Annotated in this window: 49 protein-coding genes and 2 pseudogenes (1 of these 51 running past the window's edge); 16 read left to right on the top strand and 35 right to left on the bottom strand. The window is 57.2% G+C overall.

All coding sequences use genetic code 11. The annotated features are described in order from the left end of the window. The 5 genes from sctV to BT119_RS27300 all read right to left on the bottom strand — a co-directional run. Nucleotides 1-1,537 carry the 5' portion of a type III secretion system export apparatus subunit SctV gene (gene sctV, locus BT119_RS17700; RefSeq protein WP_072366505.1) on the bottom strand. The gene continues 611 nt to the left of window position 1, outside the view, so 1,537 of the gene's 2,148 nt are visible here — the first part of the coding sequence; the start codon lies at nucleotides 1,535-1,537; its stop codon lies off the left edge, out of view. Further along, complete coding sequence (locus BT119_RS17695) at nucleotides 1,534-1,872, bottom strand: type III secretion apparatus assembly chaperone SctY (protein WP_003434227.1); 339 nt, start codon at nucleotides 1,870-1,872, stop codon at nucleotides 1,534-1,536. The genes sctV and BT119_RS17695 overlap by 4 nt, the downstream gene beginning before the upstream one ends. Next, a complete protein-coding gene (locus tag BT119_RS17690; RefSeq protein ID WP_003434228.1) occupies nucleotides 1,869-2,228 on the bottom strand; it encodes a hypothetical protein in 360 nt (119 codons plus the stop codon). The genes BT119_RS17695 and BT119_RS17690 overlap by 4 nt, the downstream gene beginning before the upstream one ends. Next, nucleotides 2,225-3,160, bottom strand: coding sequence for a SctD/MshK family protein (locus BT119_RS17685; protein ID WP_072366503.1), 936 nt, complete (start codon nucleotides 3,158-3,160; stop codon nucleotides 2,225-2,227). Before BT119_RS17685 ends, BT119_RS17690 begins: the two co-directional genes overlap by 4 nt. A gap of 131 nt (nucleotides 3,161-3,291) precedes the next feature. Further along, the gene (locus BT119_RS27300) at nucleotides 3,292-3,453 is read right to left on the bottom strand and encodes a hypothetical protein (protein WP_003369172.1); all 162 of its coding nucleotides are present in this window, start codon (nucleotides 3,451-3,453) and stop codon (nucleotides 3,292-3,294) included. Nucleotides 3,454-4,087: 634 nt separating this feature from the next. Between BT119_RS27300 and BT119_RS17680 the strand changes: the two genes are divergently transcribed. Beyond that, nucleotides 4,088-7,558: a hypothetical protein gene (locus BT119_RS17680; RefSeq protein ID WP_072366501.1), complete on the top strand. Its 3,471-nt coding sequence runs from the start codon at nucleotides 4,088-4,090 to the stop codon at nucleotides 7,556-7,558. A 69-nt stretch (nucleotides 7,559-7,627) separates the two neighbouring features. Here the strand turns inward: BT119_RS17680 and BT119_RS17675 are convergent, their stop codons facing one another. Next, nucleotides 7,628-7,870 (bottom strand): hypothetical protein, encoded by a 243-nt coding sequence (locus tag BT119_RS17675; protein ID WP_042930737.1) that lies wholly within the window; start codon nucleotides 7,868-7,870, stop codon nucleotides 7,628-7,630. Between the two features lie 324 nt (nucleotides 7,871-8,194). On the opposite strand from BT119_RS17675, the gene BT119_RS17670 reads away from it, so the two are divergent. Beyond that, nucleotides 8,195-9,508 carry an APC family permease gene (locus tag BT119_RS17670; RefSeq protein WP_003369165.1) on the top strand — a complete coding sequence of 438 codons (1,314 nt, stop codon included), beginning with the start codon at nucleotides 8,195-8,197 and terminating at the stop codon, nucleotides 9,506-9,508. Nucleotides 9,509-9,661: 153 nt separating this feature from the next. Here the strand turns inward: BT119_RS17670 and araH are convergent, their stop codons facing one another. From araH to BT119_RS17650, 4 genes are all read right to left on the bottom strand, one after another. Continuing rightward, nucleotides 9,662-10,627: an L-arabinose ABC transporter permease AraH gene (araH, locus tag BT119_RS17665; protein WP_003369163.1), complete on the bottom strand. Its 966-nt coding sequence runs from the start codon at nucleotides 10,625-10,627 to the stop codon at nucleotides 9,662-9,664. A gap of 40 nt (nucleotides 10,628-10,667) precedes the next feature. Continuing rightward, the gene (gene araG / locus BT119_RS17660; RefSeq protein WP_072366496.1) at nucleotides 10,668-12,191 is read right to left on the bottom strand and encodes an L-arabinose ABC transporter ATP-binding protein AraG; all 1,524 of its coding nucleotides are present in this window, start codon (nucleotides 12,189-12,191) and stop codon (nucleotides 10,668-10,670) included. Nucleotides 12,192-12,245: 54 nt separating this feature from the next. Next, nucleotides 12,246-13,259 (bottom strand): substrate-binding domain-containing protein, encoded by a 1,014-nt coding sequence (locus tag BT119_RS17655; RefSeq protein ID WP_058416144.1) that lies wholly within the window; start codon nucleotides 13,257-13,259, stop codon nucleotides 12,246-12,248. A gap of 183 nt (nucleotides 13,260-13,442) precedes the next feature. Continuing rightward, a complete protein-coding gene (locus tag BT119_RS17650) occupies nucleotides 13,443-14,315 on the bottom strand; it encodes an SMP-30/gluconolactonase/LRE family protein (protein ID WP_058416143.1) in 873 nt (290 codons plus the stop codon). Between the two features lie 280 nt (nucleotides 14,316-14,595). Here BT119_RS17650 and BT119_RS17645 point away from each other — a divergent pair, with 280 nt between their 5' ends. Beyond that, nucleotides 14,596-15,744: an aldose epimerase family protein gene (locus tag BT119_RS17645; protein ID WP_072366494.1), complete on the top strand. Its 1,149-nt coding sequence runs from the start codon at nucleotides 14,596-14,598 to the stop codon at nucleotides 15,742-15,744. 49 nt (nucleotides 15,745-15,793) lie between these two features. On the opposite strand, the gene BT119_RS17640 is transcribed toward BT119_RS17645, so the two are convergent. Genes BT119_RS17640 through aztA form a run of 3 tightly spaced genes read right to left on the bottom strand, consistent with a single transcriptional unit; the run spans nucleotide 15,794 to nucleotide 18,318 of the window. Then, complete coding sequence (locus tag BT119_RS17640) at nucleotides 15,794-16,690, bottom strand: metal ABC transporter substrate-binding protein (RefSeq protein ID WP_054081516.1); 897 nt, start codon at nucleotides 16,688-16,690, stop codon at nucleotides 15,794-15,796. Nucleotides 16,691-16,702: 12 nt separating this feature from the next. Beyond that, nucleotides 16,703-17,572, bottom strand: a complete 870-nt coding sequence (locus BT119_RS17635; RefSeq protein ID WP_003410031.1) for a metal ABC transporter permease — start codon at nucleotides 17,570-17,572, stop codon at nucleotides 16,703-16,705. Further along, nucleotides 17,569-18,318: a zinc ABC transporter ATP-binding protein AztA gene (aztA, locus tag BT119_RS17630; protein ID WP_003369147.1), complete on the bottom strand. Its 750-nt coding sequence runs from the start codon at nucleotides 18,316-18,318 to the stop codon at nucleotides 17,569-17,571. Before aztA ends, BT119_RS17635 begins: the two co-directional genes overlap by 4 nt. 356 nt (nucleotides 18,319-18,674) lie before the next feature. Here aztA and BT119_RS17625 point away from each other — a divergent pair, with 356 nt between their 5' ends. The 3 genes from BT119_RS17625 (at nucleotide 18,675) to BT119_RS17615 (ending at nucleotide 21,796) form a co-directional block, all read left to right on the top strand. Further along, a complete protein-coding gene (locus tag BT119_RS17625; protein ID WP_003434243.1) occupies nucleotides 18,675-19,895 on the top strand; it encodes a putative DNA modification/repair radical SAM protein in 1,221 nt (406 codons plus the stop codon). After that, nucleotides 19,892-20,731, top strand: a complete 840-nt coding sequence (locus BT119_RS17620) for a TIGR03915 family putative DNA repair protein (protein WP_003369140.1) — start codon at nucleotides 19,892-19,894, stop codon at nucleotides 20,729-20,731. Before BT119_RS17625 ends, BT119_RS17620 begins: the two co-directional genes overlap by 4 nt. Before the next feature lie 219 nt (nucleotides 20,732-20,950). Then, a complete protein-coding gene (locus tag BT119_RS17615) occupies nucleotides 20,951-21,796 on the top strand; it encodes an NAD-dependent protein deacetylase (protein ID WP_003434245.1) in 846 nt (281 codons plus the stop codon). Here BT119_RS17615 and BT119_RS17610 read toward each other — a convergent pair. Continuing rightward, nucleotides 21,793-24,156: a DNA polymerase II gene (locus BT119_RS17610; RefSeq protein ID WP_072366492.1), complete on the bottom strand. Its 2,364-nt coding sequence runs from the start codon at nucleotides 24,154-24,156 to the stop codon at nucleotides 21,793-21,795. The two genes, BT119_RS17615 and BT119_RS17610, sit on opposite strands and share 4 nt — an antisense overlap. A gap of 223 nt (nucleotides 24,157-24,379) precedes the next feature. On the opposite strand from BT119_RS17610, the gene BT119_RS17605 reads away from it, so the two are divergent. Beyond that, a complete protein-coding gene (locus BT119_RS17605; RefSeq protein ID WP_003434249.1) occupies nucleotides 24,380-24,820 on the top strand; it encodes a CBS domain-containing protein in 441 nt (146 codons plus the stop codon). Between the two features lie 53 nt (nucleotides 24,821-24,873). On the opposite strand, the gene BT119_RS17600 is transcribed toward BT119_RS17605, so the two are convergent. Both BT119_RS17600 and BT119_RS17595 read right to left on the bottom strand, forming a co-directional pair. Beyond that, entirely contained in the window at nucleotides 24,874-25,419 is a 546-nt protein-coding gene (locus tag BT119_RS17600; protein ID WP_003434251.1) for a DUF4174 domain-containing protein, read from the bottom strand. 124 nt (nucleotides 25,420-25,543) lie between these two features. Continuing rightward, nucleotides 25,544-26,746 carry an aspartate aminotransferase family protein gene (locus BT119_RS17595; RefSeq protein WP_003434252.1) on the bottom strand — a complete coding sequence of 401 codons (1,203 nt, stop codon included), beginning with the start codon at nucleotides 26,744-26,746 and terminating at the stop codon, nucleotides 25,544-25,546. A gap of 103 nt (nucleotides 26,747-26,849) precedes the next feature. Here BT119_RS17595 and BT119_RS17590 point away from each other — a divergent pair, with 103 nt between their 5' ends. Next, nucleotides 26,850-27,755 (top strand): LysR family transcriptional regulator, encoded by a 906-nt coding sequence (locus tag BT119_RS17590; protein WP_003434255.1) that lies wholly within the window; start codon nucleotides 26,850-26,852, stop codon nucleotides 27,753-27,755. An 81-nt stretch (nucleotides 27,756-27,836) separates the two neighbouring features. On the opposite strand, the pseudogene BT119_RS27920 reads toward BT119_RS17590, so the two are convergent. Further along, nucleotides 27,837-28,436, bottom strand: a pseudogene (locus BT119_RS27920) (methyl-accepting chemotaxis protein); the annotation flags it as partial. 255 nt (nucleotides 28,437-28,691) lie between these two features. After that, nucleotides 28,692-29,738: pseudogene (locus BT119_RS27915) on the bottom strand (methyl-accepting chemotaxis protein); the annotation flags it as partial. A gap of 224 nt (nucleotides 29,739-29,962) precedes the next feature. Between BT119_RS27915 and BT119_RS17580 the strand changes: the two are divergent. Continuing rightward, nucleotides 29,963-30,469: a GAF domain-containing protein gene (locus tag BT119_RS17580; protein ID WP_072366490.1), complete on the top strand. Its 507-nt coding sequence runs from the start codon at nucleotides 29,963-29,965 to the stop codon at nucleotides 30,467-30,469. 33 nt (nucleotides 30,470-30,502) lie between these two features. Here the strand turns inward: BT119_RS17580 and BT119_RS17575 are convergent, their stop codons facing one another. From BT119_RS17575 to BT119_RS17565, 3 genes are all read right to left on the bottom strand, one after another. Next, nucleotides 30,503-30,754 carry a hypothetical protein gene (locus BT119_RS17575; RefSeq protein ID WP_003369126.1) on the bottom strand — a complete coding sequence of 84 codons (252 nt, stop codon included), beginning with the start codon at nucleotides 30,752-30,754 and terminating at the stop codon, nucleotides 30,503-30,505. Between the two features lie 93 nt (nucleotides 30,755-30,847). Continuing rightward, nucleotides 30,848-31,687 carry a TauD/TfdA dioxygenase family protein gene (locus BT119_RS17570; protein ID WP_054081535.1) on the bottom strand — a complete coding sequence of 280 codons (840 nt, stop codon included), beginning with the start codon at nucleotides 31,685-31,687 and terminating at the stop codon, nucleotides 30,848-30,850. A gap of 81 nt (nucleotides 31,688-31,768) precedes the next feature. Further along, nucleotides 31,769-32,935 (bottom strand): YegJ family protein, encoded by a 1,167-nt coding sequence (locus BT119_RS17565; RefSeq protein WP_256573025.1) that lies wholly within the window; start codon nucleotides 32,933-32,935, stop codon nucleotides 31,769-31,771. Between the two features lie 198 nt (nucleotides 32,936-33,133). On the opposite strand from BT119_RS17565, the gene BT119_RS17560 reads away from it, so the two are divergent. The 3 genes from BT119_RS17560 (at nucleotide 33,134) to BT119_RS17550 (ending at nucleotide 35,044) form a co-directional block, all read left to right on the top strand. Continuing rightward, nucleotides 33,134-33,637 carry a GNAT family N-acetyltransferase gene (locus BT119_RS17560; protein ID WP_025990900.1) on the top strand — a complete coding sequence of 168 codons (504 nt, stop codon included), beginning with the start codon at nucleotides 33,134-33,136 and terminating at the stop codon, nucleotides 33,635-33,637. A gap of 289 nt (nucleotides 33,638-33,926) precedes the next feature. Then, nucleotides 33,927-34,508 carry an ATP phosphoribosyltransferase regulatory subunit gene (locus tag BT119_RS17555; RefSeq protein ID WP_032609613.1) on the top strand — a complete coding sequence of 194 codons (582 nt, stop codon included), beginning with the start codon at nucleotides 33,927-33,929 and terminating at the stop codon, nucleotides 34,506-34,508. A gap of 77 nt (nucleotides 34,509-34,585) precedes the next feature. After that, on the top strand, nucleotides 34,586-35,044 hold the full coding sequence (locus BT119_RS17550; protein WP_072366486.1) for a metallophosphoesterase family protein: 459 nt from the start codon (nucleotides 34,586-34,588) through the stop codon (nucleotides 35,042-35,044). A 172-nt stretch (nucleotides 35,045-35,216) separates the two neighbouring features. Here BT119_RS17550 and BT119_RS17545 read toward each other — a convergent pair whose 3' ends face one another. From BT119_RS17545 to tssA, 14 genes are all read right to left on the bottom strand, one after another. Next, entirely contained in the window at nucleotides 35,217-35,675 is a 459-nt protein-coding gene (locus BT119_RS17545) for a GNAT family N-acetyltransferase (protein ID WP_058397022.1), read from the bottom strand. A gap of 45 nt (nucleotides 35,676-35,720) precedes the next feature. Then, a complete protein-coding gene (gene tssM / locus BT119_RS17540) occupies nucleotides 35,721-39,224 on the bottom strand; it encodes a type VI secretion system membrane subunit TssM (RefSeq protein ID WP_072366484.1) in 3,504 nt (1,167 codons plus the stop codon). A gap of 13 nt (nucleotides 39,225-39,237) precedes the next feature. Further along, nucleotides 39,238-40,092, bottom strand: a complete 855-nt coding sequence (gene icmH, locus BT119_RS17535) for a type IVB secretion system protein IcmH/DotU (protein ID WP_054081524.1) — start codon at nucleotides 40,090-40,092, stop codon at nucleotides 39,238-39,240. Between the two features lie 14 nt (nucleotides 40,093-40,106). Next, nucleotides 40,107-41,438: a type VI secretion system baseplate subunit TssK gene (tssK, locus tag BT119_RS17530; protein WP_072366474.1), complete on the bottom strand. Its 1,332-nt coding sequence runs from the start codon at nucleotides 41,436-41,438 to the stop codon at nucleotides 40,107-40,109. Next, nucleotides 41,435-41,944: a type VI secretion system lipoprotein TssJ gene (gene tssJ / locus BT119_RS17525; protein WP_054081526.1), complete on the bottom strand. Its 510-nt coding sequence runs from the start codon at nucleotides 41,942-41,944 to the stop codon at nucleotides 41,435-41,437. The genes tssK and tssJ overlap by 4 nt, the downstream gene beginning before the upstream one ends. Next, the gene (locus tag BT119_RS17520; protein WP_054081527.1) at nucleotides 41,941-42,168 is read right to left on the bottom strand and encodes a hypothetical protein; all 228 of its coding nucleotides are present in this window, start codon (nucleotides 42,166-42,168) and stop codon (nucleotides 41,941-41,943) included. The genes tssJ and BT119_RS17520 overlap by 4 nt, the downstream gene beginning before the upstream one ends. Nucleotides 42,169-42,215: 47 nt before the next feature. After that, complete coding sequence (locus BT119_RS17515) at nucleotides 42,216-43,760, bottom strand: sigma-54 interaction domain-containing protein (RefSeq protein ID WP_080484333.1); 1,545 nt, start codon at nucleotides 43,758-43,760, stop codon at nucleotides 42,216-42,218. Continuing rightward, complete coding sequence (gene tssH, locus BT119_RS17510) at nucleotides 43,747-46,338, bottom strand: type VI secretion system ATPase TssH (protein WP_054081529.1); 2,592 nt, start codon at nucleotides 46,336-46,338, stop codon at nucleotides 43,747-43,749. Before tssH ends, BT119_RS17515 begins: the two co-directional genes overlap by 14 nt. A gap of 9 nt (nucleotides 46,339-46,347) precedes the next feature. Beyond that, nucleotides 46,348-47,355, bottom strand: a complete 1,008-nt coding sequence (gene tssG, locus BT119_RS17505) for a type VI secretion system baseplate subunit TssG (protein WP_054081530.1) — start codon at nucleotides 47,353-47,355, stop codon at nucleotides 46,348-46,350. Next, the gene (gene tssF, locus BT119_RS17500; RefSeq protein WP_054081536.1) at nucleotides 47,319-49,106 is read right to left on the bottom strand and encodes a type VI secretion system baseplate subunit TssF; all 1,788 of its coding nucleotides are present in this window, start codon (nucleotides 49,104-49,106) and stop codon (nucleotides 47,319-47,321) included. Before tssF ends, tssG begins: the two co-directional genes overlap by 37 nt. Before the next feature lie 98 nt (nucleotides 49,107-49,204). Further along, nucleotides 49,205-49,615 (bottom strand): type VI secretion system baseplate subunit TssE, encoded by a 411-nt coding sequence (gene tssE, locus BT119_RS17495; protein ID WP_080377370.1) that lies wholly within the window; start codon nucleotides 49,613-49,615, stop codon nucleotides 49,205-49,207. 11 nt (nucleotides 49,616-49,626) lie between these two features. After that, a complete protein-coding gene (gene tssC, locus BT119_RS17490) occupies nucleotides 49,627-51,102 on the bottom strand; it encodes a type VI secretion system contractile sheath large subunit (protein ID WP_072366470.1) in 1,476 nt (491 codons plus the stop codon). Nucleotides 51,103-51,130: 28 nt separating this feature from the next. After that, nucleotides 51,131-51,631 carry a type VI secretion system contractile sheath small subunit gene (tssB, locus tag BT119_RS17485; RefSeq protein ID WP_003434277.1) on the bottom strand — a complete coding sequence of 167 codons (501 nt, stop codon included), beginning with the start codon at nucleotides 51,629-51,631 and terminating at the stop codon, nucleotides 51,131-51,133. A 31-nt stretch (nucleotides 51,632-51,662) separates the two neighbouring features. Continuing rightward, complete coding sequence (gene tssA / locus BT119_RS17480) at nucleotides 51,663-53,213, bottom strand: type VI secretion system protein TssA (RefSeq protein ID WP_054081538.1); 1,551 nt, start codon at nucleotides 53,211-53,213, stop codon at nucleotides 51,663-51,665. A 600-nt stretch (nucleotides 53,214-53,813) separates the two neighbouring features. Here tssA and BT119_RS17475 point away from each other — a divergent pair. From BT119_RS17475 to BT119_RS17460, 4 genes are all read left to right on the top strand, one after another. Beyond that, nucleotides 53,814-54,332, top strand: a complete 519-nt coding sequence (locus BT119_RS17475) for an Hcp family type VI secretion system effector (protein WP_003434281.1) — start codon at nucleotides 53,814-53,816, stop codon at nucleotides 54,330-54,332. 68 nt (nucleotides 54,333-54,400) lie between these two features. Next, nucleotides 54,401-56,434, top strand: a complete 2,034-nt coding sequence (gene tssI / locus BT119_RS17470) for a type VI secretion system Vgr family protein (RefSeq protein ID WP_072366468.1) — start codon at nucleotides 54,401-54,403, stop codon at nucleotides 56,432-56,434. Next, entirely contained in the window at nucleotides 56,431-57,312 is an 882-nt protein-coding gene (locus tag BT119_RS17465; protein WP_058397030.1) for a DUF4123 domain-containing protein, read from the top strand. Before tssI ends, BT119_RS17465 begins: the two co-directional genes overlap by 4 nt. Then, nucleotides 57,302-57,671: toxin VasX (locus BT119_RS17460; RefSeq protein WP_371857181.1), on the top strand; the 370-nt coding region annotated here is incomplete at its 3' end. The genes BT119_RS17465 and BT119_RS17460, both read left to right, overlap by 11 nt.

Below are 57,671 nucleotides of genomic sequence, written 5' to 3'. Positions count from 1 at the left end.
TCACGCGGGTTTCCTGAATACCCAGGAAATCTGCAGCATAGCGACGCAAGGTGCGCTCCAGCGTGGCGCGCAGGATTTCGTCGGCGAACAGAAAGCCGATGCCCGCCTCCTGCAACTGATCGGCATGCTCGCGATCTACCCAACGACCGGGACGCGAACTGATCGGCGAAGGGGCTTCGAAGGGCTCCACGGAGATAAGTTGTGCATGCAGCGGATCATCCTGTAGCAGCAGCGACGTGGCACTGAATTCACCTTCGCAGACCGGTACGTCCTCCAGCTCGACCTGAAAGCGATCTGCCGCCATTGAGCGATCCAGATAGACGTCCGGCACCGGCACCTCGACTCCCAGATCCGTGCGAATGTCGTGACACATGGCTTCGATGCGCTGGCGCAGCGGCTGCAGGGGTGCCGCCTCGGCCAACCCTGCCCCGATGCTCAACAGTACCCGGGTGTCGCGGGGACGCTCGGCATCCTCCTGCACGACGACCGGCTCGGGTTCAGTCGCCGACAGTTGCTCAGGTTGCTCGAGCTGTGCAGTGGGAAGGCTGGCCCGATGCTGACGACGCCAGAGGAAAAATGCGCTGCCGCCAAGCAGTGCCGCCAGCACTACGAATACCGGCATGGGAAATCCGGGCAGCAGCCCGACGCCAAGCAGAATCAGTGCGGTCAGCCCCAGCGCCCGATGGCTGGCCCCCAATTGCCTGACGATTTCGGTGCCCAGGTCGCGCTCTTCGCCATCGCTGTTGACCCGCGTGACCACGGTGCCTGCAGCCACCGAAATCAACAACGCCGGGATCTGCGCGATCAGACCATCGCCGACGGTCAGCAGCGAATAAGTATGCGCCGCCTCGGCGAATGGCATACCCCGCTGAACCATGCCGATCATCATGCCGCCCAGCAGATTGACGAACAGGATCACCAGCCCGGCAATGGCATCGCCCTTGACGAATTTCATGGCACCGTCCATGGCCCCGAACATCTGGCTTTCCCGCTCCAGGCGCGAACGACGGCGCCTGGCTTCGGCCTGATCGATGTCACCGTTGCGCAGATCGTTGTCGATGCTCATCTGCTTGCCCGGCATTGCATCGAGGGTAAACCGTGCAGCGACTTCGGCGACCCGCTCGGCGCCTTTGGTGATGACCACGAATTGCGCCACGGTAATGATCAGAAACACCACCAGCCCGACCACGACCTGACCTGCGATCACAAAGTCGCCGAACGCCTTGACGATATGACCGGCATTGCCATCCAGCAGGATCAGACGTGTCGTGGTGATCGACAGCGAAAGACGAAACAGGGTGCTGAGCAGGATCAGCGGTGGCAATGCCGAAAATTCCACCGAATGATTGATGTAAAACGCGACGATCAGAATCAGCAGGCTGAGCGCAATGTTCAGAGCAATCAGCGCGTCCACCAGGTAGGTGGGCAGCGGTATGATCATCATTGCGATGGCCATGAGCATGAACGCTACGATGATCACATCGGTGCGTTTCGAGGCAATTTCGGCCAGTCGGTTGAGGCGGTTCATGAGGGTCATTGCGCGGCCCTCCGGGCATCCAGGTAACGTCTGAAACACTGACGTGCTTCGTCCCGGCGACCGGCCTTCCATAGTGCCCGGCTACGCAACAAAAGCAGGGACGGACTTTCGCCCTGCTGCTCGACCAGACGGTCCAGTGCAGCGAGGGCCCTGTCAGCATCTCCACTGTCAGTGAATGCCAGCGCCAGACTGTGCAATAGCGCGGTGTCGGTCGGCGCCAGCTGGATGGCAATCAGCAACATCACCAGTGCCCGCTGCGGTTGACCGCTGCGGCGGTACAGATTACCGAGCCCGGTCAACAACTCGACACATTCGCGGTCCTGGGCTGCACTCATGGCTGCACCTCGGCGCGCTGCTGTTCAAGCAAGAGACGCAATTCGATTTCCTCTCGAATCACCTCTTCAGCCAACTCGCGGATTTCAGGTTCTGCATCCAGCGCGGGCAGCACTTCATCAAGCACGTAGTGCAATACTTGCAGCGAGCGCGCCGGGCCAAACAATGGCGCGGCGACACCAGCGGCCTGCTCGGTCTGTTCAAGCTCGCCACGCAGTGAGCGACGGACCTTGCGCTCGCGTTGATCCAGCAGCGCTTCGAATCGCGTGCCTTGTCTGGGCTGCGTCGGCGCGACACGCTCGACAGCTGGCAAGGACTCCGGAGAAGTCGGGGTGATGGGTCGCAGGTCGACTTTCATAATGTGAAGGCAAACCGTTCCTGACCACGCACCAGACGTACCTGATCACCTTCGATACTTTCCAGCGTCCAGTCGTCCGCCAGTATCGCGCCGGGATAGACGCGCTTGCCATGCTCGTCGATGACATATGGATTGCGTCCGAACCAGACGGCTTGCAGGCGCACACGTGGCGTCGCAACCGCCGCGCTCACCTGAACATTGGGGGTCAGGACGATGCGCTGACCAAAGCGGCTGTCGAAATCGCGCTGAACCTTTAACCAGCTGCTTTTAAGATCGGCGGGATAGCCGCCTGCCACACTCAGCTGACCATCCTGCTCGTGGACGCGCAATTGACCAAGCCTGGCGTCGCGCAGTGCTTGATCCAGCCAGGTCCGGGCTTCGGCCAGCGTCGGCGCAGATACATTGGCAGGCGCTGCAGGCATACCGACGGCACCGCGGTGCGACACAGCCTCTGGCGGCGCACGAAACGCAAATGCAGTGGCGCATGTCACCAGCAGCAACAGCGCGCCCAACACCGGCACCTTGAATGCGTGCAGTTTACGCGGCTCAACGGACGAGGCTTTTGCAGGTCGAGTACTGCGCAAGCGCAGACGGCTTTGTCCAAGCGTCAGTTCGACGGGCAACCCGAGTCGCTGCCCATGCCCCTCGGGGATAAGCAGACTCTTGCCGAGCGCATCCATTGCGGTTACGTCGCCGCCCATCGCTTCAATGGCAACGAGATCTTCGGAAAACCGCAGGCGCGCATGCTGCGCAGCGATACCGGCATCGCCCAGCACAAGGTCGGCCATGGCGGCACTGCCGATTGTATAGAGCGGCTTGTCGAGCGTCAGAGCAACGCCCTGGTGCAAGCCGTGGAGAATTTCGAGCAATGCCACGCCATAATCCTGCTCGGCAGCGTCTGGCGTTGCGCTCAATGAAATCAGGGCTGTCATGATCGAGTCACCACCGTGTGATCTACCGGAAACGGCACGTCAGAGCCGGGTAAAGCTGTCGATCGAAAGACGTGGTGCAAATCGTGCAAGAAGCGAGTGTGGGCGGCAGCGCCGCCGCCCACACCACGACATCAGTTCTGAGGACGTTGCTTGGTAGCGTCCAGCTCTGCCTTCTTGGCAGTGGAGATTTCAGTGATCTTGGCTGATTTCTCGATAGCCATGTCAAAGGTAGCGGACATCTTTTCGATTGCCGCGTCCGAATTGCCGGAGCTTACTGGTGCAGTCTCACTCATGTTGTTTCTCCTTGCTTCGAGGGGGAAGTTTCAACTGCCGAGAGGCAGAGCAATATGCCATCACCGAACAATGAACCCGGGACTGTTACTTGATGATCCCAGCAAGCAATGCGTTCACTGTTCCGCCAGATCAATACTACGCAAGGCGAATTATCGGATGCTGTGAAAAGTTGTGAAATTGCGTTTTCACAACCCGTTAAAATAATTAACCAACAATGATATCAAAATGATATTTATTACTGTCTTATTTCTGAAGAGATTAAGTTTTCAGGTATCAGCCACGCCACAGATACTGTGCTGCGTGGCCTCCAAGCGTACGAACTGATACTCGGCAGGCGTGTGAAACGTTGTGAAAACGCAGGCATTGATCTTCCTTATCGCCCGCCAAGTGTTAGTGTCTGCTCAGTAAGTTCACTGACCGGACATTCGTAAAACGAGAACCCGTTCAAACTATAGAAGTGTGCACTCGTTTTAACCATGCCCTGTGCAATGTGTTTGAAACTTCAGGGTCGCCAACGTGTATTGCCTGACTGTCAAGGCTGCTGCGCAACACATGGCGATTTTAGCGAGCGGCTGAAGTACATCTTGTTCAACGGCCAATCGCATCTACTGTCCACACCAGGAGTTACCCGCCATGTCGACGTCAACGGTCAGCCCGACACCCGCCCCCAGCCCTGCCCCCAGCGGTAACGCGAATATCCGCTTCAATCAGGTGCTGCAATCGAGCAACCGCAGCAGCACCTATCGTCCGGCAAGCGCGACCGAGAAAGCGCCTGCGCTGGGCGATTATGCGTCCATAGAAAAGCCGGGCACTGTCGCCGCCGATACGATTCGCTATGTGACAGAGAAAGGTGATCACGTACTGGTCTACCGGTCCACCAGCCCGGCGCTCTACCAGCAAGTGGTAGCGGATCAGCCCAGGCTCGCCGGCTTCAAGACCAGCGTGACGCAGGGCTACAAGCCGGCTGCGGCGGGTGCCGAGGCGCCATCGAACCTGGGTGGCTACCTGCGCATCGGGGCACCGGATGAAATGGGGCCGGGCCTGATTCGCTATGAGGCCGCCGACGGCAGCAAGATCATGGTGTCGCAACAGGACAACCCGGAACTGTTCAAGCAGGTTGCATCGGACTTCAAATCCCTTTCCGGCATAAACAGCAGCCAGCAGGAGGGCTATCGGGCGGCCGGCGCGGATGAAAAAATCCCCGCAAAACTGGGCGATTTCGCAGAAGTCGGTCCGGTCGACGAGGTCGGACCGGGGGTGATGCGCTATGTTGACCGCGATGGCAACAAAGTTGTGGTGTCCGAGCGCGATAACCCCGATCTGTATGCTGCCGCCAAGGATGCCTACAACTCGCTGACGGGGCTGAGCAAAAGCGAGTCGGAAGGTTATCGCCGCGCGGGCGACAATGAAGTCTGGCCGCCCGTGTTCGGCACCACCGTCGGCCCGCTGAACGAGGCCGGCCCTGGCACCATTCGCTATGAACACAACGGCGAAAAAGTGGTGGTCGCCCGTGATGACAATCCCGGCCTGTTCAAGTTTTTGACGGGACTGCAAAGCGTCGTTTCAGACCCCGAAAAACGCGCAGCGCTGGAAAAGGCGGTCAATGAAGGACAACTCCTCGCCGACGGCAACACGTCTTTACCGGGCCTTAACGACATCACCGAATTCAACTGGATACCCGGCCAGGAAGGCAGCCAGATCAGCTACAAGAATCAGAGCGGCGAAGTGATTGTCGTGACCCAGGCACTGACACCCGATCTGTTCGACAAGGTCACCACGCTAAAGGACGCTTGGGACAAGATCAACAGCAGCCGCGAAGAAGGCTACACGTTGGCAGGCCCCAACGATTTTCTGAAAAACCAGGACATCACCATCGGTTCGCCAGACGAGCTGGGTTCCGGGCTGATCCGCTTCGAGAACGACGACGGCAAGTTCATCGTCTCCAAGGACGCCAGCCCCCAGCTGTATGACGACGTGGTGCAGAAATGGAATGAGCTGGGCACCGGCAATATCAGTGAAACCCGCAGTCGGCATAACCTGCCCGGTGCGTCCGAAGTTGACCTCATGGGTCAGAAAACCGGTGTGAAGGCTGACAAGGATGACGAAAAATCCGAAGAACTGAATGTGGGTGAGCTGGCGACCAAGGAGCTCCTCGACCAATACCGCGAAGGCGTAAAAAACGGTGATATCCCCAAGGACGATCCGCGCGCCAAGCTGGTCCGGGCCATCGAAGCGCAGGCCGCCTACGACAATGGCCGCGGCCTGACCGGCTACGAGGAGGCACAAGGTGCATTCGGCGGCACATGGCGAGAGTTCGACAGCAAGCAGACTCAGCTGAGCTCGGCGGACATGCACGACATCATTGACGGTGGCAAGCTGCAGGAGCAACTGACTACGCTGTTCTCCGACCCTACGGTGCAGCAGGACTACCAGAGCAAGCTGACCGATGCCGTGAACAAGGTGCCCAACAAGGACGAGATCAAGCAAAAACTGCTGGACCTCACCGCGAGCCCCGACTACGTACTTTACCTCAAGGACTTGCAGAAACAGGGGCTCGGCCAGGAAGCGCAAAAGGACCTGAGCGACACGTTGTCCTCACTGGCACTGGTCGATCCCGAAGCCGCCAGCAAGGCAGCGCAGTCCATCCAGGCCGACGGATTGACCAGCGACCTCAATGACCTGGTGGCCGACCCTTCGAAAATCAGTGACGAAAACAACGCCCTCGCCACCAAGGATCTGTTCGGCCTGCTCAAGGCAGAACTCAAAGGCTTTCTGGTGGACATGCCGCGCTTCCTGCAGCCGACGTTCGAGAAATTCATCGAGGAAGGCGTCGTGGGCAACGCCAAACCTGCTGATATCGCCAAGGCGCTGAAGGAAGTGGGCGATGCTTATCAGAAAAATGGCAAAGTCAGTGAGGCCGACATAAAGACTGCCCTGTCCAAGCCTTATATTCCGGTCGCCGATCGCGGCAAGCTGGGCGAGATTTTCAACACGCTGAACAGCAAGGGTGTCATGGGCTCCGTCGCGGCTGGCGTGTCTTTGTTCTCGGCCATTTATCAAATGGTCGGGAATGGCGGCAAGCTCGGCGAGACACCGCTCCAGCGCCTGGCCATCGCCAAGGACTTCCTCAGCTTTGCCGGTGGCGCCAGCCATTTTGTGCGCCTGGCCGACAAGGTGGGTGACCTGATGGGCAAAGGCGGCCTGGTTGATTTACTCGGGCTGGACAAGACCGTGCCGGAAATCTGGGGCAAGCAGGACATGAAACCGCCGAAGGTTGAAGTCAGCCCCAGCGGTCTTTCTGCGGCACGGCTCGACGAGATCCGCAACGCACTGGACATCCCTGATGACACTCGGATGGCCGTTATCGGTGACCTGACCGGTAGCGCTGAAAGCGAACGCACCGCAATGCAAGGCATCTCTCAGCGACTGGACAGCGAGACCAAGTTGAAGCCGGGGATGGCCAGCAAGATTGCCGGTTCGGTGGTCAAGGTTCTCGGTCCGGCGACAGATCTGGCCGGCGGTTTCGCCGACATCGTGCTGGGAGCGTTTACCATCAGGGACGGTGTCAAATCCGGTGACAAACTGGCTCAGGCCGCAGGCGGTCTGCAAATTGCGGGCGGCGCGTTCGGCGCTTCAGCCGGCGTGTTGGGCACCGCCGCACTGGTGGGTGCAGGAGGCGCAGCGGCCACAGCCCTGGCCGGACCTTTCTTTCTGGTCGGGGTGGTGGTTGCGGTGGTAGGCGGAGTCATTGGCTACTTCGTGGACCACAACAAAAAGCAGAAAGCCTCCGAAAAGGAAAATGACTGGTATCGCGACCTGGCCGCTGACGGCCTGTTGCAGGCTGACTGGGGTGACAAGGTCGAGTACGCCCACTATTCGATCCATCACTACAGGGAGCGCGAAGCACCGGAAGACGACAGCCTGTTTCGTTTCCAGAGTGCCGAATGGAAGCATTTCGACGAGACGCCACAAGAGGACGGTTCATCGAGCAACCGCCTGGATGGCGAGTTGCATGTGGAATACGGCGAGACGCATAAATCACCGGATCAACAGCAGCGTGAAGATTTGAGAAACGCGCCCCGCTGGATTGGCCCGAAAATCTGAGTTTCCTCTGCGCAAACGACTCCAGGGCCGCCATCAGACGGCTCTGGAGTCAGGCGCTCTGCGGGACGATCAAAGCTTGCCGATCTCTCCGGTCGCCTCGCCAATGGTCGCCAGCGTGGCCTCGATATCATCGATTGCCTGTTCAAGCCCGACGAACGATTGCTGGATAGCTTCGCGGGTGTCTACCGTCTGCTGCCCCCTTAAACGCTCAACACGCTCCAGTTCACTGAGCTGCAGGTTACGCACCTCCGCCCTTAATGTTTGCAGTGTCTTCCAGACCAAACGGAACTGTTGCTGGCTGTCATGTCCCACCTTCGTATCCTCTGTCGATCGGCTCAAGTGCAAGGTTGAGACAGCCTGCAAACCGAATGCTCCACTTTATTGCGCGCAGTGGAACTGAAACCGCCGCCGGTCAGGCTTGATGTCCATCGGATTGAATTTACCTCCGTTATCAGGATCACTTTTTCATGCCTGTACCGACTGCTGTCGCTGCCAGATCCTGAATGACGCTTGCTTGCGTACTGTAGAAAGCAGCGTCGCTGACGGTCTACGCTCGAACGAGCCAATGAACAGACCAACGCTTACCCTCTTTGGCCTTTAGCCTTGTGTAGCGTCAATGAAAAGGAATTTTCTACCATGGCCACTCCCGACACCTCATCACTGCGCCGGGCGATCACCGCGCCCATGTTGACCCTGTTCATCCTCGGCGACGTGCTGGGTGCTGGCGTCTATGCATTGGCAGGCACGATAGCCGGACGCGTCGGCGGAGCCATCTGGGCGCCCTTGCTGATTGCCCTCTGCTTTGCCTTGCTGACCGCAGCGTCCTACGCCGAACTGGTGACCAAATACCCGCGTGCGGGCGGTGCCGCGGTGTACGCCGAAAAAGCCTTCGGCAAGCCGCTGCTCTCGTTTCTGGTCGGCTTCTCCATGGTCGCGGCTGGCGTTACCAGCGCTGCCGGACTGGCCGTGGCGTTTGCCGGCGACTACTTTCAGGCGCTGCTCGACTGGCCTGCGCAGTGGGTCTGTGTAGCATTTCTGGTCATCGTCGGCCTGCTCAACGCACGCGGTATCAAGGAATCGCTTTCAGCCAATCTGGTCATGACAGTCATCGAGCTGAGCGGCTTGCTGATGGTCATCGCTGCGGCAGTGTGGTTCGTCAGTCAAGGGCAAGGCGTGCCGCAACGCGTGTTTGAACTGGACAGCGCATCCCCCGCCACAGCGATTCTCGGTGCCTCATTGCTGGCGTTCTATTCGTTCGTAGGGTTTGAAACTTCGGCCAATCTTGCCGAAGAGATCAAGGATGTGCGCAAGGTCTATCCACGCGCCCTGTTCGGTGCACTGCTGGCTGCCGGCGCGGTGTACATGCTGGTTGGCGTGGGCGCAGCGATGGTCCTGCCGGTCGAGCAACTCAAGGATTCCCAAGCACCACTGATGGACGTAGTGAGTGCCTCGGGGCTCGGCATACCTGCGCCCTGGTTTGCGGTCATTGCGCTGATTGCGGTGGCCAACGGCGCGCTGCTGACCATGATCATGGCCAGCCGACTGACCTTCGGCATGGCCCGCGAAGGACTGTTACCTGCAGTGATGGGTTCGGTGCTGCCCAAGCGCCGCACGCCGGGGCTGGCAATTCTGGCGACCACGCTGGTGGCCATTGCCCTGTCCTTCACCAGCACCCTGACCATCCTCGCCGAAACAGTCGTGCTGTTACTGCTCTTCGTATTTCTCAGCGTGAACATCGCCGTGCTGGTACTCAAGCGCGACAAGGTCGAAGCCGGGCACTTTCAGGTCCACTGGGTTATTCCGCTGCTGGGCATTCTTTCGTGCCTGTTGCTGCTCACTCAGCAAGGTCCGGAAACCTGGCTGCGAGCAGGCATCATGCTGGCGGTCGGTGCAGCGCTTTACGGACTGACCCGGCTGGGCAGCTCGGCGCTGGCGCCGCATTCTCGCTGAAACGCGGAAAGAATGGATTCAGACCGCACGCACGGGCGGTTTGCTATTTCAACTACCGCGGTAGTTACACTTTGGGCGGTTGATGAAACGCAGTACGGGACTGAATCCGGCATGAAAGGGACGCTGATTCATCAGAACCAGCGCCCGGGCAATTTAGCGACGCTTCATCCGGTCGATGATCACCGCCAGCAACAGGATCGTGCCGCGAATCACGTACTGGTAGAAGGTGTCGATGTTCTTGAGGTTCATCGCATTTTCGATAATCGCCAGAATCAGCACCCCGGCGATCACATGCCGGATCATGCCGATGCCGCCGCTCAGCGAAACCCCGCCCAGTACGCAGGCAGAAATGATCGTCAGCTCGAAGCCCTGTCCGATCATCGGCTGACCCGAGGTCATGCGCGAGGCCAGCACCACGCCTGCCAGTGCCCCCACCAGACCGTGGACGGCGAAGATGATGATCTTGGTACGGTCTACGTGTACACCCGCCAGCAGCGCAGCTTCCTGATTGCCGCCGATGGCCATGGTGTTGCGCCCGTAAGTGGTGTAATTGAGCAGCCAGCCGAAGAATATGAAGCAGGCGATGGTGATCAGAATCGGTACCGGCACGCCGTACACCTGGCCATTACCAAAGATGAAGAAATCCTCGTTGGAAACGCCGACAGCCTTGCCGTTGGAGAAAATGTACGCCAGGCCGCGCACGATCTGCATCGTTGCCAGGGTCGTGATCAGGGCGTTGATGCGCAGCTTGGCAATCACGATGCCGTTGATCAGGCCCACCACCAGTCCGAGCGCCAGAGCTGCCGAGACGCCCAGAAACACACTGTCGGTGTCGCGGATGACGATACTGGCGATCACCCCGGAACAGGCCAGCACCGAGCCGACCGAAAGGTCGAAGTGCCCGGACGCCAGGCAGAAGAGCATGGTGCAGGCAGCGATGCCCACTGTGGAAATCGCCAGGCCCAGACCCCGCATGTTGAGCGGCGACATGAAGTTGTCGATGAACACGGCACACAAAATGAAGATTCCCACGGCAGCCAGGAGCATCACCCAGTCATCGGCGAAACGACGCAGGTTCATGCCCTGACGGGGAGCCTGCAGGCTGGATTCGGTAGACATACGCACCTCTTTTTTATTGTTCATGGTCAGGGACCGATTGTCAGCCGCGCGTGCGAGGCAGAGCCAATTGCAGAAGTCGCGACTCGTCAGCCTCGTCGCGATTGAGTTCACCGGTGATTGCGCCTTCGCTCATCACCAGAATGCGGTCTGAAATGCCCATCACTTCCATCAGATCGCTGGAGACCACAATCACCGCGATACCGTCTGCGGCCAGGTTGTGGATGATCTCGTAAATCTCGGACTTGGCCCCGACGTCGATCCCGCGAGTCGGCTCGTCCAGCAGCAGGACTTTCATGGGCATCGACAGCCAGCGACCAAGAATCGCTTTCTGTTGATTGCCGCCAGAGAGGTACATGATCTGCTGCTCGGGCGATGGCGTCTTGACGTTCATCGACTTGATCTGGCTGCGTGCGTTGTCACGCTCCCAACTGCCCTGAATCAGGCAACCGAGGTTCACGTGCCGGGGGCGCGCACCGATGTTGATGTTCTCCGCGACGCTGGACAGCGGCACGATGCCTTCTTTCTTGCGGTCCTCCGGGCAGAGCAGAATTCCGGCCTCGATGGCATCACGCGGTGACTTGAGTGTCAGCGGTTTGCCGTCCAGTTGCAGGCTGCCTGCAGAGCTGCGGGTAAGCCCCGAGAGCAGCCGGAACAGCTCGGTACGCCCGGCGCCGACCAGGCCGAAAAAGCCCAATACTTCGCCCTTCTGCACGGCAAAGGTGACCGGCTCATGCAGGCCCGGCCCCAGCAGGCCGGTGACGCGCAGACTTGGCCCCTGGTGCTGACGCGGACGGTAGTTGTAGATGTTCTGGATATCGCGCCCGACCATACAGGTCACCAGTCGGTCGTGATCAAGATCAGCCATCTGTTCGAAGGTTTTTACAAAACGGCCGTCCTTGAACACCGTCACCGCATCACAGACACGGAAGATTTCTTCCATGCGATGCGACACGTAAAGAATCACTCGGCCCTCGTCGCGCAGGCGCACGATGATCGCCATCAGTCGGTCGATCTCGCGCGCCGACAGGCTGCTGGTGGGCTCGTCGAAGGCAATGACGTGGGCATTGCGCGACATGGCCTTGGCGATCTCGACCAATTGCCGCTGCCCCAGCGAAAGATCGCCCAGACGTGTACGTGGGTCTATCTCGTCAGCCAGGCCCTTGAGCAGCTCGCCGGCCCGGCGGTACATCGCACCGCGATTGATCAGACCGAAGCGATTGGGCATGTGCCCGAGCAGCAGGTTCTCGGCAACGGTCATTTCCGGCACCAGATGCAGCTCCTGGTGAATCACCGCCACGCCAGCCGCGATGCTCTCGGCGGTGGACTTGAACTGATAGCTCTGCTCGCCGATCTGCAAGGCACCGCTGTTGGGCTGATAAGAGCCGCCGAGAATTTTCAGCAGCGTGGATTTACCGGCACCGTTTTCACCCATCAATGCATGGACGCTGCCGGGGCGCGCTTCGAAACTGATGTCCGAAAGCGCCTTGACGCCGGGGAAGACCTTGCCGATGCCGTTGAAGCGCAAGGCACCGCCTGCGGCGTATTGCTCGATAGCCTGTTGCATGAACCAATCTCCTCGCACGTGTGAGGGGCCTGAACATCAGGCCCCTCGTTCAGCTCACTTCCACAGACCACGCTCGGTCAGTATTTCCTGGAAGTTGGTGCGCTTGATCAGTGTCACGTCGTCCAGAGCGGTGTACTTGGGTGGTTCGGTGCCCTTGGTGGCCCACTCGTAAACATGCAACGCGGTGTCGTAACCCTCTTTGCCAGGGTTCGGCAACATAGAGCCAAAGAAGCCGCTTTTTTTCTTCTTAAGTTCGTCGATCGCATCGGTGCCGTTGATACCGATCCCGATCACGTTATCCGCTTCAAAGCCATTGGTAGAAGTCGCACGTACCCCACCCAATACGGTGTTGTCGTTCATACCGCCGATGATCAGCCTTTTGGCATCGCCTGGAAGTTTTGGCAGCGCCGAGTTGGTGGCGTCCATGCTGCCTGGCACATCGAGGGTTTTCTGTGCGGTGAAGACAATATGGTCCTTCGGCAGGCCGGCTTCCTCAAGTGACTTCACCGAACCATCCGTGCGTTTCTTGCCGGTATCCAGCTCGTTATAAGTGTTGATGATCGCGTAGGTGCCTTTCCAGCCATCCTCGTCCCACTTGCGACTTTTCGCTTCCTTGGCCATTTCGACGCCCTGCTTCTGGCCTACTTCAAAGGCAGCCATGCCCAGGTAAGGCACGTCCTCCATGAAGTTACCCTTGGCGTCGACAAAGCGATCATCCACGGCCATGACTTTCAATCCCAGCGCTTTGGCCTTGGCCACAATCGCAGGGCCGAGCGACACGTCAGGCGGGCAGATCACGAAGCCCTTGGCACCGTTGGCGGCGAGGTTATCGATAGCGGTCAGGGTCTTTTCACCATCTGGCACGGCAATCTTGATGACGGTAAAGCCATGCTCCTTGCCAGCTTTTTCGGCACCCGCCCATTCGGCCTGGAACCACGGTTCTTCAGCCTGCTTGACCAAAAAGCCGATTTTGACTTCTTCGGCAGCGGAGGTGATGCCACTCATGCCCAGAATGGCGGTAGTGACGGCGACACAGCACAGGGAACGAATCCCGTGACGACTCAACATAGCTAGCTCCTTATTTTTATTGAATAGCTACAACGTTCAGCGAGGTGGCGGTCGAGAACGCGAATGCGTCCGAAACCGGTCAAATAGTCATACCATATAACGGGTGACCGCTATGTAACCGAATGTCACCCTTGCATCTACCATCACGCTGCCGTCAAAAAAGACGGCGGCGCGATACGCTTATCAACCGGCGAAACGCTGACACGGCGTGCCCTTGACGCCGATCTGCGCCATCAGCAGCGCGCCATCGAAACGACCCTGTGCATCGGCAGGTGCGGCACTGGTGACGTACAACGTTTCCAGGTCAGGACCGCCGAATACACAACTGGTGGGATGGCTGACCGGCAGCTCCACAACCCGGTCAACACTGCCATCCGGGGCAAAACGGATCAGGCAATTGCCACCCCAGCGCGCATTCCAGACATACCCTTCGGCATCCATCGCCGAGCCGTCGGGTGAGCCTCGATCATGTTTTGCAGCCCATACCTTGCGTGGCCCCAAAGCACCGTCTGCGAGCACCGGATAGTGATAAATGACGTCGTCCAGCGTATCGGCGCTGTACAGCACGCTACCCTCGTCATTCCACAACAGGGTGTTGACGATGCCCTGCCCGTCCAGCAAACGGGTCACGCGAGCATCAGGTGCAACGCGGAACAACCCGCCTGAACGACGCACCAGAGGCACGTCGCCGCCCTCGGCATCGATGTTGTTCTGCATGCTGCCAAGCCAAAGGTGGCCGCGCGCATCGCACCGCGCCTCGTTGGCGCGATTGCCAGGTGTGGGGTCTGCCACGCAGAACGGCACTAAAGAAGTCTTGTCGGAGTCCAGGTCCAGGCGATAAACGCCGCTGGCCAGTGTCACCAGTGCATCACCCTGCTCGGTCGGAATAAATGCAGAAACCGGCTCCGGCATGCGCCATTGGCGGATCTGCCCGGCGACCAGCCGACACGCCAGGAACCCGGAAATGTCGACCCAGTACAAAGCCTGCTCCTCGGCATCCCAGAAGGAGCCTTCGGCCAGCTTGAAACGGTGCTCGGAAACGGGCAGCCAGTTCATGAAAAATGTCCTTTGTTATTGTTGTAAAGGCACTTTTGGATGTTTGTGTCGCTGTCTTGTCCAACCTCTGCCTGCGCTGACCCGTTGCACGGATTTCAGGCTGCATGGCAAAAAAAACGGCAGATCGGCTAAGGTGAGTCACAAGCCTTCAGCGACGATGGCACTACTAAATAGTATTACAATTTATTTTTCAAGCTTCATTTTATAGGCTATACATCCATGCATCGGCTTGAATCCGATCAAATAGTCTTACCAATAACAATAAAAGCAGGCAGATTAGATGAAAAAACATGCGCTCCTCAGCACCCTTGGACTGTCCTTGATGATCAGCACCCTGACCGCACAGGCCGCCGCACTCTCCAGCGAACACAGCGCGTTCGGCCAACTGCCCGACGGCTCTGCCGTCGAAAAATACACCCTGCGCAACAGTCACGGCGTGCAGGCCAGCATCATCACCTACGGCGCGACGCTGCAATCGCTGCTGGTACCTGACAAGGCCGGAAAGGTCGAAGACATCGTCCTGGGTTTCGACGATGTTCAGGGCTATCAGAACAACGGTACGGTTTATTTCGGCGCGACCATCGGCCGCTTCGGCAACCGCCTGGCAGGCGGCAAATTCAGTCTGGATGGCAAAACCTATCAGGTCCCGCTCAACGACAAGACCAACGCGCTGCACGGCGGCACGCAGGGTTTTGACAAGCGCTTGTGGAAGGCAGAAGAAACCAGGACCGGTGATTCGGTTGGCGTGAAGCTGACCTACCTGTCGCCGGACGGCGAGATGGGTTTTCCAGGAGCCCTGCTGACTGAAGTGACCTACAGCCTGAATGAAAAAAACGAGCTGAAGATCGACTACCGCGCTACCACCGACAAACCGACGGTGCTGAACCTGACCAACCATAGTTATTTCAATCTGGCCGGCGCGGGCAGTGGTGATGTGCTCAAACAGGTCGCCACCCTCCACGCCTCGCACTACACCCCGGTCAACGACAAGCTGATCCCGACCGGAGAACTGCCTGCTGTCGCCGGCACGCCCATGGACTTCCTCAAGCCCACCGCGTTCGGCAAACACATCAAGGATGATCATCAACAGTTGAAATACGCCGAACCCAAGCAAGGCGGGTTTGATTTCAACTGGGTGCTCGACACCAAGGGGGACGTGAAGAAACTGGCCGCCGAGGTCAGCGACCCGCAATCAGGCCGCCGACTGCAGCTGTTCACCACAGAGCCTGGCGTGCAGCTGTACACCGGTAACTTCCTGGATGGCAGCATTCACGGCAAGGCTGGCAAGGTCTACCCGCACTGGGGCGCCTTTACTCTGGAAACGCAGCATTACCCCGATGCGCCCAACCAGCCGCAATTCCCCAGCACCCGACTGGATCCTGGCAAGGCGTACACCCAGACCACTGTGTTCAAATTCCTCAACGACTGAAGCGTTGAGCTGCCCGGCGCCTGCAATCAGGGCGCCGGGCAGTTCAGGCTCACTGATTGCGCTTCATTGCCGCAGTCAGGGTATCGACGTTGTAACGGAACATCTTCGCGTAGGTTGACGCCGGGCCGTCGGCTGGCGACAGGGATTCCACGTACAGTTCACCCCCTGGTTGAGCGCCACTGGCTTCGGCTATCTGCTTGACCAGACGCGGGTCGCTGGAGTTTTCGAAGAAGTAGGCACTGACATGTTCGGTCTTGATCTGACGGATCAGTTTCGAAACATCGGCGGCCGACGCCTCAGATTCGGTAGACAAGCCCAGCGGCGACAGGAAGTTCACCCCGTAGGCATCGCCGAAGTAGCCGAACGCGTCATGAGAGGTGAGGATCTTGCGTCTGGCAGCCGGAATCGAACGGATCTGATCACGTGCATAGCTATCCAGCTGCTGCAACTCAACGATGTAGCGATCACCATTGGCCTGATACACGCTGGCCCCTTCCGGATCGGCTTTCTTCAGCGCTGCGATGATGTTGCGCACATAAATCACGCCATTGGCCGCGCTGTTCCAGGCATGCGGGTCGACAATGCGCTTGCCGTCCTCATCCATGCTGCGGGTCTTGATGCCCTCCGACAGTACCACCGGCTGCCCCTTGTAACCTGAAGCCTTGATGAGACGATCCATCCAGCCCTCAAGATGCAGGCCGCTGACAAATACAAGATCGGCATTTTTCAGCGCCTGGGCGTCACTCGGTGTGGGCTCGTAAACGTGTGGATCGCCGTTCGGACCGATCAGCGATTTGACGTGCACACGGTCACCGCCGACCGTACTGACCATGTCGGCAATGACTGTGAACGAGGCAACGGCTTCCAGCGGTTTGGCCTGGGCCAGGCTGGCGAATGCCGACAGCGCCAGTGCAGCCAGGGAACTCAACATCATCAATCGTTTCATGACGTACCTTTTTCAGTGAGCCAGGTGAGGTTTGGGGAACAGCCGACGCACGATGCCCGTGCGCCCGAACAACAGGGAGATGCCGTAGAACGCACTGGCCGTCAGCACGATGGCCGGCCCCGAGGCGACGCCAAGGTGGTAGGAAACGATCAGCCCGATCAGCCCGGACAAGGTCGCCAGCAGCGTCGAAATCACCATCAGGCCACTCAGCGAGTGGGTCCAGAAACGTGCCGCGGTTGCCGGCAGCATCATCATGCCCACGGCCATCAAGGTGCCCAGCGCCTGAAAGCCTGCGACCAGGTTGAGCACCACCAGCAGCAGAAACAGAACGTGGTACAGCGAGCCGCGCCCGCCGACCGCACGCAGAAAGCCCGGATCGAAGCACTCCAGTACCAGTGGGCGATAGATGATTGCCAGCAGAATCAGGGTGAAGGAGGCAATGCTGCCGACCATGTAAATAGCGGTGTCATCGATGGCCAGAATGGTGCCGAACAGCACATGCAGCAGATCGACGCTGGAACCGTGCAGCGAGACAATCAGCACCCCGGCGGCCAGCGAGGTCAGATAGAAGCTGGCAAAGCTGGCGTCTTCGCGTAGCGAGGTCAGTCGACTCACCAGACCGGACAGCAAAGCCACTGCCAGCCCGGCGATCAGGCCGCCGAAGCCCATTGCCGGCAACGACAGCCCGGCGACCATAAAGCCCACCGCTGCGCCCGGCAGCACCGCATGGCTCATCGCATCGCCCACCAGGCTCATGCGCCGCAACATCAACAGCACGCCGACCGGCCCCGAGCCGATGCCCAGTGCCAGACACGCCACCAGTGCACGGCGCATGAAACCGAATTCGATAAAAGGCTCGACCACCAGGCTATAGAGCATCATGCGTCGTCGTCCTCGGCATCACACAGCAAGGCATCCGGGCTCCAGTACTCGGCCATGTTGCGCGCCTTGCGCAGGTTGGCAACGCTGAGCACCTGGGCTGTCTCGCCCCAGGCGATGGCTTCGCGAGCCATCAGCAAGGTTTGCGGAAAGTGCTGACGAACCTGTTCGATATCGTGCAGTACGGCAATCACCGTACGCCCCTGACCGTGCCAGGCGCGAACCAGCTGTAATAGATCACGCGTGGTGCGCGCGTCGATGGCGGTGAACGGTTCATCCAGGAGGATCACCGAGGCGTCCTGCAACAACAGTCGGGCGAACAGCACCCGCTGAAACTGACCCGACGACAGCGAGCCCACGCTACGCCCTTCAAACCCCTCAAGGCCGACGGTCATCAGCGCCTCGCCGGTCAGACGCGCATGATTGCGAGTCAGACTGCGAAACGGGCCGATGCTGTGCCAGGCGCCCATCGACACCGTATCGGCGACGCTCAACGGAAAGCTGCGATCGATTTCCGCAGCCTGCGGCAGATAGCCAATCGTGCGGGTTGCCAGACGCCCCCGATCGACGCGTCCCTGAGCAGGCTTCATGGTGCCGGCGATGGCTTTGATCAGCGTCGATTTACCCGCGCCGTTGGGCCCGACAATAGCCGTCAGACTACCGGCTTCGAAGCGCCCGCTGATGTGGTGCACTGCAGGGCGGCGCTCGTACGCCACCGTGAGGTTTTCCAGAGCGATGGCCGCACTCATGGAACTGCCACCGACCAGCCAATCGCCAGCCAGAGCAATATCAGTATCGCCAGGGAAAACAGGACCCGCTTCCAGGCAGACTGGGCCATCACGGAGCCTGCTATCGAAGCGCTTGCTGTCGAAGCGTCAGAAGAATTTTTCAAGTAAAAGTAACCTGCAACTATTTGTTACAGTATTACATACCAAACACGTACGTGTTATTAAATAACATTCATGCTGGCACCTTGCTTTCCACTCATGTAGATCAAAGCCTGCGTGAATCCGATTCGGCATCGCCCCGCAGAACTCCGCCGTGCGGTACTTGTGACACCGCGCGCGCCCCTATACTGTATATACAAACAGTCAAGGGGCACTTCATGCAGCTTATCGATAAGCTCAGCATTCTGGCAGACGCCGCCAAGTACGATGCGTCGTGCGCCAGCAGTGGAGCACCCAAGCGCAGCTCGCAGGATAAGTCCGGGCTCGGCTCTACCAATGGCATGGGCATCTGCCACAGCTACACGCCAGATGGGCGTTGCGTGTCGCTGCTGAAAATCCTGCTGACCAACTTCTGTCTTTACGACTGCCAATACTGCGTCAACCGCCGCTCCAGCGATGTGCCACGAGCGCGCTTCAGTCCCGAAGAAGTGGTCACCCTGACGCTGGACTTCTATCGCCGCAATTGCGTGAGCGGGCTGTTTTTGAGTTCCGGGATCATTCGCTCTGCGGACTACACCATGGAGCAACTGGTCGAAGTTGCCCGGCTGTTGCGCGAGGTACATGAGTTTCGCGGCTACATCCACCTCAAGACCATCCCTGACGCCGATCCGGCGCTGATCGAAAAGGCCGGCCGCTATGCCGACCGCCTCAGCGTCAACATCGAACTGCCGACCGACCTGAGCCTGCAGACCCTCGCCCCGGAAAAAGACGTCGCCTCGATCAAGCAAGCCATGCAGACGATCTACACCGGCGAGCAGACGGTGCGCAACGAGCCTCGCTCGCCGCGCTTTGCGCCTGCCGGGCAGAGCACGCAGATGATTGTCGGTGCCGATGCCACCGACGACAGCACCATCCTGCACAGCGCGCAGTCGCTGTACAGCAACTTCAAGCTGCGCCGGGTCTACTACTCTGCGTTCAGCCCGATACCCAACAGCCCCAACAGCGTTCCCCTGGCGGCACCGCCGCTGATGCGCGAGCATCGCCTGTATCAGGCTGATTTTCTGCTGCGCGGATATGGCTTCACTGCCGGTGAACTGCTCGACGGTCCCGGTGATCTGGCGCTGGACATTGACCCCAAACTGGCCTGGGCGCTGGGCAACCGGCAGGTTTTCCCGCTGGACCTGAACCAGGCCGACCCGGCACTGATCGCCAGGGTGCCGGGTATTGGCATTCGCACTACGCAGCGGCTGGTCGAGCTGCGCAGACAGCGTCGCATCCGCTATGAAGACCTCACCCGCATGCGCTGCATACTGGCCAAGGCCAAGCCGTTCATCATTACCAGTGATTACCATCCGCCGCATGCGGAAACCACCAGCGAGTTCCTGCATCACCAGTTGCGCGACCGGCCTCAGCCTCAGCAAATGGGGCTGTGGGGATGATCTGCCTCGACTGCGACGACCTGTTCGATACCTGGCGGCAACAGGCTCGCTGGCTGTTGAGCCATGAAATCGATCCCAGCCAGGTCAGCTGGAAGTCGCCGGATGCCGCCGACCTGTTCGGCAGCGAAGAAGAGTATCCCAGGGAGGCCGGGCCTTTTCAGGCAAGGGTTCCGCTGGAGCTGGTGCAGTTGCTGGAAAGCGCGTCGCGTTACCGGGGCGATCAGCGCTGGAGCCTGCTGTACGAAGTGCTGTGGCGCGTGACTCACGGCGACCGCACAGCGATGATGGCCGGCGACAAGCTCGGCAGTGAATTGCATCGTCGCCTGAAATCGGTAAGGCGCGAGGCCCATCATCTGCATGCGTTCCTGCGATTTGTCGCGCTGCCGTCCGTGGCTGACGACGAAGCCCTGATGCGCCCGCAGTACGTGGCCTGGCACGAACCGGCCCACGATATTCTGCTCAGTGCCAGCGAGCATTTCATCGGCCGCATGGGTCAGCACCGCTGGATGATCGCTACGCCTCAGGACGGCGTGTATTACGACGGCCAGCAATTGATTCATGAGCGACGCTGCCCGCCTGCCTGGCAGACCATGGCCCGGCAGGTGGAAGACCCGCATGGTGAACTGTGGCTGACCTACTACAGCCACATCTTCAACCCTGCGCGCCTGAACCCCAAGGTCATGGAAGGCCACTTCCCTTCGCGCTTCTGGAAAAACCTGCCGGAAGGCCCGCTGATTCCGGCCCTCATCACCCAGGCTCGCACCGGCAAGCAGCGTGACGGCCAGGCCAGCGACATCGCCGCCAGACGCGGCAAGAAAATTGCGCTGAAGGATTGAGAGCGAGAGGCAAAGGCATCCTCAGGATCGGACGCAGAGCGTCCGCAAAGCCATGCCCACGCGGAGCACTCGGCGTAGCGTTCCGCTGCCGGGCCTTCTTCCAGAAACCAGCGATTGAACCAACCTCTGCGTCGGCGGCTCACAGCTGTGGCAGCCGCGACGTGGCCTGCGCGCCAGATGATAAGGTGACCAGTCGCAAGAGCCACCCGAGGTTCAAACATGCTCGACAGCCCAACTCGACATCTGCTCGACACGCTATGCCAGGCGATGGCCGACAAACCGTTTCTGGTGGTAACCGGCGCAGGCATCAGCACCGCATCCGGCATACCGGACTACCGCGACAAGGACGGCGTGCGGCGCGGCAAGCAGCCGATGATGTATCAGGAATTTCTCGGCAACCCCGCAGCGCGCCAGCGCTACTGGGCACGCGCGATGCTCGGCTGGCCGCGGATCCGCGCGGCACAGGCCAATGCCGCGCATCGAGGTCTGGCTGCTCTGCAGGCTGAAAACGCTATCACAGGACTGATCACCCAGAATGTCGATGCACTGCACACGCAGGCCGGAAGCCGGGACGTCATCGAACTGCACGGCAGCCTGCACCGGGTGCTGTGCCTGGATTGCCAGCAGCGCAGCGACCGGGCAACCATTCAAGAGCAGATGCTGGAGCAAAACCCTTATCTGATCGGCGTCCACGCGACACAGGCGCCGGACGGCGACACCCTGCTCGACCCGGCTTTCGAGTCCAGCTTCAAGGTGCCTCTCTGCCCGCACTGTGAAGGCGACAGGCTCAAGCCGGACGTCGTGTTCTTCGGTGAAAACGTCGCCGCGCAGACCGCTGCCAAAGCAATGCAGAGTGTCGAAGAGGCTGAAGGTCTGCTGGTGGTCGGCACGTCACTGATGGCCTGGTCGGCATTCCGCCTGTGCAAGGCGATGGCCGAACAGGGCAAGCCGGTCATCGCCATCAACCATGGCAAGACCCGGGCCGACGAATTGCTTGAAATGAAAATCCAGGCGTCCTGCGAGCAGGTATTACCGTGGCTCGCCGAGCAGCTGGTTTCGCGTTAAAACAGCCCCAACTGCCCACCGATCAGGGTGCTGAAATCGTCGTTAACGAACGGCAGGATGGCATCTGCCAGCGGTTGCAACTGACGAGTCACGTAGTGATCGTAGTCGATCGGGGCGTGGCGAATTTCCAGCGGCTCCGGCCCGGCGGTGGTCATTACGTAGCTGATCCAGCCGCCACTTTGATACTGACGCGGTCGCCCCTGCTGGTCGTTGTATTCGTCGGCCAGCCGCGCGGCGCGTACATGGGGCGGCACATTACGCTGGTAGTCATCGAGCTTGCGACGCAGGCGCTTGCGGTAGATCAACAGGTCATCCAGCTCGCCTGACAGGGTGCGCTGCACATAGTCACGCACGTAATCCTGATACGGCTGACGCTTGAAGATCCGCAGGTACAGTTCCTGCTGAAACTGCTGAGCCAGTGGCGACCAGTCGGTGCGTACGGTTTCGAGGCCCTTGTAGACCATCTCTTCGGACCCGTCAGCGCGGGTCACCAGACCGGCATAGCGCTTCTTGCTGCCCTCCTCCGCACCGCGCACGGTGGGCATCAGGAAGCGCCGAAAATGCGTTTCGTATTGCAGCTCAAGGGCGCTGTGCAAACCGTACTCGGCGTGCAAGTGCTCGCGCCACCACTGGTTGACCTGCTGCACCAGCGCCTTGCCGATGCTTGCCGCCTCTTCCTGTCCGTGAGGGCGGCCCAGCCAGACAAAGGTCGAGTCGGTATCGCCATAGATCACGGTGTAGCCCTGCGCCTGAATGAGGTCGCGGGTCTTGAGCATGATTTCATGCCCGCGCAGGGTGATCGATGAAGCCAGGCGCGGATCGAAAAAGCGGCAGCCGCTCGAACCCAACACACCGTAGAAGGCATTCATGATGATTTTCAGCGCCTGGGACAAGGGCGCGTTCTGCTCGCGCTTGGCGGCTTCCCGCCCTTGCCACACGCGCTCGACGATGGCTGGCAGGCTGTGACGTGTGCGTGAAAAGCGCGCACCGCGAAAGCCTGGCACCGACTCGCTGTCCGCCGGATGCCGCAGGCCTTCGATCAAGCCCACCGGATCAATCAGAAAGGTACGAATGATCGACGGGTAAAGGCTTTTGTAGTCCAGCACCAGCACCGACTCGTACAGCCCTGGCTGGGAATCCATGACAAAACCGCCAGGGCTGGCCTCCGGCAGGCGCTCGCCCAGGTTGGGCGCAACGAAACCCTGACGATGCATCAGCGGGATATACAAATGGCAGAAAGCGGCAACCGAACCGCCGCTGCGGTCGGCAGGCAGACCGGTGACCGTGGCGCGCTCAAGCAGAAAGGTCAGCAGTTGCGTCTTGGCAAAGATGCGCGTGACCAGTTCGCAGTCCTTGATGTTGTAACGCGCCAGCGCCGGCTTGTCCTCGGCGAACATGCGGTTGATTTCATCCATGCGCTGATAAGGCGTGTCGATGGCCTTGCCCTCGCCCAGCAGGGTCTGCGCGACGTATTCAAGACTGAATGACGGAAAACTCCAGGTCGCCGAGCGCAATGCCTCGATGCCGTCGATAATCAGCCGCCCGCTCACCTCGGCAAAAAAATGGTTGTTGCGGCTGCCATGCTCACGCCAGCCCATCGCTTCACCGCCACGTCCAAGCCTTAACGGCACTTGCAGGCGCTGGGCATGCTCGTGCAGCACGCGCAAATCGAACTGGATGACATTCCAGCCGATAATCGCGTCAGGGTCGTGCAGCGCCAGCCAGTCGTTGAGGCGTTCGAGCAACTGCGCGCGGGTATCGCAATAGTCGAGCTGAAAATCCAGCGCCTCGTCGCCACCATTGGCCGGCCCCAGCATGTAGACCTGGCGTTGCCCACAGCCCTCCAGTGCAATCGAATACAGCTCGCCGCGTGCCGTGGTTTCGATATCCAGTGAGACCAGTTTCAGGTTGGGACGGTAATCGGGCGATGGCCTGATCTGCGCGTCACAAAGCACGCCATCGGCATCCAGCGTGCCGCCAAACTGCACAGGCGCAGTGATAAAGCGCTCCATCAGGTAGCGCTCGGGCGGGCGAATGTCCGCTTCGTAGACGTCCACGTTGCCTCTGCGCAGCAGCTTTTCGATGTTCATCAACTGGCGGTGCTGCTGACAATACACACCCAGCACCGGGCGATGACGGAAATCACAGAGTTCCAGCGGGCGCAGCTCTACGCCACGTTCGGTGCGCAATAACGATCGGGCGCGCTCACCCTGCTCGGCAGGAATAAAGGCGACAGAAGGCTGGCAAGGCAGACGGATATGGCGCGGCCCCTGATCGGTGGCCAACCAGAAGTCGACCTCGGTCCCGGCGGGCGTGTCTTGCCAGTGCCGACTCAGGATAAAGCCCTGCTGTACATCCAACGCTGTTACCTCGACCGCCCGGTGAAACAATTGATTCTACTTGGCTATGAAGCTAAAGGCGCGTCTGGCAGGCGAATTAGCGGCACATTGAGGGCGTGGATAATTGATTCCTCCTATTCCCGTGATCTTTATTTACTGCTTGCTCGATGCTGCGCGCTGGATGATTCTGTAGTGGTTCCGGCAATGCACTACAGCCAGCCAGGTCCCGATCGCGGAGAGCCCCATGAAAACTGTCGCCCAGCTACTGAAATTGAAAGACCTGCAGAACCAGCAAGTGCATACCATTGGCCCGGATCAGATGGTGCTCGACGCACTCAGGTTAATGGCTGAAAAGAACATCGGTGCGCTGCCGGTGGTCGAGGGCAACGAAGTGGTGGGCGTCATCAGTGAGCGCGACTACGCGCGCAAGGTGGTCCTCAAGGGGCGCTCGTCGGTGGGTACACCAGTGAGGGACATCATGAGCAGCAAAGTGATTACTGTCGACTCGCAGCGCAGCGTCGAGGCGTGCATGAGCATCATGACCGACAGCCATCTGCGCCACCTGCCAGTCGTTGAAGGCGGGCAGTTGCTGGGCCTGCTGTCCATCGGTGACCTGGTGAAGGAAGCCATTGCAGAACAGGCGAGTCTTATCAAGCAGCTCGAGCAGTACATTCGCGGCGAATGACCTGAGCAGCGCGTCAGGCGCAGCGCGCGATTGCCGCGCGCTACGCCGTTCACTCAGTCGTCCAGCGTCTTGCCGGGCGCCCCGCCCTTGACCGGTTTGCCCGGTTTTTCGACAGGCGCGGGCTTGGCTGGCGGCTCTGGAGCAGGCGCCACGGCTTCCTGCTCTCGCATCGGCATCTGGTCGATGGTGGCAAAGATCTCTTTGAGGTCTATGGATTCTGACTTCCCGATAGTTTTATCGATCTTTTTCTCGCCGTCCTTGCCCACCAGAATGACCTTGGTACCGACGCCTGCGCCCAGCTTCAATTCACGAATCAAGGCCATGGTCGACTGCGGGTCCATGCTTTTGCCGTCACGTTCGCCGATAGTATTCACCACCGTGAACAGCACCATATTGCGCTCCGTGAAATCTTTATGATTGGCAGGTTCCTTCAGCGCGTCCTTGAGGTGACCCAGCGCCGGATCAGCCTGGCTGGGTGCGATGATGATCAAGGGACGCGACTTGCCGCGCTCCTGTGCCAAAGGGCCGTCGCTGTCGGCAGCAAGCGCTGTACCGGCAGCGACAAGCAGGGTGGCGAGGGTCAGGGACCGGATTAACATGGTGGGCTCCTTTCAAATCCATTGGGTAGCCATCGCGTACAGACCGACACGATGCTGGTCTGTTCTACCGCATATGGGTCATCCCGGTACAGCCCGATGTAATCCTTTTCCTTAATCCGTTGCGTCAGGCAGAGCGTGCAAACGACCGATCACAGGCGCTGTCCAGGCTTGCCGTCAGGCGTTGGACAATCTGCGCCACTTCAGCGGCGTCCAGCACCAAGGGCGGCAACAGGCGAACGATTTTGCCCCGAGTGACATTGATCAGCAGACCATGTTCCTCGGCTGCGATGCGTGTCAGTTCAGGTATGGCCTGGCGCAATTCGATACCGATCATCAAACCCTGGCCACGAACGTCCAGCACGTTCGAGTGAGCTCCTAGCGCATTGCGCAGCCCGTCCAGCAACTGCCGGCCTTGCAGTGCGGCGTTTTCCACCAGCGCCTGTTGTTCGATGATATCGATCACCGTGCAGCCGACCCGGCAGGCCAGCGGATTGCCGCCGAAGGTACTGCCGTGGCTGCCGGGCGTGAACAGTTGCGCCGCCCTGCCCCGCGCCAGGCAGGCACCGATCGGTATGCCGTTGCCGAGCCCCTTGGCCAGGGTCATGACGTCTGGAACGATGCCCTCATGCTGAAAGGCAAACCACTTGCCGGTACGGCCCATGCCGGTCTGGATTTCGTCGAGCATCAACAGCCAGTCACGCCGCGTGCACCGCTCTCTCAAGGCCTTGAGATACCCTGCCGGAGCCACTTGCGCGCCGCCCTCGCCCTGGATCGGCTCGACCAGCACGGCGCAGATCCGGTGCCCATACGTTATGCAAACCTTGTCGAACGCCGCCAGATCGCCAAATGGCACTTTGATGTAATCGCCCGGCAAGGTGCTGAAACCCAGACGCACAGCCGGCCCGTCACTGGCCGACAATGTGCCCAGGGTGCGGCCGTGAAAGGCGTTTTCCATGACCACGACCAGAGGCCGTTCGATGTACTTGTGCCAGCCATGCAGGCGCGCCAGCTTGAGCGCAGTCTCGTTGGCCTCGGCACCCGAATTGTTGAAAAACACTGCGTCCAGCCCCGACAGGGCCGTCAGTTTCTGCGCCAGGCGCTGCTGCCAGTCGACGGTGTACAGATTGGACGTGTGCAACAGCAGCCCCGCCTGATCACGAATCGCCTCGACCAGCAGCGGATGCGAGTGCCCCACATTGGTCACTGCCACGCCCGCCACGGCGTCGAGGTATTCGCGCCCGCTCCGGTCCCACAGACGTGTGCCCAGACCATGGGTGAAACTCAGGGCCAGAGGTTGGTAAGTGCTCATCAGGCAGGTGGCGGTCATGAGGTGAAGCTCCTTGGGTATGTTTCGGTTTTTGCAGTATCGTTAACCACCTCAAATGGATAAACAGCGAAATACTTCAATCATTTTAAAGCTGAGATTGATAATGGATTTGTTTCTGGCAATGCGGGTGTACGTGAAAGTGGTCGAGGCAGGCAGCCTGACGGCGGCTGCGCAAGCGTGTTCGATTTCCACCACCATGGTGGGCAATCACCTGCGCGCACTGGAGGAGCGCCTGGGCGTCAGCCTGTTACAGCGCACCACACGTCGCCAGCGTCTGACGGAATTCGGTACCGCGTATTACGAGCGTTGTCTGGAAGTACTGGGGTTGGTGGCCCAGTCCGAGCAACTGGCCGAGCAGGCCCAGGGGGATCCCACGGGTACACTGCGCATCACCGCGCCGCTGACATTCGGCTCGGAGGTGCTGGCACCTGCGCTCGTCGAATTCTCGCGGCGCTTTCCCGAGGTCAAGCTCGATCTGGTGCTGACCAATCAGCGTCTGGATATGATCGACAATGGATTTGACGTCGCCATTCGCCTGGGCAACATTCCAGAATCTTCGCCACTGATCGCGCGCGCCTTGCAGGACTACACCTTGACCATCTGCGCCGCGCCGGACTATCTGGCCCGCAACGGCACGCCGATCCATCCAGCGGAACTTCGCGGGCATAACTGCCTGGCGTTCGCCTATCCGGCGGGAGACGAATGGCGCACGGCCGGTACGCAGTGGCGTATGACCGGCGCCGAAGGCGAAGTGCTGGTGGACGTGAGCGGTTCGATGGTTGCCAACACTTCCGCCGCTCTTTATCAGGCGGCTCGGGCAGGCCTGGGGGTAGTGATGCTTCCGGATGCGCTGGTGCAGCGAGACCTGCAGGAGGGCCGGCTGATTGCACTCTTCCCCAACTACCATTTGCCCAAACGACCGACGACCCTGCTGTATGTGCAGGACCGTTATCGATTGCCCAAGCTGAGAAGTTTTGTGGAGTATGCGACGGGGCTCTGGGGACGGTAAGAAGTTACCGCCGGAGGGTCACCGGGTCGACTCCGGCGCGCAGCCTTTATGGTGCGCGCCGGGGTTTACCGGGAATGAACGTCAGACCCGGAATCGACTGACCAGGCTTTGCAGATGCACGCCCAGACGAGCGAGCTCTACGCTCGATGCAGCGGTCTCTTCACTCGCAGAAGCCGTCTGCTCGGAGATGTCTCGCACATTCAGAACACTGCGATTGATCTCTTCGGCAACGGCGCTCTGCTCTTCGGCGGCTGCGGCGATCTGATGGTTCATCGTCTCGATCGTCGAGATCGCCTGAGTCATGTTATTGATGGAAACACCCGCGTTGCGCGTCAGCTCGACACTGTTTGCAGTCAGCGCCTGGCTGTTGTCGAGGATGGTTGCTACCTGCGCCGTGCGGGTATGCAGGCCGCTGATCAGTGCCGCGATCTCTTCGGTCGACGTCTGCGTGCGCTGGGCCAGACTTCTCACTTCGTCAGCCACCACCGCGAAACCCCGGCCTGCTTCGCCCGCACGCGCCGCTTCGATGGCAGCGTTGAGGGCCAGCAGATTGGTCTGCTCGGCAACGGCCTTGATGACATCGAGTACGCCACCAATCTTGTTGCTTTCGTTCTTGAGCTCGTCCATCGCGGACTTGGAGTGAGTAACTTCGGTCGCGAGCTTCTCGATCTGCGCTACAGCCTTGGAAACCACGCCGTCGCCTTCGCGAGCTTCTTTGGAGGCGTTGACCGCAGCATGTGACGCCTGCTCTGCGTTGCGTGCGACTTCCTGAACGGTCGCAGACATTTCGTGCATCGCAGTGGCGACCTGATCGGTTTCGTTCTTCTGACTGTTGACGCCGGCGCTGGTCTGCTCGGTGACAGCCGACAACTGCTCGGCGGCACTGGCGATTTGTGTCACGCCATCGCGCAGGCCACCAATCAGCTCGCGCAGGTTGCCGGTCATGCGCATCATACTGCCCTGCAACTGACCCAATTCATCCTTGCGGGTGACCAGTTGGTTGTTCGTCAGATCACCGTCAGCAACACGTTCGGCCAGTTTCAGTGTTTCACGCAGCGGGCCTACGATAAGGTTGGTAATAACCCATGCTGCCAGGGCGCTCATGATCAACGCTGCAATCAGCCAGACAGAGAGCAGCATCTTGGCCTGGCTCACATCTTCCACTCTCAGGTTGACCTGATTCTCGGACAGTTTGTCAGCGCATTCAAACAGGATGCCGATGTCTTTAGTGATACCTGCCTGAGCCTGCTCAATCCTGGCCTGCGCCGCGGTGAACTGATTCAAGGTGTTCTGGTAGCTCAGCATAGAGTCCACAAGGTGCTTGATGATCGCCGACTGCCCCTCGAAACCTTGCAGATTTCTGACAAACTCGATAACCGTGTTCATCGATGTTTCCGCTGGAGCACGGTTTTCCGATTTCAGCGAATAGGTGTAGCCACGCAAGTCGAAGCGCATTTTCTGGAACAGCGTCATCGCCTGCACGATGGCATCGCGCTGCGCGGGAGTACCATCATCGGATCGGGCAATAGCGTTCAGTTTTTGCAAATCGTCAGCGCCTGCATCGGCGTACTGGCCAAATACCGAACGGGTCGCCTCACGGGCAGCGGTTGCCTGCATGAGGTTGTCGTAGTGGATGCGGTAATCCTTCAAGGCATCTGCGGCAGTATTGACCAGCGGTGTATTCAACGGCGAGTCGAACACCTGCTGCGCGTACTTCACATGATTTTCGAGACTTTCGAGTGCTTTCAGCCAGTTGCTGGCGCGCTCGGCGTCATAATTGACCGAATAGGCCAATCGGGCTATGCGGACATCTCGCGTGAGCGCCCCCAGCTTGCCGATATCGGAAATTCGCTCGCTTCGTTCACTCAGTGAAGTAATGCCTGTCCAGCCTGTCAGCGCAATCAGCACCGTCAGTACGATGACCAAAGCAAACCCGAGCACGAGCTTGGACCTTACCGAAATATTGCTCAGAGTATTTATCACAGGGAGTCGCTCTTTTGTTGGTCATCAGTGGAATGCAAGAGGCCTGTCCTTGCCATCTATCTATACAATTCACAAATGTCGGCAGCGCGGATTAAAACTTTAAAACTGGCGTCAATATTTCGCTTGAAAATAAATCCCTTGGGGCATGGTTCACCCCGATGGCATTTCCATCCGAGTCAGTTAGCATGGGCCTTTACGCACATTTGGGTATTCTGGAGAAGTGCATGAGTCTGGAATTGATCGCCTCAAAAAGCAGCTTATTGACCATCGAGGAGCGCTCTGCAATTGCCGAGATCGAGGCCACGACCAATGTGCTGCGACTTGTTACCCGCCTGACAGGCATGCGCTTCGCCGGTATTGCCAAGTTTACCGATGCCGACTGGATCGCCTGCTCTGTCTATGACCCGACAGACCTGGGTATCGACGACGGCGACGTGTTCAAACTCGAAACCACGCTCTGCAACGAGTTTTGCGTCAACCCCGAAGCGCTGTTCGTGCCGCAGATAAGCACGAACGGCCGGTACGCGAACCTGCCGGTGGTGAAACGCTACGCCATCGAGAGCTATGCCGGAGTGCCGATCTACCTTCCCGACGGACAACTGTATGGCGCGTTGTGCGCGCTGGACTCAAGCCCGACGCTGTTTGACGACCCCGATCTGGCGGAAACCCTGACCCTGTTCGCCCGCTTGATCGGGTGCATTTTCTTCGCCAACATCAACGAAGGCAGGTGACCCGGGCCTGCGCACTGAAGCAGCACTGTCGGCTCACGGGCTGACAGGCTGCTCTGCCAGCGCATACAGGGGCACGGACTCTAACAAGGCGCTGCTGAACTGGCCTTCGTCGAGTTGCAGGCGATATCGGGGCGGCACAGGTGTGACCGGGTGATCGCCATCCAGCAAGGCTTCGGCAGGCAGATCAATCCCGAAATGGGGAAACGGCTCCTGAGCCGCCCAACCACCTGCGGCCAGGACCAACAACAGAAAAATACCCGCAATGGGTTCTTTAGGTCTGCACATTCTCGTTTCTCCAATTCCGGCAAAACGATGTGGCTCACAATGAGCTACTCAGTATAAAAGCCAGGGCGGCGCCCTGCTCTCGCGGTCGGCGCATCAGGCGAAGGGCTCTTCGCCCTGCAACTTGGTACGGTGCATCATTCGCCCGCACTCAGGGTCATAGGCTTCCGCCCGATGCATGGTGCCGGTGTTGTCCCATATCACCAGGTCACCGACCTGCCATACATGGCTGTAACTGAACGCCTCGGACGTGGCCCATTCGCGAAGGCCGACCAGAATCCGCGCACTTTGCGCCAGGCCGACGCCAACGACCTGCTGCGCAGTGCAGCCCAGAATCAGCGACTTGCGCCCGGATCGGTGCTTCCAGACCAGCGGCAACTCCTTCTCGCCGATAGCCTGCATGGCCTCGAGCATCGCAAGGCCAGGCTCTGGATTGTAATAGAGTAACGATGCCCATGGCGCGTGAATTACTCGTAAGCTTTCGTAACGATGTTTATCAGCGCTGGATAACCCCTCGTACGCCGCGTAAGTGTTACAGAACCCCGTGTTGCCTCCCCACGTGGCGGGCACCTTGCAAGACAGCAACGATGCCAGAATGGGTGAATCACTGCTCGTACCGTCGATGTGCCAGTAGAGCGAGCCCTTTAGAAACTCCGCGCCTGCCGGGTTCTCTTTCACATCCAGGCTGATCCTGGTGATGTTCTGCCCATCGCCGGGTTCAGGACAGAACGTACCCAGCGTGCGGGTAAAGGCAATTTGCTCTGCATCGGAGAAATGAATCTGCGGGAACACCAACACCCCTCGCTGCTCCAGCAGCTCCCGGATCTCCCCAGCGAATCGACCCGACAGCAGTTCCTGCTTGCCGTTGAAAATACGCGCGCCGATACCTGGCTTGATGGGCTCCTGTGACAGCTGAACGAGCGAAGTGGCTAACATGGTGCGACCCTCTTCATAAGTGAACACTACGGTACACTTATGAAGAAATGGAAGCAATAGCCTGTTTTCGCTCGGGACGTTTTAAAGGGGATGCAGGTAATTGCCCAAGTGATCGTGCAGGAAGAAAGCGAGCAATACTCCGATAAGCATTGCCAGCAAATCCAGCGCTCTGGCCTTGCCCCATATCGGCGTGCGCTCCCGGAGTCGAAAATACCAGGGACCTGTACAGAGAATAAGACCCTGGCCAAGGAACCAGACAAGGGCAATGAAAAGCCCAGTGCTGAGAAGGCTATCGTTTCTGACAATCAGAGAACCTGTCGACTGACTCAAGGCAGCAAAATAAAGGCCGACCACCCCGATGACCGACATCGTCAGCCCAATGGGCCAGGCTGGAAAACCGCGACGCTGTACGTGCTTTTCAAGGTTCGACCGATCCCCCTCCAACAGCTCGATGGTTCTCGGCCATCCTGCAATACGCGCAAGCGTCAGTACGTCATGGCCGTTGCTGTTGGTCGCCGCAGAATCTGCCCCCATGTACAGAAGCGTAGCGACGAAATTGCAATTACCGGCGAGGGTTTCGCGATGGATCATTTGCCAGCCCGAGTCGTCGTAGTCAGTGGCCAGACCCGGATCACCCCGAAGGCCCTCTTCCACGGCACCCTGTGCGTTCAGTCCCATCGGATGCTCAAGCCGCCCCAGCTCGTTCAAGGCACGTTTATCCGCTGCACTGTCCAGTGCGCGAGAGAAGCAGACCGGTGACTTGCCCTCTGCTGCCGGAACAAGCATAACGGTCCCCGCCTCACCAAAGTCCAACCCCCACGCCTGGTCATGCTCGATGCGCTCGGCCGCAGACATGCCGGACCGCAGGGCATCGATAGTGAAACCGCCGAATACGCGACCGCCAAACACATAGACCCAGTCATTCAAGCGCTCCAGGGAAACCGACACAGGGTCCCCGACATTGATCGAACTCACCCACACAGGCTCATTCATGAGAATGCCCGAGAGGGTCAGGCCGTCGAAATCGATATCCGTGACCCACATGTTCTCAACCGATGGGCTGTCGGGATCGGCTGAGTCAGTCGTGAAGGACACCTTTACCGCAGCCAGGTCCAGCGCTTTCACAATTCGGCGACGCTCCCAGGACATCTCGCGCCAGAAGAATCTGAAGGTGCGCTGCGCACTGGCAACCGCGACACGAAAGTCCTCGCTTTCGCCTTCAACACCGTAAATTTTTTGCTCCGTCATTGGCAGGGTCATTCCTTGTTTGATGAGTGCGAACAGAATGGCGGTGTCGCTGGCACTCATTCAATTCGGTTGTTTTAAATGCATTACTTTTTGAGTCGCGGTGGCGCCGATCTCAATTTTACCCATTGCGGCCAGCATGATCCGCTGCCAAAGTGCCTCGAACGAACGCCTGATATGCAATTCAAGGAAAGAATCAACGTGCACGCCCCTGCCCCGCAAATCCTCATCCAGCGCATGGCCGACATTCACCTCGAAGGTGTCACTGCGCTCTATAACGAGCCTGCGGTGTGCCGTCAGGTGCTGCAAATGCCTTATCAGTCCATTGAAGTCTGGCGCAAACGCCTGGCTGCCAGTACCGAGCGACACGTGAAACTGGTCGCGCTCCATGGAAACGAGGTGATTGGCAGCATTGGCCTGGAGCAGTATTCGCGCAGTCGGCAAAGCCATGTCGGCGCTATCGGCATGGGCGTCGCATCGGCCTGGCAGAGCAAAGGCGTCGGCTCGAAGTTGCTGGCAACCGCACTGGACATCGCAGACAACTGGATGAACTTGCACCGGGTGGAACTGACCGTGTATGTCGACAACGAAGCGGCCCAGGGTCTGTATCGCAAATTCGGTTTCGAAACAGAGGGCCGGCTGCGCAACTACGCGGTGCGCGATGGCCTGTTCGTCGATGCCTTGAGCATGGCGCGGCTCAGATAAACCGTGTCCGTCAACACCGCGACTTGAGCGATGCGTTAAAGCATGCAAGGATCAGCCATGAATCAATTTCCCCAAAGCAACCGACATCACCACCACAGCCCGCTTCAAGGTGCTGCGGTTGCTTGTGCTCATCGATTGGCCAGATATAGATCCACATTCTGACTCATCAGTGAAACCGACCAAGGCGCCCACGGCGCCTTTTTTATTGCCTGAAAAAACTGGAGATCATCCCCCATGACCATGCTACGCGGAACCCGCATCGTGACCGGAACAGAAGCCGCAACCCTGCGTGACACAGAAAACCGTTTCCGGAGCTATCTTCATCGAAGCCGGAGCTGAGGAAGCCATAGTGCCGGCCTTATGGGGCCAGGACACCTTTATCGAAAAAGCCGGCGGCAGCGAAATTATCGGCCAGATGTGGGCCTTCGAGGACAAGGCCGGACGCGCCTGTTGCCTGATACCCGAAGCCACAGCGCTGTTTCAGGAACGCAGCGAAGCGCTGCTTGAGGGGCGACGCGAGGCACTGTTTTTCTACGTGGCACGCTGTTATCGCTACGAGCGGCCACAAGCCGGACGCTACCGCGAATTCACCCAGCTGGGGCTGGAAATCCTCAGCCCTTCACCGCAGCAGGCGTTGCTGCGCAGCCAGGCCATCTGCACCGGTTTTCTGGATTCGCTGGGCCTGGACTATGAACTCAATACCGCCGTGAAACGGGGCCTGAGCTACTACCTGGAAGGCAACGGCTTCGAGGTGCGATGTTCACGCCTGGGCGCGCAGCAGCAAGTAGTTGGCGGCGGCGCCTATCGAGAGGGTGCCGGGTTTGGCATCGGGCTGGAGCGGCTGGTATTGGCGCTTGGGTGTGGCCAATAACGCGCATCCTGTAACTGGCCGTAGAAGCGCAACGCGTTACACTGCGCTTCTACCCTGCCCCCAACCCGAGGCCCCGTATGAAAGTTGGTGTAATTTCCGACACCCACGGACTGCTCCGTCCTGAAGCCATCGCTGCGCTACAGGGCTGCGCACAGATCATCCATGCCGGTGACATCGGCAGCCAGGACATCGTCGAGCAACTGACCGCCATCGCCCCACTGCACATCGTGCGCGGCAACAACGACATGGATGCAGACTGGGCAAAACCCATCGCCGATCACCTGCGCTTCGACATCGACGGCTGGCAGGTCCTGCTGGTCCACGACATCGCCGATGTTCCAGCGTTATTGGATGACAGCGTGAAACTGGTCGTTACCGGCCATTCACACAAACCCCTCATCGACTGGCGCGGCGACACGCTGTATCTGAACCCGGGCAGCGCCGGACGGCGGCGTTTCAAACTGCCGGTGACGCTGGCGGTGATTGAGGTGAGTCCGGATGCGATTGAGCCGAGTCTGGTGCAGTTGGTTGACTGACAAACAGGGCTAACGCTGAGTATTTCTTCAGCAAGAAACCGGAGTTTCGAGCAATGATCATCGTCCCCACGCTCCGCGTGGGAATGCAGTTCGTGACGCTCCGCGTCACCCTGAACGCAAGACTCATCCCCGTGCCGATAAGCGCTCCAAATACCGATACAACACAGGATCTCTAGAGATCCCGCGACATCAGATAGTGCTCCTTGCCCCACGCCTCAATACGCCCCAACACCCGCCAACCGCGCTTGGCGTAAAACCTGTGCTGATCATGGGTATGCAGATACAACGTGGTGATACCGACAGACCTTGCATGACTGCAAATGCCGTCGATCAACTGTCCTGCAACGCCCCGGCCTCGCGCTTCCGGTTTTACCAGAACACACGCCAGCCAAGGCCCCAGATCCGGACGCTCGGCCAGATCGTCGCTGGCCAGCGATGCGCCGCCCAGCAACTCTCCATCCTCCATGGCAATCAGGCACTTCCAATGACCATTTGCCTGTCCTTGAGAAAAGTCCAGTTGCCAGTCAGCGAGTGATTGCGATGCAAACTCGTAATCGAACTGCCGATGTAGCCACAGCGCCATCGTGTCGCTGTGGTGCATGTGGTTGCTAAGCCAGTCCAGGTTGAGCATGCGAGGTCCTTTCAATTAATCAGCGTTCCAGTCCATTCAATGGCATCACAGCTGCGCAGGCATACGAAAATGGCGCAGCGCACTCATATCAAACGGATTGGGTGCCCGCTGGCTCGACAACAGATAGTCGGCGCGCATCCCGCCCACGTCGGCCTTGAGCAGCAGAACATCGCGCCCTTTCAAAGGCTCGGTCTGCATCAGATCCAGAAGGCGGAACAGCGACCAGGGACCGTTGCTCTTCTCAATCCCCAGTGGCCTTCCAACCATCCCTTCCATCACCAGACTCGTACGTCCTTCTTCAGCATCAGCAGGCCATTTGAACAAGGTCGGCACGATGGGACCATGTCGATACTCCAGTGACTGCTCGCCCAGCCGGAACTCTGCGCGGCGAACACCTGGATCGAGCGTATAGGGTTCGAGGGTAAACTGCACCTGCGGTTCTTGGGTGCGATGGGCGAAGAAACTTTTGCGGATTCGATGCACACCCGCCATCTGATCCAGATAGGCACGGCTCATGGGCAGGCTGTAGCCGTCAATGCTGCGCAGTTTGTATCTCCCCGGATCGCCATTGACGAAGGGCTTCAGATAATTATCAAAGAAGCGATCAGCCATCCCCTGCGAGCCGAAGAATTCGCGAAAATCATTAAGCGCCACATCACTGCTGCTGTGTGCATAAAACGGATAGCGCTTGTCGAGAGACTGCTCGTAGAAACTGTAAAGCTCGGCCTTGTAGCGCTGGTTGAGGTATTGATGAGACTGATACAGCACGAAGCTCCAGGTATCCTCCGCGAGCGTATGGAACAACCCGCCCAGAGGCTGCGCCAGGCCGGTCGCCGCGTTGCGCAGGTTGCTCAGTGCATCCCGCTGTCCGGACATTCGTCCCTTTGCCATCTCGTAGGCAGCAAGATCGGGCTGACCGGAGCGTCCCAAAGCAGCCATTTGCATCTGCAATTCATTGATCGCGCTCAATGCGGCAATCAGTTCGGGAGTCGGACCATTATCGCCGTCCAGTAAACGGTGTAAGGGATCAAAGCGGCGCTGCAACGATTTCTTTGCCGTCCCGGGCAGACTGACGGTCACCGTCTGCTGAATCTTATCGCCAATCGCGGCCACCTGAGTGAGTGGCGATGGTCGCGATACAGCCATATCAGCTTCAGCCTTCATCGCGTCAAGACTGTCTGCAAGGACGGGAAAAAGCGTGTTTTCACGTACTTCGATCAGTAATTGCAACAACGGCGAATGGGCTGCCGTCAGCCCGGCCATCTGCACCGCAGCCGCACCTGGCCCCTCGAAGGGTTGCAGCGAAACCCGTCCGATTGCCTCGGCCCAATAATCGGCATAATCCCGGAAATACAGCTTTTCCAGTTCGACCATCAGCACCCGCAGCTGTTGTGCATTGAGCTGCGCACCCTCACCCAGAACCCAATTGTCATGCATGAGTTCGGTCACCAGACCCGTGCCACGAGTGACGAAATATTGCTCATAACCGTGGCGGGTGTAGAGTCCGGGGATTCGGTACTCAGTACCCGCCAACAAACCTGCCTGAGGGCCGACATGGTGAGCCAGACTGTAGTCCGGGAGTGCGCGCGCCCTTTCACGCAGCACTCGATAAACAATGCTGGCAAAGGACTCGTTGCGAAGTACCTGTCGGGCCTGTGCCACCAGCGCGTCGTTTACCGGATAGGCGAAGGTTTGTGCAAGCAAACGCTCGAAATGCTGAGCCAGTTCGTTCTGAGCCTGCTCATGACCGACATAACGGACTGACCAGTCGGTCGCTACCCACGTTTTCAGTGCAGAGGGTTCCCGGTGCTCGTCCTTGACCAGCATCAGGTAGGCACGCAAGCTGTCCAGCAACTGCTCGCGATCCCCCAGGCTAGCCATTATGCGCGCCTCGATCATGTGGGCCACGCGTGGCAGCAACTGCCTCTGCAATTCGGCATGATAGGTGTGCATCAGAACGTCGTTGGCAGGTTTGCCCTGATAAAGGCCACTGCGTTCATACAGAACGACCTCATCGCCATCCGGAAATACTCGGGCTGCCAGATAAAGCGTGTTCAAGCTATCAAGGACCGTCAGCAGATCGTCCTCGGCGCCTAGCGATGATCGTTGTTGCGCCCACTGCTCGCCCAGAACCCGCAGCCTTTCCAGCCTGTCGTGATTGGCATTGAAACCGGTCGCCCACAGCACGCCGAACACAGACAGGCACAACAGCGCCGCGCAACACATACCCCGCTGGCGCCACTGAATCTTTCGGCGTGCTGTTTTATCGAGAACCGCAAGATCAGCCTCAGGGAAAATCACATGTCTTAACAGATCATGAATAAATCGCGCCTTTCCGCTATAGCAGGTCGGTGAGCCGGTATCGCTTTCCCCGTCGGATGGCTGATCGTTCTGAACAACTTGCGGCGCTCGGGTCAGATAAAATCCACGAAACTGGCTGGCCCGCTGATAGCGATTCCCGGAAAATGCCAGCTCGACAAAGACGCTCAGTCGATATGCGATGCCTCGAAGCTGGTTGGGAAACTCAAGCATCTCTCCTCGGCGTCGGCTGTCCCGCTCCTGATGAATGCGGGTAATAACCTGACTGCCAAGGCGCTGCAGCAAGGCATCGAACGCCTTACCGAGAACATCGATATTACTGCCTTGCTCGCCCTGCCGAAACGTAGTGCCCAGGACCTGTTCACTTTCTTCCCGGGAGAGTTGATCGAAAAAGGCGTCGAAGCCCGCTATCGAGTCAGCCTTGGTGAGTACCAGATAAACCGGCACATCGACATGCAACTGATGAAATACGTCGTCCAGGCGGGCACGCACGTCTTCGGCGATTTTTTCCAGGCGCTTGTCTTGCTCGTCAAACAAAGTGTCGACCGGCAGTGTCACCAGCACCCCGCTGAGTGGATGCGCGCGGTGGCGGTTTCGCAACAACTCCAATAACGTGCTCCATGCGCTGCCGTCGACCTCGGGCAGGGGCTGTTGGAGATAGCGCCCGGAAGTGTCCAGCAGAACTGCCTGCTCAGTGAAATACCAGCCACAACTGCTGGTGCTGCGCATATCGTGCGTCAGCCTGCGCCCGCGCCTGTCCAAGGGAAAATCGAGCCCGGAAAAATCCAGCAGACTGGTCTTGCCACTACCCGGCGGGCCGATCACCGCATACCACGGCAGCTCATTTCGGCCCCGAGCGCCTAATACCCCATACAGGTCCGAATCCTTGAGCACGCGCAAGGCATGCTTGAACCGGCCCACAAGCTCCAGGCGCTCTTTCTCCACAGCAACAGCCTTACGCAGAAGCTCTTGACCTTCGTGGCTGTCCTGCGCATGCCTTTTTTGCCAGCCGCTGCGCCAGTTGGAAAATACAACTCCGAGGCCCCAGATCAGCAATAACACGCTGATAGTTGCCAGACGCACAACAGGACTCTCCCAGAACCTGTTATCGGCCATCGCCAGCAGGGGACCGAACATCCAGATACAGGCGGCCAGCGTCAGTATCAACAGCAGCGACCAGAACCAGGTGCTGCCCAATAGCGTCATGAGTTTTTTAAACAAGGTTTTCACTGCATCTCTCATTTCAAGACCGCCGCTCGATGACTACCGCATCCGCTGACTGATAAGGCTTGAGTACCGCCTCACGCTGCTCGCCGAGGACCCAGGCAAATCCGCAATACAGCGCGGTCAGGCTTATAGCGGTGAACAACACAATCAGCCACGCAGGCATAATGCGCAGCCGGTCAGCAGCGCCGGAGCGTGCGCCCTGCCAGTGAGGTGAAAGCGTTCGCGAAACATCGCCTCTTACATGTTTTATCTGCAGATAGAGGTTATGCCGGATATCTTCCAGCTCGTTGCCGTTGCGACGATGAGAGCGGTATTTCCCCTCAAAGCCGAGTGCGAGGCACAGGTACATCAACTCGAGCATCGAGAGATGCCTGAAAGCGTTTGCGGAGAGTTTTTCAAGCAGTTGAAAGAATTTTTCGCCGCCGAAGGTTTCCCTATGAAAACGGCTGAGCAGACTGATCTTCGACCAGTCACTCTGGCTACCCCAAACCGTGTTCAGCACAGCCTCATCCACTACCGTACACAGCACATAGCGCGCAGCCAGCAGGTGCTCGTCTGCTATCGCGTTCCGCCGTGCCCTGGCTTCGAACAGTTTCACCTGGTCGGAAAGCTGTACGTTCAGAAGATGGATATCCCCAACGTCTTTTGCTGTACCCAGCTTGGCCACCTGAGCCAGCAATTCACCTGCTGCAGAAACCAGTGGATTGACGTGGCTACCGACCTGTCTTTCAGATACTCGCCGAGTGCTGTATAGCAACTGCTCCTGCAGACCTTCGAAAAGATCCGAATTGTGGGTGTCGGTGAAATAGCCATTCCCTGACCCGGTATTGTCCCGTTCTAAGGCAGAATGATCTTCGAGGCCGCTTTGCATATCCGCCACCCTGTTCAATTTCTGATCGCCCAGAACTGCAGTTCAAGCCCGGGAAACTCACCTGATACATGGAAAGCGAATCCTCCTGACTGATCGATCCCGGTCTGTTCCCGGTCATCGACATCGAGAATGAAATAGCTCTTGGCAGCATGAAAAGGTATTTGCCGAGGCGCCACAGGCAGTGGTCTTATGCGTAAACCTGGCAAATGCAGGCTCACCAGCTCGCGAATACGTTCTACCGAGCCGACTTTAAGATGCGAAGGCAGTCGCAGACGCAGTTCTTCGGCATCGCAATCTGCGCGGGCAGCAATGATGAATGACGCGTCCCCCAGTAGCTCACGATCCACCCGAGGCGAAACCAGAACACCATATTGCCGGGGCTGTAACTCGAGCTCCTGGGTCTGCTGCTCGAGAACCATCGACAGCATCTGTCGAATCGCAGACATTACGCCTCTGAATGTGCCGCCCTGGTCACTGTGCTGATAAGTACCTTCCAGTCCAGGACGTCTGCTCTCATCGCCAAATGTCGATAACTCACCCAACAGCGATAGCAGTGCACGGTATAGCTCCTCAGGATGGACGCTTCGAATATTGAGATAGTGTTGAAAAACCAATGCATTTCGATTGACCAGTTGCAACATCATCAAATCGCTCGTCTCTGCGCCACGGGTCTGACCGCAAACACCGATACGCTCGGCAATCACGTCCCCACGGTGATTCAGCAGACCCGCCACTTCCCTCAGGCACGACATCACATAGCGGGAGCCACTGGCGCTGATGAAGGCAGGTGAAAATTCGAGGTCCAGCGAAAGCGACTTGTCAGGACTGCAGATCAGAACGTGGCAGACCTTGAGCATGCTGTAGGTATGCTCTCCCTGGGGCTCGCCCATTAACAATCGGAACTCTGGACGCGCGCACAACACAGGCGTGAAACGGTCTTCACCCGCGTTTGAATCGCGGATGCTCGCTGAATAGCTTGTAAACCGTGCTACCACATCCGGCTGTTCGTGACTGCGAGACTCAATGCAGTTGCCCGCCACGATCGGCAGTGCCAGATACACCGAGACGTTTGAAGTAGTGGGAGGAATGTCCAGCGCCAAAGGAGTTTCATGGCCCCGTATATCAAAGACACTGCCATCCGGCAGAATGCCCGAGGCCTGGGCAATGACGATTTGCCCCGCCCCCAGAAATTGCGGATCGATTTCCAAGGCTGTAAAGCCCCAGTTGTAAGCGCCTGCCAACTGAGTACGAAGCCGCAACTGATGGTCGTAGTAACGATCATGATGCTGAAAGTGCTGCGGGCGAAGCAGCATGCCTTCCTGCCAGATAACCTTGTGCTGATTCATAACGGACTTCCTGTGTCAGTTGGGCTGTCTTCCAGTTGAATACCGGAATCACTCAACATGAAAACGGCACTGTTCTGCTGGTTAGGGGCGATCTGAATCACCTGACGCCAGCGGGCTTCGGACAAGTGCCGATAAGCCGCGAGCACAGCGATATAACGACTGCTGTCATCCAGCTTCAGCTTCAACTCAATACTGTCGCCGGGACGAAGCTCAAACTCTTCGCTGGCCACCAGATCATTTCCCAACGCCTGCCCGGTACGTTTATAAAGCGAGAGAAAATCCATACTCTCAAACGTGACGGGACGTCGAAGTTCAAGCAACTTGAAAACAACCGGAGACGGTCTGCCATTCACATCGGGATTCAGTCGGTCATCGGCACTCAGTCTGATATCCAGACGTGTTTGCGTTGAGTACGGCGATAGTGCGGAGCAACCTGAGATCAAAACCAGGAGTACTATCAGTACCTTCTGGAAGCCTCGGGCAACGCAAGCGCTCACGGAGATCATTCCTGAAAATCCTGACGTAGGGCAGCAATCGAAAAGGCATGCGGCGTTGACATCTGTTTTTGAGGAATCGAATCCTGCCGTAATACACCCAGGCGGCCGGTGGGTTCTGGACTGCCCAACGCGCGGTATTGATCATCACTGAACTTGAAATGACCTTTGCACCCCCCGAGGCAAATCAGCGCAACGAATGTGATAGGCACAATGCGCCAACAATGAAAGTTCATTGGAACGTCTCCAGACAGGAAATTAACTAAATGTGATTATTGAATGGCTAGGTACGCCGTCCATGAGCAGCGCCGATCTTCAGATGTGCCAGCCGATAAAGCAGCGTGCGCCGCGACACCCCTAACGTACGCGCTGCAAGGCTCCGGTTACCGCCGCTGTCGCGCAGACTCTCAAGCAGAACGCCACGCTCGAACTGCTCGATGCGTTCACGCAGTGAAAAACCAACCGGATGGCTTGTCGAATCGGCGGCCATGGGAAAGTGTTCCGGTCGCAACTCCCCGTCTTCGCATAACAACACTGCTCGCTCGACGAACCCCTTCAGCTCTCGAACGTTTCCAGGAAAGGCATATCCCGATAACGCACTCAATGCGGTTTCCGACCACTGCACAGGCTCTCGCTGTGAGTTCTGGCAAGCCTTGTCGGAGAAATGCCGGGCCAGTATTTCGATGTCTTCCACGCGATGACGTAGCGGAGGAAGTTCGATGGGGAACTGCGCCAAACGGTAATAGAGGTCTTCTCGAAAGCGCCCTTCGGCGACCAGTGTCGGTAGATGACGATGAGTAGCAGCGATGATTCGCACATCCACGTTGCGAACTTCATTGCCGCCCAGCGGACGAATCTCGCCCTCCTGCAACACCCGCAAAAGCTTTGCTTGTAATTGCAGCGGCATATCGCCAATTTCGTCTAGTACCAGCGTGCCGCCATCAGCTTCGTCAAACAGGCCACGCCGATCACGGTCAGCGCCGGTAAACGCGCCTTTGCGATAACCAAAGAGTTCGCTTTCCAAAAGAGCTTCTGGAAAGGCAGCGCAATTCTGTACAACGAGCGCCTTGGAGCGACGAGGTCCGTGCTCGTGAATGGCACGAGACACTATCTCCTTGCCTGTCCCGGTCTCACCCGTCAGCAACACTGTGCAGGTGCTGTCGAGAATCTTGCTCAGAAGATGGGTGGTTCTTTCCAGGGCTGCGCTACGCCCCATGAGTCCAAAACGCCCTTCCGGTGAGATGCACCTGCGCGGATTAAGCTTCGCGCACACAGACCTGGGTGATGACTGCAGAACGGATAATCGGGAAATCACGAACGTTCCCAGCGCGCCTAGCGATTCTGCGTAGCATTCCAATTCTTCAGAGCGCCTGCTCGCACATATCAAGACCCCGACGGCTATCCGCTCATGATTGTGCAGCGGGACGCACAGCAGTGACGTCCACTCTTGCGCCCCTACCGGTAGGAAGCTGGTCCTGTGAAGACTGCTGCTGATTTCCGGCACGCTGACAACCCGGTTCTGAAGCAGAGAGAACTGCAGTAAAGGCTCGTCCCGGTAGTCTTTAAATGAAGTCGTTTTCTGATCAGGCTGAATGACACTGTCAACGACTTCAGCAACAAGGCAGAGGTGTTTGTGACGCGCATCGAGTAGAAACAACTGGCTTGCCTGACAGTCGCTGAGCTCCGCAGCAGAGAGTGCAAAATCATGCTGCAGCGACTGGCTATCGGCTGACCGGGAGAGAGCCGAGTACTGCGAAACCAATGTTTGGGCATAGCCTGATGGGTCGTGTAGCAAATGAAAGGACGAGGCCACCTTATTCGAACTCACAGACAACACCACCTGAGCTGTCGAGTGTTGCGTGAACCCTGACGACCCTGTCACCACGGCTCATGGCGTCGAGTAAACGGTCTGCTATCAAGGGGGTCAGACTGGACTCCAGTAACTGATCGATCAGCCGGGCGCCGCTGCCGTCTTGCGTACACTGTTCAAGCAGATGACAAACCAGATCATGCGAATAACTGAAGGTCAGACCACGGGATTCAAGTCTCTCGCCAAGACGAATCAGCTTTAGTTCGACCAGTTCACGCAGCGCAGCCCCCATGATCGGGTAATAAGGCACAACCCGCATTCTGGCCAGCAATGCCGGTTTGAAATGCGCGCTCAGTATCGGTTTCAGCCGGGTTTTCAGCTCTGTGACATCAGGTCGTCTGCCTTCGTGGCAACTTGCGTGGATCAGATCGGCACCCAGGTTGGAGGTCATCAGAATGAGTGTGTTACGGAAATCGATTTCCCGGCCCTCTCCATCGTTGGCCGTGCCTTTATCGAAAATCTGATAGAACAGATTAAGTACATCCGGATCAGCCTTCTCCACCTCATCAAGGAGAATGATCGAATAGGGTTTACATCGAACGGCATCGGTCAACATACCCCCTTCGCCATAACCGATGTAGCCCGGAGGGGCACCGATCAATCGGGAAACGGTATGCTTCTCCTGAAATTCGGACATGTTGATAGTCGTGAGAAAACGTTCGCCGCCATACAACAGATCAGCCAGAGCAATGGCTGTTTCCGTCTTGCCCACTCCGCTGGGTCCAACCAGAAGAAATACACCTGTCGGGGCGCCGGGTGCATTCAACCCCGCAGCCGATGCACGGACAGCCTTTTCAATGGTCAGCATCGCCTGCTCCTGACCACGGATGCGCATGCGCAGTTCTGAGGAAAAGCTGTTGATTGCCGGGCTGTGCTCCTGAGCAAGGCGCGATACGGGAATACCGGTCCAGCCACCCACTACTTCAGCTATCAGCCTGGGGCATACCTCAAAGCTCACGAGACGGTCGCTCATCTGAATATCGATCAGGGTCCGTCGAACCTGGGTCAACTCGGACTCAAGCGAACGTATGGACTCACTCTCACCCGCATCAGCCGACAGTGCTGTTCGTTCAGCCAGTTGCTTGCGCAGTTCCAGCAGACGCTCGACGGCTGCCCGTTGATCAGTCCATCTGAACTCCAGTGCTGCAGCCTCGCTCCGCATCAATGACAGATTGGAAGTCAGCGTATCCACTGCCTTGTCATCAACCGACATCCCGGCATTGGCATCACGCCGTATTGCCTCGAAATGCCTCTGCTGACGTGCCATCTCGCTTCGTAGATGTTCTAGACGCTCAGGTACGGCGATCAGACCGATTCGTGCGCGAGCGCAAGCTGTATCAAGCAGATCGATTGCCTTGTCCGGCAGCTGGCGCCCGGTGAGATAGCGCGCCGAAAGCCTGGCGGCCGCAACTACGGCATCATCGCGCAGATGCACACCGTGAGTACGTTCATATAGCGGAGCAAGCCCGCGCAGAATGGTGATGGCCTGCTCGACTGTCGGCTCCGGCACCCGGACCGGTTGAAAGCGACGTGCGAGCGCCGGATCCTTTTCAAAATATTGTCTGTACTCGGCCCACGTCGTCGCTGCAATGGTCCGCAATTCTCCGCGTGCCAACGCCGGCTTCAACAGATTGGCCGCGTCCGAACCACCCGCCTGCGCACCGTCGCCGATGAGTGTGTGGGCTTCATCGATGAAAAGAATAACTGGCCTGGACGAGGATTTGACCTCGTCAATCACGCCCTTCAAGCGACGCTCAAACTCGCCCTTGATACTGGCACCCGCCTGGAGCAGCCCCATATCCAGAGACAGTAATTCAACGTTTTCCAATAGATCGGGGACTTCACCGTGAACGATCTTAAGCGCCAGCCCTTCGACAACCGCAGTCTTGCCGACACCCGCCTCGCCCACCACTATGGGGTTGTTCTTGCGTCGACGAGACAGGATATCGATCATCTGACGCAGACAGTCATCACGGCACAGCACGGGATCAAGCAACCCATCCCTGGCCTGCTGCGTCAGATTATGAGTGAAGCGTTCGAGCAGCGAGTCACATTGCCTCACTGACGGTTTTGTTACGTCCGGCACTTGTTCGGCAAGGGCGTAATCACGAAAGCGCTCAATGTTGATCTTCGCCAATAATGGCTGGTATGGTCGTTCGGCATAGCGCAAAGGGTTACGCAACAAGGCAAGAATCAACGCAGCCTGATCAATCAGGCTTTGGCCCAGATCCAGATTGGCAATCAACAGCGCGTCCTGAAGCCATTGAACAAGTTCGGCAGAAAATGCCGGGCTCCGGGTAGCACTGTGTTCGATTGGCGGATGAAGAAAGCCTCCAAGTTCGTCGGCCCCAACCTCAGCGTCTACGAGCGCACGGGATAGCATTCCCTCAGGTCGTTCCAGCAGGGCAAGCAACAGGTCTTCGACCAGGATTTTACTACTGCCTCTCGAAACGCAGCGTTCGGCGCTTGCCTCCAGTTCTCCGCGTGTAGGCGCATCGAGGGCATTGACGAGTTGCTGCAAATCTACATCGATCATGAGTCGTCCTTAATGTATCGGTCTGTTGAGCGTGACCAGACCCTGCGCACGCTCGCGCCCGAGCCAGGTGGTCCAGCCCAGGTGACAGGTGTTCGACTGGCCAATGCGCAGTTCTCTGATGTCTTCATGGCACAGCTCAAGACAGACGTCGTAGTCCAGCGGGTCGCGCAACGTGAATCGCACAAGGGCGCCCAACGGACGGTAGCCAGAACCGACGGGTAAAAATTCGTGGAAACGTTCCCAGTCGAGCTGTTTCACATGGACGCGGAACTTGCCACTCCGGTCAGGCACCCGGCTACCCAGCACCGCAGTGCGCCCCAATCGGTGGTTGGTTTTTCCAAGGCAATTAAGCTGAGAGCAGCTGATCTCGACGGTTCGCTCAACACACTGCTCGATAAACAACTGTGCGTGCTTGAAGTAATAACGAAGCACAGACTCGATCAAGGCGGCCGAATGAGCGCGCAGGCTCAAAAGTCCTAGGTAGGGCAATAGCCGTTTCCAGTTCAATTCGGGAGTTTCGCGAATGCGCTGCCCGTGCAGGCCGATCAGTGCGAACAGCTGTTCGGAAAACGAATCTGTCGCGCCACGGGTAAACATGGCGTGATAGCGATACTTGCGCCATACGGGGAGCATTAACATCTGCAATCGACGATTAAAGATATCCAGAAAATCGCGAGTCACATTAGGCTTATCCCGCTCACCCAAGGCTTGTTCAGCATAAAAAGCGGGTAACGGTGAGCCGGAGCCGACCAGGCTCATCACATTGAGATCAAGTCGTACGTGCAACTGACCCTGCTCGTAAAAAAGCTCCATGCATTCAATATCACTGCCAGGAAATCCAAGACCCGGATTTGCCCGCAACTCGAGAAAATCATGAACGCGGCGCTCATCCGTACCTGGATGAATTTCAAGTAAAGTATTGAGAATCAGCGGTATCGCCTGATAAACAGAGTACCGCCGTATGTCCTGACTCAGATTGGCTAAAGCAGCGGTTGCATGCCCATGCGCGGTGCCCATTCGTATCCTCCACCTTGTGTGCTCTTTACATGCAGTTCGTGAAAGGAATTCAGGCTCGCATAGAGCGCAAAGAATTCGTTTAGGACGGAGGCGAACAAGAACAAACTGCCCTCTCCTGCAAAGCCGTCAGGTTCGACGGTCAACTCCGTCCTGACTCCCCTTACAGGCAGCCCGTCATGCAGGCAGTCGATATGTTGGTGACGAATGGACTTCAACCCGCCCAAGAGATGCTTGCTGACTTTCTCTGCCTGCGAATCGTAATACCGAGGCAAATCGTACGTTTCGAGAATCACTTTCAGTGCTTCGATATTTTCGAGCGACAAGTAGTTGAGCGACATGTTGCTGATCACACGCCAGAAAAAATCCCCGTCCATGGGTGGCGCAAATGTTTTTGTGGCAGGCGATATATTTCTGAAGCGCAAAAAGTCAGGGGTGCCTTCACATGGTTTACAGAGGCCTCCTGCCTTGATTTGCGACGGGAGGTCACCGTTAGTGCATGTCATCTCAATGGACATTGTCTCGTCAGTTCGCCCAGCTCGAAGACCGAAGCTTAAAAATGTATCGAGCCCTTTGTGCTGTATGGAAGTACGATGCCTCACGCTGTAGTAAGGCGAGTTACTATCCACATCGACCGCAGCGTCGTGTTCAAACGATTCAAAGGGTACGTAATTCTGATAGCCCAGCCCTCCAGGCTGCCAGCCAACAACCTTATCGACCGAGTACACACCACAACCGCCGTGTGCGTAATGCGCAGGAATGAGCAGATATTCGTCCTGCCGGGCATCCGCAAGAATGGGCAAGGCATCCTGTTTGAACAGGTTCACGACCGGCGTGCAGTAAAGCTTGATGTTTTCGAGGGTAGGGCGAAGGGGTTGCATGTCCTTCCCTTGCACATCAAAAACAAGCTGTAGCCCGCACGCGCGCTTCAGCAAATCGTCAGTCAATGAGTGAATGACATCTAAACCGAGAACATCGACAAAAAGAAACTTCTCAGGAAAAAAGAAATACTCTTGCAGGTAGCGATAGCCCCGAAAGGTATTTAGTGGGTAGGGAATCAACGACTCCTCTTCAGCGAAGCCTACAGGTTTCACGTGTTCCACAGGAATGATCAGTTCGATCGCTTTGCCTGAGGAGGTCAGTAACGGGTCGCCCGTCGCATCAAGAGGCAATAATGTGATGCCCTTGAGCTTCTGCATCATCGCGAAGTAAATGGCTTGGCTGATGCGACGCTCACCCGCCAGATGCAAACGCAACTGACTGAACTTTACCTCGCCTAAATGGCTGTCTCCATTCATCGCCAGACACAGCTTCAGCGTTGTCCCGCCCCCGCTTGACGAACAATAGAGGTGAGTCAGTTTCAACGGCAATACCTGAGTGGCAAAGCAGGTACGGAAATGGCACACCTGGTCATTCACTGGTTCGCTTTCTACAGGTGTTGCTCGCTCCACCACGAAACCCGGGCCGGAGCCGTCCAGAGCGTCAAACTGAAGCATGCTCACCGAGGGCAGAGGTCGAAGGTAATTGGGCCATAACAACTGCATGAGGGAGTGGGTCAGCTCAGGTAAGTCTTCATCCAGTTTTTGACGCAAACGGCCCGTCAGGAAAGCAACTCCCTCAAGTAAACGTTCTACGTCCGGGTCCTGGCCCGCCTGCCCTAAAAAAGGAGCCAACGCCGGATTACGCTCGGAAAACCGACGTCCAGACTCTCGAAGAGCCGTCAATTCTTCTTGATAATAGTGGTTAAATGACACCGTTCTTTCTACCTGGCCGGTCGTAAATCGATAATGAAAAATCTGGGTGTAAAACCGATAGATAATCGGCGCACCGCTTCGCGAGGGGAAAAACTTACTCAAACAATGCTTATTTTACCGTCGCCACCGAGCAGTGCAGAAAATCGAACAGACTTCTTTACACCAGCAATGTCCAGAGCCGCACCGATCGAGAATGTTCGCCTCAGCAGACAACTCTCGTGTTTTTCCACCGTTACGTGAACATCGAATAATCGTGGTTCATATGTACGAATCATCTTTTCGATGATCATGCGAGAGTACCTCAGCGTATCGTCAAGGCTGAGACCTCTATTGTTCAAGTCAGGCAAACCATAATCAGGCAACATCTTTACGCTACCGGCTCGCGTACCCAGCATCTTGGTCAGATGAGCCGATATCAACATCATTAACTGCTCTTCCCTGTCAAAAGACTGTTGTTTCAAGGTGTCACCTGCCAGGCGTTGAAAGAGGCTACCTTTTGGATTCATCATCAATCGATGATCTACTCTTTATCCATTTTGCCGACCAGCGACAGCGTAAAGTCAGCACCCATGTATTTAAAATGAGGACGAACATTTAGACTGACCCGGTACCAGCCGGGATCACCTTCAACATCACTGACAATGACCTGTGCCGCGCGCAGCGGTCGTCTGCCACGCACCTCTGAACTCGGATTCTCCTGATCGGCAACGTACTGACGTATCCATTTGTTAAGCTGACTCTCCAGGTCCGCTCGTTCTTTCCAGGAACCTATCTGCTCTCTCTGCAGCACCTTGAGGTAGTGCGCGAGGCGATTGACGATCATCATGTAGGGCAGTTGAGTGCCTAGCTTGTAATTAAGCTCGGCTATTTTCCCCTCTGGATTGTTGCCAAAAAACTTGGGCTTCTGTACTGAGCTGGCAGAAAAGAACGCCGCATTGTCACTGCCCTTGCGCATGGTCAATGCGATAAAGCCCTCTTCCGCCAGCTCGTATTCACGGCGGTCAGACACCAGTACCTCAGTCGGAATCTTGGTCTCGATTTCACCCATGCTGTGGAAGTGGTGCAAAGGCAGGTCATCAACAGCACCGCCGCTCAAAGGACCAATGATGTTGGGGCACCACCGAAATCTGGCGAAGCTGTCTGTCAGCTTGGTAGCAAATGCATAGGCCGTATTGCCCCACAGATAGTGCTCGTGGTCGTTCGAGACGTTTTCCTCATAGGCAAACGTCTTCACCGGATTTTCCTTAGGCTCGTAGGGGCTGCGTAAAAGAAAACGCGGTACTGTCAGTGCGAAATAACGGGCGTCTTCCCGCTGCCGAAAGCTTTGCCATTTGGCGAACTGCGGCCCTTCGAAGTGATCTTTCAGATCCTTTAGATCGGGCAGACCGGTGAACTGCTCAAGCCCGAAGAAATTCGGGCCTGCAGCCGCAATAAAAGGTGCATGCGCCATGCAGGCAACGCTTGAAACGTACTGCATGGTCTTCACATCGGGAGCGCTTGGCGAGAAGAAATAATTGGCAATGATCGCGCCCACGGGATTACCGCCGAACTGACCATATTCAGCGGTATACACATGTTTGTAGAGTCCCGACTGCACCACTTCAGGTGAGTCTTCAAAATCGTCCAGAAGATCTTGCTTGGAAATACTTAACAACTCGATTTTTATATTTTCGCGAAAATCGGTTCTATCAATCAGTAACTGTAGCCCGCGCCATGATGCTTCCAACGCCTGAAACTCTGCATGATGGCTGATCTCGTCCATCTGGCGACTCAGCTTGACGTCAATCTCGGTAATCATTCGATCAACCAGCGCTTTCTTGACCGGCTCGTTGTTATTACGCGGTTTCAGCAGTTCTTCAATAAATGCAGCCACCCCTCGTTTGGCAATACCATAGGCGTCGTCACAAGGCTCTAATCGGGTATGCGCAATAATCTGGTCGAGAATTCCAAGGTGAAGTTCACTTGCATCGCGCTGCGGTATGGCTTTTGTGTTCATATCTTAATTCCTGACAATGGGTCCGATGTTACTGTTGCGCGGCGACATCCAGGCCAAGCTCATCCAGCACGGTCTTACGCGATGTTTCATCCGTAATGACCTGCTCGATGGCCTTACGAAAAGAAGGCATGTTCCCCAACGGCCCCTTGAGCGCCATGAGGGCGTTGCGCAGCTCCATCAACTTTTTAAGCTCAGGAATCTGTTCGACGAGACTGGCAGGGTTGAAGTCTTTCATTGAAGAGACCTTGATGCTGACAGTCAGCTCGTCAGCCCCGCTGTCAGCCTGCAAGCGGTCAGGTACATTCAGTACCAGCTCAAGCTCCTGCTTCGCCAACACATCATCGAAATTGTTCTTGTCGATACTGATTGATTTACGGTCCTCAAGCTTTCGCTCGTCCGCGCGCTGTATGAAATCGCCAAGAACCAGCAACTTAAGTGGCAGTTCTATTTCTTCCTGCGCACCACCAACAGCAGGCTTGAACGTCACGTTGATCCGCTCTTTGGGCGCTACAGAGCCTTCTCTGGCCATTCCATTTCCCCTCAATTTATTAAACTGTACGTTAGCCATCAATAAATCTTTCAAGGTCGTGATGACATAACCTCTGGTAAATCACTTCTTTGCGCGCCGCGGCCTTGTCGTTCAGCGCCATTCGCTCATAACAGCTATATAACAACCGAGACACCTCGAGGAATATCGTGGGTTCCCATGCCGGGAGGCTTGCCGATTGAAGCTCCTGATCAAGATACTCAAGTTGAACCTTCGCCAACTCGTATTTTTTTGCATCGATACAGAGACGTGCGATGTACAGCTTGCAGAAAAATCGCTCTCGCCCGCCTTCCATACCGTTCAAGTGATCATTCACTAATTGCACAGCGGCTTTAAGCCCTTTTGTCTGCAAAACCGGCAGTGCGTCGTGGTACAGCGAATTTCGTTCTGAAGTGTCATGCTGACTTTCGCTGCCAGATGCATTTCCGACATGGACCTCGGTAGGCAGGATATAAGCGGCGATCCACTGTAATGTCTCCGTGTCTGCAAACGGCACACCGTCGTGAAAGCGAAGTTCAATAAGGTCTGGAATGCGCTTTAAAAGCAGAGCAAACTGAGCTTCTACTTCGCGCATTGCCGCTTCGCCCCCCAGGGCTTTCAGACAGTTCCAGACCATTCGCTGACCATCAAACCAAAAAGGCGACCCTGCAAGACTTGCCTCAACATCTACAATAAGGTCTGCGTAAAGACCCTGTTCGAATCGCTCTTGGTAATTGCTCAATTTGTCAACGGGCAACCTCCTTAACGGGGTTATTTTTTCACTGTTTCTTTCAGGAAGACTGTCCACTGCATACCAGGTCTGCGAGCGACCCAGGCGGAACGCTCGCGGGTCTGTAGTTTTTTGCTTAAGCCACCATCTACAAAGGCTGCGTACCGAGTGCTCTTGCACACTTAACGTCCGCTGGGCGTCTTTCTCGTTGTCGATGTAAGAGTCACTTGAAAATAACTGGACCGCAGCCTGCTTGACACGCTCCACCACCTTGACAGGCTCTTTCTCAACTTGCTCAGCGCGCTGAATCATACAGGCGAGCCGTCTTCTCAACGGCAGCAGCAACGGAGCATCACTTCCCAGATACAGATTAAATATCTCATCCAGGCCATCAAGCTGTCTGAGCAGTTGCTGGAATTCAAGAAGCTGGTGAGTAATGGAAATATCTTCTCCCAGCGCATTGTCGAGTTTTAGCAAGAGCCATTGCATGGCCGCTGAACGTGTTCGTAATTTTTGGGGATGAAATAGCAGCCAATGCTCTTTGCACAAATAATGAATCAATCCCAGCCCCGCAGATAATCCGCTAACAGACTCGCATTCATATAGAGCCCACGCCAGCCAGCTGGCGACGCGCAAGTCTTTAGACTGGTTTGAAAGAATATGTTCGCAGCCCTCTCTGATCCGCAGCCAGTCTACATTCACTTCCCCGAAAATGGCCTGTGCACCGCCCAACTCACGCTCCAAGGCTTCAAACGCCGTAGAAAAACGGATGTCTTCGCCTGCATAATCACCCATTGCGACAGGATGCCGGCCCAGATCCAGATATCGAATAGAGAGTTTGTCTTTATTGGCCACTGCCCATATTCCCACACGGCGCGCATTTCATTGTTGACGATTTTTCCAACCACTCATAAAGCCAGACAGACCTTATCGCCATGAAAACCAGCAAGCAAGGCGACACTTGGAAAATATTAAACTTTCGGAAAATTCTTACAAACAAACGAAGAAAATATGTAGGAAAGCATATAATTTATGTACCAAAATATTTAACAACCTAACTATCTATTGACCAAATACGCTGTTGCGTGCCCATCAGAACCCACAGATGTATTTTGCTTAAAACTTAACCACGAGAGGCCACTAAACGGCCAGCCATCTTGCCAACAGCACTGAAAAAATCCATGACCTCCCATACAACAAGGCCAAATATAAAATATGGATATTTTTGGATAGAGTCCTGGAAAGCTGCGCAAAAAAATGAAAATAGCGCGCAAAAACTTGCACAAATTACTCGAAAAAACTCACAACGAGCAGCACCCTCATATCCGTTCAAACGGCCAAACCAGCTGACAATACTGACTTAAGAGATACCTGGCACGTAACTTGTTATAGCGATGCTTCGACCTCCAAGCCGATTTGCTTGTGAGGCGCCACCGACTGTAAGGAAGGACGTTAATGCCTACACCCGCCTATATGACTGTCATAGACGCCAATCAGAAAATATTGACAGCAGGAGCTTTCACAACAGACTCTGTCGGCAACGTCTATCAGGAAGGCCATGAAGATGAAGCAATAATCCAGGCATTCAGCCATAACATTATTACACCCTGTGATCCTCAGTCAGGGCAGCCTACTGGCCAACGCATTCATGGTCCTGCGTGTGTCACGAAAATTTTCGACAAGACCTCGCCATTGCTTCTGGAGGCTCTTTGCTCAGGCTCAACACTAAGCAAAGTCGAAATCAAGTGGTACCGGACGTCTATCGATGGCAAGCAGGAACACTATTACACCACCACCCTGGAGGATGCGGTCATCGTCAACATCAGGTCCTACATGCACAACTGCCAGGATCCGAAGAACTCGCACTTTGGACACCTGGAGGACGTTCAATTCAGCTATCGCAAAATAACCTGGGACCACGTAAAGGCCACTACTACCGGGTCTGATGACTGGAGAAGTCCTAAGTCGGCATAACTACGCTGCCCCGGCGGTTCGACAGGATCGTCGGGGTTTTCATAAACCGGCTAGGCACGGTGGTCCATATGACGCTTAACCCCACTGATCGACCTTATTTCAGCCTGATCATCGACGGCCCTGAGCATGATTTTCAAATCCTTTCATTTACCGGCCATGAAGCTATCAATCAGCCCTTCTGTTTCAAGCTTGAGCTGGTCAGCGAGCGCGCATCGCTGAATCTCGAAAGCCTGCTGAATTGCCCCGCATTTCTGCAGTACACATCAAGGGGCAACGGCATTCATGGAGTGATCGATCAGGTTTCCCAAGGCGATTCCGGCAGGCGTCTTACGCACTACTCAGTCACCTTGCGACCGAATCTGGCAAGGCTCAGGCATCGTACCAATCAGCGTATTTTTCAGAATCGAACAGTAAAGGAGATTATTGAGCAGGTATTGAAAGAACATCACCTGATGGGCGATGCCTACAGCTTCCAGCTCGGTACGACTTACGCGGAGCGCGAATACTGCGTGCAGTATGGCGAGTCCGACCTGCACTTCATCCAGCGGCTTTGCGAAGAGGAAGGCCTGCACTACCACTTCAAACACAGCCACACAGCACATCAACTGGTATTTGGTGATGACCAGACCGTATTTCCGAAACTAAACCCGGTTATCTATAAGCCGGACAGTGGCCTGGTACCGGCTAAGTCGGTCATCAAGCGCTTCAGGTTGCGCCTGGAAATACGCACAAACAGCGTTACTCATCGCGATTATCACTTTGAAAAACCACTTCTGAAAATGGAAGGCGCGGCATATGACGACGCCCGGCCGGAGCTGGAGCACTACGAATACCCGGGCGGCTTCATTCATCGGGATCGAGGAGCGCATCTGGCGAGCCGCGCACTTGAGCGCCATCGCCAGGATTACCGACTGGGCGATGGCCAAAGTGATCAACCCACCTTGGTCAGCGGCCATTTTCTACCTTTGCGCGAGCACCCCAACGAGGAATGGAACGACCTCTGGCTGTTGACCGAAGTCCGTCATGAGGGCCGCCAGCCGCAGGGGCTTGAGGAGTCTGCCCATGCATTACAGAACAAGGGGGACTTTCATCAGGGATATCGCAATACCTTTCTCGCTACACCGTGGCAAGCCTCGTATCGCCCTCCCCGGCATCATCCCAAGCCAAGAATATTCGGCAGCCAGACCGCTGTGGTCACCGGCCCGAAAGATCAGGAAATACACTGCGACCGGCACGGTCGGGTCAAAGTGCAGTTTCATTGGGATCGCGAGGGTCAGGCCAATGATCACAGCAGCTGCTGGATACGGGTTTCGTCCGGTTGGGCCGGTCATCACTACGGCAGCATGGTTATCCCGCGGATCGGTATGGAAGTACTGGTGACGTTCCTTGACGGCGACCCTGACCGTCCATTGGTCAGCGGCTGCCTGTACCACGCAGAGCACGTCCCGCCCTACGACCTGCCAGCACATCAGACGCGCAGTGTATTCAAGACCCTGAGCAGCCCCGGAGGCAATGGTTCCAACGAACTGCGTATTGAAGACCGTGCAGGCCAGGAGCAGATCTACATTCATGCCCAGCGCGACTGGGAGCAGAACATTGAGCATGAGCAGAAAATCCGGGTCGGTCATCATCGGCATGAGCGGATCGAAGGCAACAGCTACAGGGAGCTCAAGGCCGAGGAACATCAGACTGTGGATGGCGACCGGCTGACCGAGGTAAAAGCGAGCGATCACGTCACGGTTGGCGGAACCCGGCATATCAGAGTGGGTGATGGATTACTGGCCCACGCCGGACAGGAAATCCATCTCAAAGCCGGTAACAAACTGATCATCGAAGCGGGGCTGGAAATCACGCTCAATGCAGGCGGCTCCTTTATCAAGATCGATGCCAGTGGTGTGACCGCGACCGGGCCTCAGATAAAGCTCAATTCGGGGGGCAGCCCCGGAAACGGCTCTGGAGCCACCCCTCTACTTCCAGGTAATGCAGAGCGACCAGAAGCTGGCGAATCAGGTGACATGCTGATCTCCGCACAGCGACAGGCAATGATACGCAGCCCACTTTGTAGCCAATGCTCGCAAGCAACCGAAGAAAGAAAAAAATGAATCAAGCCAATTATCTGTTGATTGACGGATTGCTGAGACCTGACGCCGTAAAGCAGCTATACCAGTGCGACGAGCCTATCGAGATCGCTCCGCTTTATCTCGGCACACGGTGGGCGGAGATCATGGATTTAGGCCCGGTACTTGTGCGCACGGCTCATCCCTCCGAACTCATTGCGCAGTGGCATCGACATCCTGAACAGCGTATCGACGCCTGCATTTTTTTCAGCAATGCGCCCTTGAAAATCGTCTCTGAACATTTGCAGCGTTTCCTGAATCCCTTTGATTATCTCGGTCATTCAAGCCTGCTGCGCTTCGCAGATCCGCTGGTGATGCACTACTGGCTATCGAGCTATGACCCTGAACATTTGAACTCGACGCTAGGCCCCATCGATCAACTCTGGGTTCAGTCACCCCTGCGCAGCTGGCAACAAAACCTCGATCCAGCGATCACGACATTTGTTAACGAACGTGCGCAAAAAGTCTCTCGGGCGCCTTTTTCTCTGGTGAGCGAACGTCAGTTGCAAGCCTTCGAAAGCTGCTATCGATGGCTCTTCGAGGAGCGCCTTTATGAATGGGTCAAAAAGCAGGATTCGCTGGCCTTTCTGGACCAGAGCGACGATCAGATCGAAATCTGGCTGAAGCGTGCTGTTGACAGCGCAATTGAATGGGGGCTGGTCAGCGAGTACGCACTGGCGACATGGGCCGACATCTGCCACGACTGGGGTCTTGGCTTTACGAGCTCGCCACAGGGCCACTACCAATCCTGGTGTGCTCAATACACCGAGCAACAGCGCTTGCCCCCGGAGCTCCGCGTAACCGTACTCGATGAATACCGTCAGAAAGTTCGTATAGACAGGGATGCAACGCATGACCGATAAATCCGGCACCCATACTCAACGACGTGCTGCAACGTTCGCCAAAACTCCCGCCACGGCCACCAGCCTGTGTCCCTTCCGCGGACCTGACGTCGCCATCGTGCCCGTGCGCTATGCGCTGGATCGCTCCCGCTACGATACCGCTCCCCAGAAGCTGAAACCGCTACTCAAGGGCAGCCGCTGGGCGGTGATGCCGAAGCTGAAAACACGCAGCTATACCCTTCGCCAGCTGTATGACGGTTACGTATATGTCTATGACGAGACTGCCGAAACGTTGCACGAGTACGCGGTGTCAGCCGCCACCGGCAACCTGAGCCGTATTGTGTGGGCCGATACGCAGCTTGGCAGTGACCGGCGAAGCG

The sequence above is a fragment of the Pseudomonas sp. NFACC10-1 genome, from assembly GCF_900119195.1.
GTDB lineage: Bacteria > Pseudomonadota > Gammaproteobacteria > Pseudomonadales > Pseudomonadaceae > Aquipseudomonas > Aquipseudomonas cerasi.
The sequence above is the reverse complement of the archived record's forward strand: the minus strand, read 5'-3'. Positions and strand labels throughout refer to the sequence as shown.

Coding starts and splice junctions, on each gene's coding strand:
- BT119_RS27300 (WP_003369172.1), bottom strand. CDS start 3,453: ATGAGTGAGACTGCACCAGTAAGCTCCGGCAATTCGGACGCGGCAATC.
- BT119_RS17670 (WP_003369165.1), top strand. CDS start 8,195: ATGGCCACTCCCGACACCTCATCACTGCGCCGGGCGATCACCGCGCCC.
- tssK (WP_072366474.1), bottom strand. CDS start 41,438: ATGAATCAGCACAAGGTTATCTGGCAGGAAGGCATGCTGCTTCGCCCG.
- BT119_RS17690 (WP_003434228.1), bottom strand. CDS start 2,228: ATGAAAGTCGACCTGCGACCCATCACCCCGACTTCTCCGGAGTCCTTG.
- BT119_RS17575 (WP_003369126.1), bottom strand. CDS start 30,754: ATGTGCAGACCTAAAGAACCCATTGCGGGTATTTTTCTGTTGTTGGTC.
- BT119_RS17580 (WP_072366490.1), top strand. CDS start 29,963: ATGAGTCTGGAATTGATCGCCTCAAAAAGCAGCTTATTGACCATCGAG.
- BT119_RS17635 (WP_003410031.1), bottom strand. CDS start 17,572: ATGATGCTCTATAGCCTGGTGGTCGAGCCTTTTATCGAATTCGGTTTC.
- tssI (WP_072366468.1), top strand. CDS start 54,401: ATGACGCTTAACCCCACTGATCGACCTTATTTCAGCCTGATCATCGAC.
- tssG (WP_054081530.1), bottom strand. CDS start 47,355: ATGGGCACCGCGCATGGGCATGCAACCGCTGCTTTAGCCAATCTGAGT.
- BT119_RS17615 (WP_003434245.1), top strand. CDS start 20,951: ATGCTCGACAGCCCAACTCGACATCTGCTCGACACGCTATGCCAGGCG.
- BT119_RS17695 (WP_003434227.1), bottom strand. CDS start 1,872: ATGAGTGCAGCCCAGGACCGCGAATGTGTCGAGTTGTTGACCGGGCTC.
- araG (WP_072366496.1), bottom strand. CDS start 12,191: ATGCAACAGGCTATCGAGCAATACGCCGCAGGCGGTGCCTTGCGCTTC.
- BT119_RS17655 (WP_058416144.1), bottom strand. CDS start 13,259: ATGTTGAGTCGTCACGGGATTCGTTCCCTGTGCTGTGTCGCCGTCACT.
- BT119_RS17595 (WP_003434252.1), bottom strand. CDS start 26,746: ATGACCGCCACCTGCCTGATGAGCACTTACCAACCTCTGGCCCTGAGT.
- BT119_RS17625 (WP_003434243.1), top strand. CDS start 18,675: ATGCAGCTTATCGATAAGCTCAGCATTCTGGCAGACGCCGCCAAGTAC.
- BT119_RS17465 (WP_058397030.1), top strand. CDS start 56,431: ATGAATCAAGCCAATTATCTGTTGATTGACGGATTGCTGAGACCTGAC.
- BT119_RS17640 (WP_054081516.1), bottom strand. CDS start 16,690: ATGAAACGATTGATGATGTTGAGTTCCCTGGCTGCACTGGCGCTGTCG.
- icmH (WP_054081524.1), bottom strand. CDS start 40,092: ATGCAAAGCGGCCTCGAAGATCATTCTGCCTTAGAACGGGACAATACC.
- aztA (WP_003369147.1), bottom strand. CDS start 18,318: ATGAGTGCGGCCATCGCTCTGGAAAACCTCACGGTGGCGTACGAGCGC.
- tssH (WP_054081529.1), bottom strand. CDS start 46,338: ATGATCGATGTAGATTTGCAGCAACTCGTCAATGCCCTCGATGCGCCT.
- BT119_RS17645 (WP_072366494.1), top strand. CDS start 14,596: ATGAAAAAACATGCGCTCCTCAGCACCCTTGGACTGTCCTTGATGATC.
- tssB (WP_003434277.1), bottom strand. CDS start 51,631: ATGGCCAGAGAAGGCTCTGTAGCGCCCAAAGAGCGGATCAACGTGACG.
- BT119_RS17620 (WP_003369140.1), top strand. CDS start 19,892: ATGATCTGCCTCGACTGCGACGACCTGTTCGATACCTGGCGGCAACAG.
- BT119_RS17680 (WP_072366501.1), top strand. CDS start 4,088: ATGTCGACGTCAACGGTCAGCCCGACACCCGCCCCCAGCCCTGCCCCC.
- BT119_RS17475 (WP_003434281.1), top strand. CDS start 53,814: ATGCCTACACCCGCCTATATGACTGTCATAGACGCCAATCAGAAAATA.
- BT119_RS17565 (WP_256573025.1), bottom strand. CDS start 32,935: ATGACGGAGCAAAAAATTTACGGTGTTGAAGGCGAAAGCGAGGACTTT.
- BT119_RS17520 (WP_054081527.1), bottom strand. CDS start 42,168: ATGAACTTTCATTGTTGGCGCATTGTGCCTATCACATTCGTTGCGCTG.
- BT119_RS17545 (WP_058397022.1), bottom strand. CDS start 35,675: ATGCTCAACCTGGACTGGCTTAGCAACCACATGCACCACAGCGACACG.
- BT119_RS17570 (WP_054081535.1), bottom strand. CDS start 31,687: ATGTTAGCCACTTCGCTCGTTCAGCTGTCACAGGAGCCCATCAAGCCA.
- BT119_RS17685 (WP_072366503.1), bottom strand. CDS start 3,160: ATGACAGCCCTGATTTCATTGAGCGCAACGCCAGACGCTGCCGAGCAG.
- tssC (WP_072366470.1), bottom strand. CDS start 51,102: ATGAACACAAAAGCCATACCGCAGCGCGATGCAAGTGAACTTCACCTT.
- BT119_RS17600 (WP_003434251.1), bottom strand. CDS start 25,419: ATGTTAATCCGGTCCCTGACCCTCGCCACCCTGCTTGTCGCTGCCGGT.
- araH (WP_003369163.1), bottom strand. CDS start 10,627: ATGTCTACCGAATCCAGCCTGCAGGCTCCCCGTCAGGGCATGAACCTG.
- BT119_RS17550 (WP_072366486.1), top strand. CDS start 34,586: ATGAAAGTTGGTGTAATTTCCGACACCCACGGACTGCTCCGTCCTGAA.
- BT119_RS17590 (WP_003434255.1), top strand. CDS start 26,850: ATGGATTTGTTTCTGGCAATGCGGGTGTACGTGAAAGTGGTCGAGGCA.
- BT119_RS17650 (WP_058416143.1), bottom strand. CDS start 14,315: ATGAACTGGCTGCCCGTTTCCGAGCACCGTTTCAAGCTGGCCGAAGGC.
- tssJ (WP_054081526.1), bottom strand. CDS start 41,944: ATGATCTCCGTGAGCGCTTGCGTTGCCCGAGGCTTCCAGAAGGTACTG.
- tssE (WP_080377370.1), bottom strand. CDS start 49,615: ATGATGAATCCAAAAGGTAGCCTCTTTCAACGCCTGGCAGGTGACACC.
- BT119_RS17605 (WP_003434249.1), top strand. CDS start 24,380: ATGAAAACTGTCGCCCAGCTACTGAAATTGAAAGACCTGCAGAACCAG.